At 56.2% G+C, this 56,188-nt stretch carries 55 protein-coding genes and 1 pseudogene (1 of these 56 only partly in view); 17 read left to right on the top strand and 39 right to left on the bottom strand.

Features of this window, described 5'->3' with window-relative positions:
- The first annotated feature begins 85 nt into the window (after positions 1–85).
- A pseudogene (locus ACKWJN_RS04430) lies at positions 86–864 on the top strand (3-hydroxybutyrate dehydrogenase).
- Positions 865–951: 87 nt separating this feature from the next.
- Complete coding sequence (locus tag ACKWJN_RS04425; protein WP_408594898.1) at positions 952–1,362, top strand: hypothetical protein; 411 nt, start codon at positions 952–954, stop codon at positions 1,360–1,362.
- Here ACKWJN_RS04425 and ispF read toward each other — a convergent pair.
- Positions 1,350–1,838, bottom strand: a complete 489-nt coding sequence (gene ispF / locus ACKWJN_RS04420) for a 2-C-methyl-D-erythritol 2,4-cyclodiphosphate synthase (protein WP_408594896.1) — start codon at positions 1,836–1,838, stop codon at positions 1,350–1,352. The two genes, ACKWJN_RS04425 and ispF, sit on opposite strands and share 13 nt — an antisense overlap.
- Positions 1,839–1,842: 4 nt before the next feature.
- Positions 1,843–2,559: a 2-C-methyl-D-erythritol 4-phosphate cytidylyltransferase gene (ispD, locus tag ACKWJN_RS04415; protein ID WP_408594895.1), complete on the bottom strand. Its 717-nt coding sequence runs from the start codon at positions 2,557–2,559 to the stop codon at positions 1,843–1,845.
- Positions 2,560–2,610: 51 nt separating this feature from the next.
- On the opposite strand from ispD, the gene mfd reads away from it, so the two are divergent.
- Both mfd and serB read left to right on the top strand, forming a co-directional pair.
- The gene (mfd, locus tag ACKWJN_RS04410; protein WP_408594893.1) at positions 2,611–6,099 is read left to right on the top strand and encodes a transcription-repair coupling factor; all 3,489 of its coding nucleotides are present in this window, start codon (positions 2,611–2,613) and stop codon (positions 6,097–6,099) included.
- A 7-nt stretch (positions 6,100–6,106) separates the two neighbouring features.
- Entirely contained in the window at positions 6,107–6,817 is a 711-nt protein-coding gene (gene serB / locus ACKWJN_RS04405) for a phosphoserine phosphatase SerB (protein WP_408594891.1), read from the top strand.
- Between the two features lie 41 nt (positions 6,818–6,858).
- Here serB and uvrC read toward each other — a convergent pair whose 3' ends face one another.
- The gene (gene uvrC, locus ACKWJN_RS04400) at positions 6,859–8,763 is read right to left on the bottom strand and encodes an excinuclease ABC subunit UvrC (protein WP_408594889.1); all 1,905 of its coding nucleotides are present in this window, start codon (positions 8,761–8,763) and stop codon (positions 6,859–6,861) included.
- A 25-nt stretch (positions 8,764–8,788) separates the two neighbouring features.
- Here uvrC and earP point away from each other — a divergent pair, with 25 nt between their 5' ends.
- From earP to ACKWJN_RS04385, 3 genes are all read left to right on the top strand, one after another.
- On the top strand, positions 8,789–9,880 hold the full coding sequence (gene earP, locus ACKWJN_RS04395) for an elongation factor P maturation arginine rhamnosyltransferase EarP (protein WP_408594887.1): 1,092 nt from the start codon (positions 8,789–8,791) through the stop codon (positions 9,878–9,880).
- A gap of 87 nt (positions 9,881–9,967) precedes the next feature.
- Positions 9,968–10,522 carry an elongation factor P gene (efp, locus tag ACKWJN_RS04390; RefSeq protein WP_408594885.1) on the top strand — a complete coding sequence of 185 codons (555 nt, stop codon included), beginning with the start codon at positions 9,968–9,970 and terminating at the stop codon, positions 10,520–10,522.
- 73 nt (positions 10,523–10,595) lie between these two features.
- Positions 10,596–11,459, top strand: a complete 864-nt coding sequence (locus ACKWJN_RS04385; RefSeq protein WP_408594883.1) for a TIGR00730 family Rossman fold protein — start codon at positions 10,596–10,598, stop codon at positions 11,457–11,459.
- Here ACKWJN_RS04385 and ACKWJN_RS04380 read toward each other — a convergent pair.
- Genes ACKWJN_RS04380 through ACKWJN_RS04345 form a run of 8 tightly spaced genes read right to left on the bottom strand, consistent with a single transcriptional unit; the run spans position 11,434 to position 19,461 of the window.
- A complete protein-coding gene (locus ACKWJN_RS04380; RefSeq protein ID WP_408594882.1) occupies positions 11,434–12,585 on the bottom strand; it encodes an MFS transporter in 1,152 nt (383 codons plus the stop codon). The two genes, ACKWJN_RS04385 and ACKWJN_RS04380, sit on opposite strands and share 26 nt — an antisense overlap.
- Positions 12,582–13,835, bottom strand: coding sequence for a DNA recombination protein RmuC (locus tag ACKWJN_RS04375; RefSeq protein ID WP_408594880.1), 1,254 nt, complete (start codon positions 13,833–13,835; stop codon positions 12,582–12,584). The genes ACKWJN_RS04380 and ACKWJN_RS04375 overlap by 4 nt, the downstream gene beginning before the upstream one ends.
- Positions 13,832–14,803, bottom strand: coding sequence for a 2-hydroxyacid dehydrogenase (locus tag ACKWJN_RS04370; protein WP_408594878.1), 972 nt, complete (start codon positions 14,801–14,803; stop codon positions 13,832–13,834). Before ACKWJN_RS04370 ends, ACKWJN_RS04375 begins: the two co-directional genes overlap by 4 nt.
- Positions 14,800–16,167: a cation:proton antiporter gene (locus tag ACKWJN_RS04365; RefSeq protein WP_408594876.1), complete on the bottom strand. Its 1,368-nt coding sequence runs from the start codon at positions 16,165–16,167 to the stop codon at positions 14,800–14,802. Before ACKWJN_RS04365 ends, ACKWJN_RS04370 begins: the two co-directional genes overlap by 4 nt.
- A gap of 9 nt (positions 16,168–16,176) precedes the next feature.
- Positions 16,177–17,361 (bottom strand): nicotinate phosphoribosyltransferase, encoded by a 1,185-nt coding sequence (pncB, locus tag ACKWJN_RS04360; protein WP_408594874.1) that lies wholly within the window; start codon positions 17,359–17,361, stop codon positions 16,177–16,179.
- Positions 17,362–17,366: 5 nt separating this feature from the next.
- Positions 17,367–18,083 carry a nitroreductase gene (locus ACKWJN_RS04355; RefSeq protein ID WP_408594872.1) on the bottom strand — a complete coding sequence of 239 codons (717 nt, stop codon included), beginning with the start codon at positions 18,081–18,083 and terminating at the stop codon, positions 17,367–17,369.
- A complete protein-coding gene (locus tag ACKWJN_RS04350) occupies positions 18,080–18,529 on the bottom strand; it encodes an acyl-CoA thioesterase (RefSeq protein WP_408594870.1) in 450 nt (149 codons plus the stop codon). The genes ACKWJN_RS04355 and ACKWJN_RS04350 overlap by 4 nt, the downstream gene beginning before the upstream one ends.
- Positions 18,526–19,461: a histone deacetylase gene (locus ACKWJN_RS04345; RefSeq protein WP_408594868.1), complete on the bottom strand. Its 936-nt coding sequence runs from the start codon at positions 19,459–19,461 to the stop codon at positions 18,526–18,528. The genes ACKWJN_RS04350 and ACKWJN_RS04345 overlap by 4 nt, the downstream gene beginning before the upstream one ends.
- Before the next feature lie 174 nt (positions 19,462–19,635).
- Here ACKWJN_RS04345 and ACKWJN_RS04340 point away from each other — a divergent pair, with 174 nt between their 5' ends.
- Positions 19,636–20,178: a phasin family protein gene (locus ACKWJN_RS04340; RefSeq protein WP_408594867.1), complete on the top strand. Its 543-nt coding sequence runs from the start codon at positions 19,636–19,638 to the stop codon at positions 20,176–20,178.
- A gap of 100 nt (positions 20,179–20,278) precedes the next feature.
- Here ACKWJN_RS04340 and ACKWJN_RS04335 read toward each other — a convergent pair whose 3' ends face one another.
- A complete protein-coding gene (locus ACKWJN_RS04335) occupies positions 20,279–21,226 on the bottom strand; it encodes a patatin-like phospholipase family protein (protein WP_408594865.1) in 948 nt (315 codons plus the stop codon).
- A gap of 105 nt (positions 21,227–21,331) precedes the next feature.
- On the opposite strand from ACKWJN_RS04335, the gene ACKWJN_RS04330 reads away from it, so the two are divergent.
- The 3 genes from ACKWJN_RS04330 (at position 21,332) to rpoD (ending at position 26,669) form a co-directional block, all read left to right on the top strand.
- Positions 21,332–22,090 (top strand): 3-hydroxyacyl-CoA dehydrogenase, encoded by a 759-nt coding sequence (locus tag ACKWJN_RS04330; protein WP_408594863.1) that lies wholly within the window; start codon positions 21,332–21,334, stop codon positions 22,088–22,090.
- Between the two features lie 57 nt (positions 22,091–22,147).
- Entirely contained in the window at positions 22,148–24,046 is a 1,899-nt protein-coding gene (gene dnaG, locus ACKWJN_RS04325) for a DNA primase (protein WP_408594861.1), read from the top strand.
- A 250-nt stretch (positions 24,047–24,296) separates the two neighbouring features.
- A complete protein-coding gene (gene rpoD / locus ACKWJN_RS04320) occupies positions 24,297–26,669 on the top strand; it encodes an RNA polymerase sigma factor RpoD (protein WP_408594860.1) in 2,373 nt (790 codons plus the stop codon).
- Positions 26,670–26,757: 88 nt separating this feature from the next.
- Here rpoD and ACKWJN_RS04315 read toward each other — a convergent pair whose 3' ends face one another.
- Both ACKWJN_RS04315 and ACKWJN_RS04310 read right to left on the bottom strand, forming a co-directional pair.
- A complete protein-coding gene (locus ACKWJN_RS04315; RefSeq protein ID WP_408594858.1) occupies positions 26,758–27,594 on the bottom strand; it encodes a class III extradiol dioxygenase family protein in 837 nt (278 codons plus the stop codon).
- Between the two features lie 19 nt (positions 27,595–27,613).
- Complete coding sequence (locus ACKWJN_RS04310; RefSeq protein WP_408594856.1) at positions 27,614–27,964, bottom strand: protocatechuate 4,5-dioxygenase subunit alpha; 351 nt, start codon at positions 27,962–27,964, stop codon at positions 27,614–27,616.
- Positions 27,965–28,052: 88 nt separating this feature from the next.
- Here ACKWJN_RS04310 and ACKWJN_RS04305 point away from each other — a divergent pair, with 88 nt between their 5' ends.
- Positions 28,053–28,940 carry a LysR family transcriptional regulator gene (locus tag ACKWJN_RS04305; RefSeq protein WP_408594854.1) on the top strand — a complete coding sequence of 296 codons (888 nt, stop codon included), beginning with the start codon at positions 28,053–28,055 and terminating at the stop codon, positions 28,938–28,940.
- Between the two features lie 33 nt (positions 28,941–28,973).
- Here the strand turns inward: ACKWJN_RS04305 and ACKWJN_RS04300 are convergent, their stop codons facing one another.
- The 10 genes from ACKWJN_RS04300 to ACKWJN_RS04255 form a co-directional block, all read right to left on the bottom strand.
- Complete coding sequence (locus ACKWJN_RS04300; RefSeq protein ID WP_408594852.1) at positions 28,974–29,585, bottom strand: glutathione S-transferase; 612 nt, start codon at positions 29,583–29,585, stop codon at positions 28,974–28,976.
- A 16-nt stretch (positions 29,586–29,601) separates the two neighbouring features.
- Positions 29,602–31,305, bottom strand: coding sequence for an FAD-dependent oxidoreductase (locus ACKWJN_RS04295; RefSeq protein ID WP_408594850.1), 1,704 nt, complete (start codon positions 31,303–31,305; stop codon positions 29,602–29,604).
- Entirely contained in the window at positions 31,302–32,030 is a 729-nt protein-coding gene (locus ACKWJN_RS04290; protein ID WP_408594848.1) for an SDR family NAD(P)-dependent oxidoreductase, read from the bottom strand. Before ACKWJN_RS04290 ends, ACKWJN_RS04295 begins: the two co-directional genes overlap by 4 nt.
- A 35-nt stretch (positions 32,031–32,065) precedes the next feature.
- A complete protein-coding gene (locus tag ACKWJN_RS04285; protein ID WP_408594846.1) occupies positions 32,066–32,818 on the bottom strand; it encodes an SDR family NAD(P)-dependent oxidoreductase in 753 nt (250 codons plus the stop codon).
- 30 nt (positions 32,819–32,848) lie between these two features.
- Positions 32,849–33,568 (bottom strand): ABC transporter ATP-binding protein, encoded by a 720-nt coding sequence (locus tag ACKWJN_RS04280; RefSeq protein WP_408594844.1) that lies wholly within the window; start codon positions 33,566–33,568, stop codon positions 32,849–32,851.
- On the bottom strand, positions 33,561–34,328 hold the full coding sequence (locus ACKWJN_RS04275; protein WP_408594842.1) for an ABC transporter ATP-binding protein: 768 nt from the start codon (positions 34,326–34,328) through the stop codon (positions 33,561–33,563). The genes ACKWJN_RS04280 and ACKWJN_RS04275 overlap by 8 nt, the downstream gene beginning before the upstream one ends.
- Positions 34,325–35,278: a branched-chain amino acid ABC transporter permease gene (locus ACKWJN_RS04270; RefSeq protein ID WP_408594840.1), complete on the bottom strand. Its 954-nt coding sequence runs from the start codon at positions 35,276–35,278 to the stop codon at positions 34,325–34,327. Before ACKWJN_RS04270 ends, ACKWJN_RS04275 begins: the two co-directional genes overlap by 4 nt.
- Positions 35,275–36,177: a branched-chain amino acid ABC transporter permease gene (locus ACKWJN_RS04265; protein WP_408594838.1), complete on the bottom strand. Its 903-nt coding sequence runs from the start codon at positions 36,175–36,177 to the stop codon at positions 35,275–35,277. The genes ACKWJN_RS04270 and ACKWJN_RS04265 overlap by 4 nt, the downstream gene beginning before the upstream one ends.
- A gap of 51 nt (positions 36,178–36,228) precedes the next feature.
- On the bottom strand, positions 36,229–37,389 hold the full coding sequence (locus tag ACKWJN_RS04260) for an ABC transporter substrate-binding protein (protein ID WP_408594836.1): 1,161 nt from the start codon (positions 37,387–37,389) through the stop codon (positions 36,229–36,231).
- A gap of 92 nt (positions 37,390–37,481) precedes the next feature.
- The gene (locus tag ACKWJN_RS04255; RefSeq protein WP_408594834.1) at positions 37,482–38,333 is read right to left on the bottom strand and encodes an SDR family NAD(P)-dependent oxidoreductase; all 852 of its coding nucleotides are present in this window, start codon (positions 38,331–38,333) and stop codon (positions 37,482–37,484) included.
- A gap of 150 nt (positions 38,334–38,483) precedes the next feature.
- Between ACKWJN_RS04255 and ACKWJN_RS04250 the strand changes: the two genes are divergently transcribed.
- Complete coding sequence (locus ACKWJN_RS04250; protein ID WP_408594832.1) at positions 38,484–39,215, top strand: GntR family transcriptional regulator; 732 nt, start codon at positions 38,484–38,486, stop codon at positions 39,213–39,215.
- A gap of 58 nt (positions 39,216–39,273) precedes the next feature.
- On the opposite strand, the gene ACKWJN_RS04245 is transcribed toward ACKWJN_RS04250, so the two are convergent.
- A complete protein-coding gene (locus tag ACKWJN_RS04245; RefSeq protein ID WP_408594830.1) occupies positions 39,274–41,505 on the bottom strand; it encodes an NADP-dependent isocitrate dehydrogenase in 2,232 nt (743 codons plus the stop codon).
- 176 nt (positions 41,506–41,681) lie between these two features.
- On the opposite strand from ACKWJN_RS04245, the gene ACKWJN_RS04240 reads away from it, so the two are divergent.
- The 3 genes from ACKWJN_RS04240 to ACKWJN_RS04230 are packed head-to-tail and all read left to right on the top strand — an operon-like array spanning position 41,682 to position 44,465.
- A complete protein-coding gene (locus tag ACKWJN_RS04240; protein WP_408594829.1) occupies positions 41,682–42,977 on the top strand; it encodes an aromatic ring-hydroxylating oxygenase subunit alpha in 1,296 nt (431 codons plus the stop codon).
- Positions 42,974–43,456, top strand: coding sequence for an aromatic-ring-hydroxylating dioxygenase subunit beta (locus ACKWJN_RS04235; protein WP_408594827.1), 483 nt, complete (start codon positions 42,974–42,976; stop codon positions 43,454–43,456). Before ACKWJN_RS04240 ends, ACKWJN_RS04235 begins: the two co-directional genes overlap by 4 nt.
- 19 nt (positions 43,457–43,475) lie before the next feature.
- The gene (locus ACKWJN_RS04230) at positions 43,476–44,465 is read left to right on the top strand and encodes a Bug family tripartite tricarboxylate transporter substrate binding protein (protein WP_408594825.1); all 990 of its coding nucleotides are present in this window, start codon (positions 43,476–43,478) and stop codon (positions 44,463–44,465) included.
- Positions 44,466–44,483: 18 nt separating this feature from the next.
- On the opposite strand, the gene ACKWJN_RS04225 is transcribed toward ACKWJN_RS04230, so the two are convergent.
- The 10 genes from ACKWJN_RS04225 to ACKWJN_RS04180 form a co-directional block, all read right to left on the bottom strand.
- A complete protein-coding gene (locus ACKWJN_RS04225; RefSeq protein WP_408594823.1) occupies positions 44,484–45,491 on the bottom strand; it encodes an aldo/keto reductase in 1,008 nt (335 codons plus the stop codon).
- Between the two features lie 21 nt (positions 45,492–45,512).
- The gene (locus ACKWJN_RS04220; protein ID WP_408594822.1) at positions 45,513–46,469 is read right to left on the bottom strand and encodes a Gfo/Idh/MocA family oxidoreductase; all 957 of its coding nucleotides are present in this window, start codon (positions 46,467–46,469) and stop codon (positions 45,513–45,515) included.
- 18 nt (positions 46,470–46,487) lie between these two features.
- The gene (locus ACKWJN_RS04215) at positions 46,488–47,366 is read right to left on the bottom strand and encodes a class III extradiol dioxygenase subunit beta (protein ID WP_408594820.1); all 879 of its coding nucleotides are present in this window, start codon (positions 47,364–47,366) and stop codon (positions 46,488–46,490) included.
- 1 nt (position 47,367) lies between these two features.
- A complete protein-coding gene (gene ligA / locus ACKWJN_RS04210) occupies positions 47,368–47,808 on the bottom strand; it encodes a protocatechuate 4,5-dioxygenase subunit alpha (RefSeq protein ID WP_408594818.1) in 441 nt (146 codons plus the stop codon).
- On the bottom strand, positions 47,809–48,726 hold the full coding sequence (locus ACKWJN_RS04205) for an amidohydrolase family protein (RefSeq protein ID WP_408594816.1): 918 nt from the start codon (positions 48,724–48,726) through the stop codon (positions 47,809–47,811). It abuts the gene before it with no gap.
- Between the two features lie 25 nt (positions 48,727–48,751).
- The gene (locus tag ACKWJN_RS04200; RefSeq protein WP_408594814.1) at positions 48,752–49,717 is read right to left on the bottom strand and encodes a Bug family tripartite tricarboxylate transporter substrate binding protein; all 966 of its coding nucleotides are present in this window, start codon (positions 49,715–49,717) and stop codon (positions 48,752–48,754) included.
- A gap of 18 nt (positions 49,718–49,735) precedes the next feature.
- Complete coding sequence (locus ACKWJN_RS04195; protein WP_408594812.1) at positions 49,736–50,572, bottom strand: transporter substrate-binding domain-containing protein; 837 nt, start codon at positions 50,570–50,572, stop codon at positions 49,736–49,738.
- 12 nt (positions 50,573–50,584) lie between these two features.
- Positions 50,585–51,268, bottom strand: coding sequence for a 4-carboxy-4-hydroxy-2-oxoadipate aldolase/oxaloacetate decarboxylase (gene ligK, locus ACKWJN_RS04190; protein ID WP_408594810.1), 684 nt, complete (start codon positions 51,266–51,268; stop codon positions 50,585–50,587).
- A gap of 74 nt (positions 51,269–51,342) precedes the next feature.
- On the bottom strand, positions 51,343–52,377 hold the full coding sequence (locus ACKWJN_RS04185) for an amidohydrolase family protein (protein ID WP_408594808.1): 1,035 nt from the start codon (positions 52,375–52,377) through the stop codon (positions 51,343–51,345).
- A 41-nt stretch (positions 52,378–52,418) separates the two neighbouring features.
- A complete protein-coding gene (locus ACKWJN_RS04180) occupies positions 52,419–53,135 on the bottom strand; it encodes an extracellular solute-binding protein (protein WP_408594806.1) in 717 nt (238 codons plus the stop codon).
- Positions 53,136–53,254: 119 nt separating this feature from the next.
- On the opposite strand from ACKWJN_RS04180, the gene ACKWJN_RS04175 reads away from it, so the two are divergent.
- Positions 53,255–54,190 (top strand): LysR family transcriptional regulator, encoded by a 936-nt coding sequence (locus ACKWJN_RS04175; RefSeq protein ID WP_408594804.1) that lies wholly within the window; start codon positions 53,255–53,257, stop codon positions 54,188–54,190.
- Between the two features lie 51 nt (positions 54,191–54,241).
- On the opposite strand, the gene ACKWJN_RS04170 is transcribed toward ACKWJN_RS04175, so the two are convergent.
- From ACKWJN_RS04170 to ACKWJN_RS04155, 4 genes are all read right to left on the bottom strand, one after another.
- Entirely contained in the window at positions 54,242–55,135 is an 894-nt protein-coding gene (locus ACKWJN_RS04170; RefSeq protein ID WP_408594802.1) for a tetratricopeptide repeat protein, read from the bottom strand.
- A 281-nt stretch (positions 55,136–55,416) separates the two neighbouring features.
- Entirely contained in the window at positions 55,417–55,719 is a 303-nt protein-coding gene (locus ACKWJN_RS04165; RefSeq protein ID WP_408594800.1) for a type II toxin-antitoxin system RelE/ParE family toxin, read from the bottom strand.
- Positions 55,716–55,946: an addiction module protein gene (locus ACKWJN_RS04160; RefSeq protein WP_100146834.1), complete on the bottom strand. Its 231-nt coding sequence runs from the start codon at positions 55,944–55,946 to the stop codon at positions 55,716–55,718. The genes ACKWJN_RS04165 and ACKWJN_RS04160 overlap by 4 nt, the downstream gene beginning before the upstream one ends.
- A gap of 151 nt (positions 55,947–56,097) precedes the next feature.
- On the bottom strand, positions 56,098–56,188 hold the final stretch of the coding sequence (locus ACKWJN_RS04155; RefSeq protein WP_408594797.1) for an oxaloacetate decarboxylase. Its footprint extends 830 nt past the window's final position; 91 of the gene's 921 nt are visible here — the last part of the coding sequence; the start codon falls outside the window, past its right edge; the stop codon is at positions 56,098–56,100.

Below are 56,188 nucleotides of genomic sequence, written 5' to 3'. Positions count from 1 at the left end.
AGTCTGGCAATAGATTCAGTGAAATGACGACTGAAAACTCCATAATGTCGATTAATTCTCATCGTAATTCATATGGAGTTCTCTCATGTCGCAACGCACACTTACTGGCAAAACAGCACTGGTCACTGGCTCCACCAGTGGAATAGGGCTCGGAATAGCCAAAAGCTTGGCAAGTCAAGGTGCCAACATCATCTTGAATGGCTTTGGTGACTACCATTCGGCCAAAGCCGAAGTGGAAGCACTTGGAGTTCAAGTTCAATACCATGGGACATGAGCAAGGTGTCTGAGATTGAAGCGATGATGAAATTCGCCACAGACGCATCAGCAGGCGTGGACATCCTGATAAACAACGCAGGCATACAGTACGTAGCGTCAGTGGAAGACTTTCCAGTTGAACGCTGGGACGCCATCATTGCCATCAACCTCAGCAGTGCTTTTCATACCTCGCGCTTGGCATTGCCACACATGAAACAAAAAAACTGGGGGCGCATCATCAACATTGCGTCCGTTCATGGTTTGGTGGGTTCTGCACAAAAGTCTGCTTATGTGGCGGCCAAACATGGCATTGTGGGACTGACCAAAGTGACTGCGCTTGAGAATGCCACTTCGGGCGTGACCTGCAATGCCATTTGTCCTGGCTGGGTGTTAACGCCATTGGTGCAAAAGCAAGTTGATGCCAAAGCGCAAGAGCTCAAACTCTCCAACGAACAAGCTACCAAGCTGCTTCTGGGCGAAAAGGAACCCTCCATGGCATTCACAACACCACAAGAGTTGGGTGAGCTGGCCGTCTTTCTTTGCTCAGATGCGGGAAACAATGTGCGTGGCGTGGCGTGGAATATGGACGGGGGATGGACAGCCCAATAAGATCAAACCCAATAAATATACTCAAGTATTCATTTTTAAATTTATTTAATTATAATTTACTAAATTAACTTTATTTGGGTGAGACACATGGCAGCCAATGACCAATTTGCAAAACGTCTTCGTCAAGCGCTTAAAGAAGCAGGCGTTCAAAGATCTGCCACTGTTGTGGCTACACAATTCAATCTACGCTATTGGGGCGACGGAATCTCATCTCACGCTGCAAGAAATTGGCTGATGGGCGTGTCTCTTCCAAAACAAGACAAGCTATTTGTTTTATGCAAGTGGTTGAAGATATCTCCAGAAGGTCTACTTTTCGGCACGCCCCCTCAAAAAGTGGGACTTTTCGCTGACCAAGAAGATGCATTGTCTTTGGTAGACAGGCAACTCATGGTCAATTACTTTTCTCTGTCCACAGATCACCGCCGAATAGTTCGGGAAATCGTAGATGCCTTATCAGCTTTGTCTACTTTAACAAACATGCAGTCTCAAGGAAAATAAATCAAGGCGACTGACCGAGCTTCCATGCTCTGGCCGTGTCCTACATGGCCCATTTTTTCAGCTGTCTTGGCCTTGACATTGACTTGATCGACTTCGATTTCCAACGCCTGTGAAATCCTTGTGCACATTTGTGGAATGTAAGTAGCCAATTTCGGCGCTTGCGCAATCACCGTGCAATCGATGTTGCCAATGCGCCAACCCAGTTCGACCAGCAAGTTACCGGTGCGTTGAAGTAACACCCATGAATCTGCGCCCTTGAACTTTTCACTTGTGTCTGGAAAATGGCGTCCTATGTCGCCTAAAGCTGCCGCACCAAGTAATGCGTCGGTGATTGCATGAAGCAAAACATCAGCATCCGAATGTCCCAATAAACCATGCGTATGATCAATCTGCACCCCACCTAGAAACAGTGGGCGATCCTTGACCAAGGCATGCACATCCCATCCCTCACCAATACGAAACTGAGGTTTTGTCATCGTCTTAACTTTCTGATCGCATCATGAGAACGGCCTGGGCTAAAGCAAAGTCTTCAGGATAAGTGACTTTGAAATTTTGCGCGCTACCGGCTATGAGTAGCGGCGAAAAGCCCACTGCTTCCATGGCACTGGACTCGTCGGTCACACCGACGCCAGACTGTTTCAACGCCGATGTCAACGGACCTAATCGAAACATTTGGGGCGTTTGCGCAAGCCATGTACCCACTCGCGTGATCGTGTTTTTCACTCGAAGTAAGGTCTCTTGCTTGAGTGTGTCTGCCACTGGCACAGCAAGCAACCCTCCCACATCATCGCTTTGGCAAGCATCGATCAAAGCATTGATTTGCTCAGGAGTCACCAAGCAACGCGCCGCGTCGTGTACCAAGACCCAATCGCTGCTTAACGCCCCATGCTTTTCAAGCTCACTCAAACCCGCCAGCACACTGGCGGCTCGACTCTCCCCCCCCACATGGATCACGGAAAAAAGAGGTTGCGGTTGGGCCCTAAGTATGTCTTGCATATGCTCATCGTCAGGGGCCACAACCAGCAAACCATGCTTCAACCTTGGAACTGCTGCAAACGCCCTCAGCGTGTGAACCACCATCGGCACATCTCCAATCAATCGATACTGCTTGGGTAAAGAGGTGCCAGCTCGATGGCCTTTGCCGGCGCAGGGAATCAAAGCAAAGATGCGGTCAGTGGAGGTGGGGCTGAGAGTCATAAGCTAAAAGGTGCGGATCTTGGTCCGGGGCTCCATTCTAGAATTGCATCAATGTATCTGCCCTCATTGAGTCCCGGCAAACGTTTTGCCATCCCCCGCCCAGTTGGGTCTGCGGACGCTTTGCTGCTGGCCCAGCTCAGCGTTCGGGAAAAAAATCGCCATCAGCGGGTCGCCATCGTCACTGCAAACGCAACCGATGCGCATCGACTTCAAGAGGAAATGGCGTTTTTTTCGCCAGACCTTCGCTGCGTCCTATTCCCGGATTGGGAAACTCTGCCCTATGACAGTTTCTCGCCACACCAAGACCTGATCAGCGAACGACTTGCCACGTTGTGGGGGATTTCACAAGGCGAGGCCGATGTGGTGCTCATTCCTGCAACCACCGCGCTGTACCGATTGGCTCCGCCGGCTTTTCTAGCTGGCTACACCTTCCACTTCAAAGTACGCCAAGCCCTAGACGAAGCCAAACTCAAAGCGCAGCTGACCCTTGCAGGCTACAGCCACGTGTCGCAAGTGGTGAGCCCAGGTGAATACGCCGTACGAGGGGGCTTGATTGACCTTTTCCCCATGGGATCCTTGGTTCCTTACCGCGTCGACCTTTTTGACAACGAGATCGACTCCATCAGAACCTTTGACCCTGACAGCCAGCGCAGCTTGTATCCCGTGCCAGAAGTGCGGCTGTTGCCAGGCCGTGAGTTTCCAATGGACGATGCCGCGCGGGCCCAATTCAGAAGTCGCTGGCGTGAATTGCTCGAAGGCGACCCAACCAAAAGCCGAATCTACAAAGACATAGGCAATGGTGTAGCGACTGCTGGAATTGAGTACTACCTACCCTTGTTCTTTGAAGAAACAGCAACTGTTTTCGACTACCTTGGTGCACATGCCACGGTGGTGCTGCATGGTGATTTGGAACCGGTGATCCAACAGTTCTGGCAGGACACCCAAGACCGCTTTCGTTTGGTACGTGGCGACCCTGAGCGTCCAGCCTTGCCACCTGAAAGCTTGTTCTTATCCGCTGAGCAGTTCTATAAGGCCGCCAATGGTTACGCTCAGTTTTCTCTGCGCCCCCAAGTCACTGACATCCAAGACAATGCCTTTGTCCAAACCCTGCCCGATTTGACCGTCGTGCGCGGAGCGTCTGAGCCTTTGCTGCGCTTGAAAGAACACGCCAAACACAGCCAACAACGCTTGCTGGTGCTGGCCGAGAGCGATGGCCGACGAGAAAGTTTGCTGGACTTTTTGCGGGCCTCTCAGTTCAGCCCACCGGCGTTTGACTCCCTGGCTGAATTTCAAGCGAGCGAAGAAAAGATTGGCATCGCCACTGCACCGCTGAACGTGGGTTTCAGCTGGACCGAAGCTGGCATCGACCTGATCACCGAGACCGAGTTGTTTGCAGCGGGGACCACCACGCGCCGACGCAAAAAGCAAGAGCAAGTGAGCGATGTCGAGTCGCTCATCAAAGATCTGTCTGAGCTCAACCTCGGCGACCCAGTGGTTCACAACGCCCATGGCATTGGCCGCTACCGAGGTCTGGTCAACATGGACTTGGGTGAAAAGAATGCCGATGGGACACCGGCACTTCAAGAGTTCTTGCACCTGGAATACGCAGACCACGCGGTGCTCTATGTCCCTGTGAGTCAGTTGCACTTGATTGGCCGTTACACGGGCGTGAGTGCTGACGAAGCGCCTTTGCACAAATTGGGCTCCGCACAGTGGGACAAAGCCAAGCGCCGAGCTGCTGAACAAGTGCGCGATGCTGCGGCCGAGCTGCTGAACATTTACGCGCGTCGCGCCGCGCGTCAAGGGCATGCATTCCGCTACTCTCCACAGGATTACGAAACGTTCGCCAACGACTTTGGCTTTGAAGAAACGGCTGACCAACGAGCTGCCATACACGCCGTCATCCAGGACATGATCAGCCCCCGCCCCATGGACCGCTTGGTCTGCGGCGATGTGGGCTTTGGCAAAACCGAAGTTGCCTTGCGCGCCGCCTTTGTGGCTGTCACGGGCGGAAAGCAGGTCGCCTTGTTGGCGCCAACCACCTTGCTGGCAGAACAGCACTACCAAACGCTGACCGATCGCTTCAGCAAATGGCCGGTCAAGATTGCCGAGATGAGCCGCTTTCGCTCAGCCAAAGAAATCACAGCGGCTGCCAAAGGTTTGGCTGAAGGGCAGGTCGACATCGTGGTCGGCACCCACAAGTTGCTGAGTGAATCCGTCAAGTTTAAAAATCTGGGGCTGCTCATCATCGACGAAGAGCACCGATTCGGTGTACGCCATAAAGAGGCCATGAAAGCGATGCGTGCCGAGGTAGATGTGCTGACCCTGACCGCCACCCCCATTCCACGCACCTTGGGCATGGCGCTTGAAGGCTTGCGTGATTTGAGCGTCATTGCCACTGCACCTCAGCGCCGACTGGCCATCAAAACCTTTGTTCGCAACGAGGGCAATGGCGTCATCCGAGAAGCTGTTTTGCGTGAACTCAAACGTGGCGGCCAATGCTATTTTTTGCACAACGAAGTCGACACCATCGAAAACCGCCGTGCTCGCCTTGAGGAACTGCTGCCGGAGGCACGTATCGCCGTGGCACACGGTCAAATGCCCGAGCGTGAACTTGAACGCGTCATGCGCGACTTTGTGGCCCAGCGTTTCAACTTGCTGCTCTGCTCCACCATCATTGAGACAGGCATTGACGTCCCAAGCGCCAACACGATCATCATGAGCCGCGCCGACAAATTTGGCTTGGCTCAACTGCACCAATTGCGCGGTCGCGTCGGGCGCAGTCACCACCAAGCCTACGCCTACCTGATGGTGCCCGATACACAAGGTCTGACCAAACAGGCCTCGCAGCGCCTAGAAGCCATCCAACAAATGGAAGAGCTGGGTTCTGGCTTTTACCTCGCCATGCACGACTTGGAAATTCGCGGTGCCGGTGAAGTGTTGGGCGAGAACCAAAGCGGCAACATGCTTGAAGTCGGCTTTCAGCTCTACAACGAGATGCTCAATGAAGCTGTACGAGCGCTCAAAAATGGCGAAGAGCCTGACCTTCTGAGCCCGTTGAGCGCCACCACAGACATCAACCTGCATGCACCGGCCCTGTTGCCAGATGACTACTGTGGGGATGTGCACCTGCGATTGTCTTTTTACAAAAAATTAGCCACGGCCAAAACTTCAGACCACATCGACGTCCTTCTGGAAGAAATTGTCGACCGGTTCGGCAAGCTGCCCACACAAGCTCAAACACTGATCGATGTGCACCGCTTGCGCGTTTTGGCCAGCAGCTATGGTGTCACCAAAGTCGATGCAGCCCCTGGCGTCATCCACATCAGCTTCAAAGCCAACCCACCCTTTGATGCCATGCGCATCATCGAGTTGGTGCAAAAAAACAAACACATCAAACTGGCTGGCAATGACCGCCTGCGCATTGAACGCGAGCTGCCTGAGCCAAAAGCCAGGGCCCAAATGATTCGCGATGTGCTGCGTGCTCTGGGCACCCCAACCAAACAGACCCCAACTGCACCACATTCAGCCATCCACTGACACACACATGACGCACGAATTTACTCCTGACTTGCTGGTCCAAGGCTTCACCCCACCGCTTCGGTTAAAAGCCTTCAAGCTCATTGCGTTTGACATGGACTCCACTCTGATCAACATCGAATGCATCGATGAAGTGGCGGATGCCGCAGGTCGAAAAGCTGAAGTTTCAGCCATCACTGAAGCTGCCATGCGTGGTGAAATCACCGACTTCAAAGACAGCCTGCGTCGCCGCGTTCAATGGCTCAAGGGGGTACCAGAGACCGCTTTGAAAGAAGTCTTTGAACACCGGTTGCGCTTGAACCCCGGTGCGAAAAATTTGATCGATACTTGCAAAGCCCATGGCCTGAAAGTCTTGTTGGTCAGTGGTGGCTTCACCTTTTTTGCAGACAGAGTTTGTGGCCTTCTCAACATCGACTTTGCACGCAGCAATGTGCTCGAAATCGTTGACGGACACCTCACTGGAAAATTGGTAGACCAAGCTTGGGGGGATATTTGTGACGGTGCTGAAAAGCGAAAGATGTTGCTCCAAACCTGCTCCCAACTTGGCATCGCCCCCCAACAAGCCATCGCCATGGGCGATGGTGCCAACGACTTGTTGATGATGGGCGCGGCAGGTTTGTCGGTGGCCTACCATGCCAAACCCAAAGTTCGTGAACAGGCCATGGTGGCCATCAATGCAGGGGGATTGGATCGCTTGCTTGAAGTGCTCCAACCCTGACCCGACACCCCCGTAAATCAACACCTAAGGCCCTGAATGGTTCATCGCAAAGCTTGGTAGATCGTTTGCGCGAGCTCTGACGAAATACCATCAACTGACATCAAGTCCTGCACGCTGGCCTCTGCCACGCCGCGAGCCCCACCAAACCTTTGCAACAACTTGGCGCGCTTCTTGGGACCAATCCCCGCAATCTCTTCAAGTTTGCTGCCACCCACACGAACCTTGGCGCGCGCGGCACGCATGCCCGTGATGGCAAAACGATGCGCCTCGTCACGCACTTGGGCCACCAACATCAAGGCTGCGGAGTCACGCCCCAAATACACTTTCTCACGGCCGTCGGCAAACACCAACTCTTCCAAGCCCACTTTGCGGCCCTCACCCTTTTCTACCCCCACAATGCGCGACAAGTCCAACCCCAGGGACTCAAACACCTCGCGCGCCATAGACACCTGGCCTTTGCCGCCGTCAATCAACACCAGGTCAGGCAACTTGCCCTCGCCCGCGCGCACTGCCTCGGCCAATTTGCTGTAGCGACGTGTCAGCACCTGACGCATGGCTGCGTAATCGTCCCCTGGCGTGATGCCCTCAATGTTGTAGCGCCGGTACTCACTGCCTTGCATCTTGTGGTGGTGAAACACAACGCAAGAGGCTTGGGTTGATTCGCCGGCCGTGTGCGAGATATCAAAACACTCCATGCGAAAACCATCCAAGTCCTCAGGAGCCAGATCCAGTGCGTCCACCAATGCACGTGTGCGTGCTTGTTGCGACCCTTCTTCCGCCAGCAAACGGGCCAATTGAATATCAGCGTTTTGCTGGGCCAGTTCTAACCACACCCGCCGCTGCTCTCGCGGGTTGTGCACCGCAGATATCTTCACACCGGTTTGTTCAATCAGCGCATGAATCAACTCGGGATCCACTTGATGGCTGGTGATCAGTGCGGGCGGGACGGGCACATCCAAGTAGTGTTGACTCAAAAATGCTTCCAACACTTCAACTGGCTCAGCATCCTCAACATGAACAGGAAAATAAGGACGATCTCCCAAATGTCTCCCCCCGCGCACCATCGCCAAATTCACGCAGGCCCTGCCACCTTGCACCTTGACAGCCAAGATATCCACATCTTGGTCACCGACCGTGTCCATCGCTTGGCTGTGCAGCACTTTGGACAAGGCACTCATTTGGTTGCGCAACTCCGCCGCCTGCTCAAACTCCAACTTCTGGGCATGCAACATCATGCGCTGCTCGATCGAAGTCATCACCTCTTGTGTCTCACCTCTCAGCAAACGCATCGCACTGTTCACGTCGCGTTGGTAGTCTTCGACAGTGATGTACCCCACACACGGACCCGAACAACGCTTGATTTGAAACAGCAAACAAGGTCGCGTTCGGTTGCTGAACACCGTGTCTTCGCATGTCCGCAGACGAAAAACCTTTTGCAATAATTGAATCGCCTCACGCACCGCCCACACGCTGGGATACGGTCCAAAGTAGTCATGGCGTTTGTCCACAGCGCCTCGGTAATAGACCACCCGAGGCACTTGGGCAGCGGGCAGCGCAGATGCAGGCTCTGTCGCAGAAGACGGGGACTTGGTTGGCACAGCACGGGTGAGCTTCAAGTACGGATAACTTTTGTCATCCCGAAACAAGATGTTGTATTTGGGCTTGAGCGACTTGATCAGGTTGTTTTCTAGCAGCAACGCCTCTGCTTCAGAGCGAACCACGGTGGTCTCTAGGCGCACGATCTTGCTCACCATATGCCCGATGCGCGAGCCGCCATGGTCTTTCTGAAAATAATTGGCAACCCGCTTTTTCAAACTGTTGGCCTTGCCCACGTACAGCAACTGCTCTTGCGCATCGAAATAACGGTACACACCTGGCAATGCAGGCAAGGCGGCTACTTGTTGCAACAAATCGAAGGAATGACGGTGAACGGGTTCTTCTTGCATCCCCGTATTGTGGACAATCCCACCGGTGAAACAAACCAACTGGACTTGGGATATTTTTTGCCGCGTCATCGACAACCATGGTGACTTGGGCGTTTGCTGGCGACTGTGCGCCGAACTGGGTGCGCGCGGGCACCACGTGCGCCTGTGGGTAGACGATGGTGCGGCCCTGACTTGGATGGCGCCTTCAGGCAGCCTGGGCGTGGAAGTTCGCTCTTGGGAATCCGCGTCACAGATCACCGAGGTGGGTCACGTGGTGGTTGAAGCCTTTGGTTGTTTCTTGCCCGAGACTGTTGAACGCGCCATTGCGCAACAACCCCACACAGTCTGGATCAACCTTGAATACCTCAGCGCCGAAAACTACGTCACACGCTCGCACGGCTTGCCCTCGCCTGTGATGCAGGGCCCGGCAAAAGGTTGTACCAAATGGTTTTTTTACCCTGGTTTCACACCTGGCACCGGCGGATTGCTACGCGAAGCAAACTTGGCCGCGCGGCAGCTTCAATTCGATGTTGCGGCCTGGCGATCAGCCATGAGCGGCCAACAAGCCATCCGTGCCCAAGAGCGTTGGATCTCTTTGTTTTGCTACGAACCCCAAGGCTTGGCAGCGTTGATGCTCGAGCTCAGTCGCAGCAGCCAACCCACCCGTGTGTGCGTCACAGCGGGCCGAGCACAATCGGCGACAAATCAGGCCTGTCAAGCACTGGGATGGCCATTGTTTGGCACCGATCGTCTGCACATCACCCCATTGCCGCACTTGAGCCAAACCGAGTTCGACCATTTGCTGTGGGCTTGTGACCTGAACTTTGTGCGAGGCGAAGACTCTTTGGTTCGCGCCCTGTGGGCCGGCAAACCCTTGGTCTGGCACATCTACCCACAACATGATTTGGCACACCACGACAAACTCCGTGCGTTCTTCAACACCACCCACATGCCCAACAGCCTGCGTCGCGTGCATGAGGTGTGGAATGGCATCTCCTCCGCATCCGTGCTGGATTGGCCTGACACAGAACCCACGGATTGGGCGGCATGGGGCCAAACCTGCCGCAACGACTTGACGGCTCAACCAGATTTGTGCACCCAGTTGGTCAACTGGGTGGAGCAACGGCGTGTGCGCTGAGAAAACGGCTAAAATCTGTTGCTTGGTTAGCCCTGCTCAGCTTGAGTTGCTTTGGGGCCCTATTTCACTCAACTACCCCTTTATCTTATGAAAACCGCTCAAGAAATCCGCGCAGGCAACGTCATCATGCACGGCAAAGACCCGATGGTTGTCCTTCGCACCGAGTACCAACGTGGCGGACGTGGCTCTTCCACTGTTCGCATGAAGCTCAAAAGCTTGATCGCTAACTTTGGTACCGAAGTTGTGTTCCGCGCAGACGACAAAATGGACCAAGTCATCTTGGACAAAAAAGAATGCACCTACTCGTACTTTGCTGACCCCATGTATGTGTGCATGGACACCGAGTTCAACCAATACGAAGTTGAAGCCAGCAACATGGGTGACGCACTGAACTACCTTGAAGACGGCATGTCACTTGAAGTGGTGTTCTATGACGAAAAGGCCATCTCAGTTGAACTGCCGACCAACGTGGTCCGCGAGATCACTTGGACCGAGCCTGCTGTCAAAGGTGACACATCGGGCAAGGTGCTCAAGCCAGCCAAGATCGCAACAGGCTTTGAAATTGGCGTGCCAATTTTTGTGGCACAAGGTGACAAAGTTGAAATCGACACGCGCACAGGCGAATACCGCAAGCGCGTCTAACCCGCCAACACCCATGAAAACAAAGGCTCCTTCAGGGGCCTTTTTCACACCTGAAAGAAAGTGACAACTGCTTATGGACGGAATGCTCGACCCTCACGACAGACGCCTGGCCGAAGCTTGGGAAGTTCTCAAGGCCCAGCATGAAGGAACCGATGCCCTGGTTCCCGAATCCAACCGACTGGCCTTTGCTGATCCTGAGTTTTTATTGCGACGTGAAACCCGTGGCATTCGTTTCCAACTTGAAATGCTCAAGCCAGACTTGGCGCAGCAGGCGAAGGGCATAGAGCACACTGTGGTCGTATTTGGCAGCGCCCGATTTCGCAGCGCAGAGGCGGCAGCCCAGCAACTGACCTTGGCGCAAGCTGAGGGCTCGCACGACGCCCTGTCTCGTGCGCACACGTTGGTACGTAACGCGCACTTTTACGAGCAAGCACGAGAACTTGGAAAAGTCATCACGCAGCACACCTTGGCTCAAAGCCAAGCACAGAAAATGTTCATTTGCACGGGCGGTGGCCCTGGCATCATGGAAGCTGCCAACCGGGGGGCCCATGAAGCAGGGGGCATCAGCGTGGGGCTCAACATCGCCCTGCCCCATGAACAATCACCCAACCCCTACATCACGCCAGGCCTGAGCTTCAAATTCCACTACTTCGCCCTGCGGAAAATGCATTTCATGATGCGTGCCAAAGCACTGGTCGCTTTCCCCGGTGGATTTGGCACTTTGGATGAGTTGTTTGAGACGCTGACTTTGATTCAGTGTAAAAAAGCCAAACCCGTGCCCGTGGTTCTATTCGGCACAGATTACTGGAAGCGCCTGCTCAACCTCCAAGTTCTAGTAGAAGAAGGCGCGGTATCAGCTGAGGATTTGGAACTGTTTCAATACGTCGACAGCGTGGATGACGCGTGGCAAGTCATCCGTTCTTTTTACCAATTCTGAGCAAATAAGCGCTGCGCGAACCCAGCCCTACCAAGGCTGATACAGACCAAAACACCCCCCCGATCCCGATCACCGCGCCTGCCGCACCAAACACAATGGGCATCACCACACTCGATGCATTGATACCCATCAAGCGCAAGCCAATGGCTTCGCCGTGTCGCGACTCGGGTGTGATTTGATGCAAGGTACTCATCACCATGGGCTGCACAGAGCCCAGTGAAAACCCAAGCAACACGGAACAACACCCCATGCTCAAAGCTGTGTTCATGAGGGGATAAAGCGCTAAAAACACCGAGCTGATCAACATCGCACCCGTCAGGACTTGCCACTCTTTCAAGTGAGCCACCAAAAAAGGCAAGCCAATGCGAATCAAGGCGGCAGCAATGGCAAAGGCGCCCAAGATCGAGCCAATGGCCGATGCACTCAAGCCTCGCTCATGCCCCATGATGGGCACCACAAATGTGTGCACGTCCCAGCAAGCCGACAAAAACCAATTCACCAACATCAGCCTACGAAACATCGGCGCATTCAACAAATCCCAGGCGCTGTTTTTTTCGTGCCCTTCTGGTTTGACATAGCTAGGCAGTTCGCGTGTTTTGCGTACCCAACACCAAGCCAAGAGAGGCAACAGCGCCATTGCGCCATAGGCCCATTGGAAGCCGGCATGGTCAATCAACAAACCTGCCGTGAAGGGCCCAATGAAGTTGGAAATGGCAGGCCCAATCGCCAGCCAACTGAAGGCTTGTTTGAGTTGTGTCAGGTCTTGGGCCGCACGCCCCACGTGGCGCTGCAATGCAATCACCGCAGCCCCCGTCGCCCCGCCTGTCAACAAGGCACTGACGCACAACACAGGGAATATGGGCCACAGCGCTGCCATGCCGGCACCTACAAAAGACGTCAAGACGCTCCACATCACCGGGCGTTTCAACCCATGCGTGTCGGCGTAACGCCCAGCTGGCAAGGCTAAGAAGACCTGAGTCAACGCAAACAAAGCCAGCAAGACCCCCACAGCAGCCTCGCTTTGTCCACTGCGCAAGGCCATCAAGGGAGCCGCCATGCGCATGCCGGTCATGCAGGCGTGCAAGCACACCTGTCCTGCAATCAGCTTGGCAAGTTCACGCTTCACTGTGCATCCGCGTCGTCTGGTTCGTCCAACTTGGGCAGCAAAGCCTGTGCTTCCCCTTCGGGTAAGGCCTCGACATTTTTGAGTGCACGACGCATTTGTCGACTCCGGGTATCGGCACGATCCAGTGTGTCGGCGGCTTTTTGCACTTGTTCACGCACCTTCTCCACCCAGTCCCCATAGCGCTCAAACTCGGTTTTGACAGCCCCAAGGACTTTCCAAACCTCCGAGGCTTGCTGCTCCAGGGCCAAGGTCCTAAAGCCCATGTGCAAGCTGTTGAGCATGGCCAACAGCGTGGTAGGCCCTGCCAGGGTGACACGGTAATCACGCTGCAAACTGTCCATCAAACCAGGACGGCGCAGCACCTCGGCGTACAAGCCCTCAACCGGTAAAAACAAAATTGCAAAGTCGGTGGTGTGCGGTGGCGCCAGATAGCTCTCAGCAATGCTCTTGGCTTCTGTGCGAATGCGAACCTCCAAGGCCTTGGCTGCCAATTCAGCGGCCACGGCATCGGCCCGGTCATGGGCGTCCAGCAAACGCTCGTAGTCGTCGCGCGGAAACTTGGCATCGATTGGCAACCAAACGGGGTCGCCGTCAAGTCCGCCTCGGCCCGGAAAACGAATCGCAAAATCAACCCGTTGGTTGCTGCGCGGCTTGGTTTCTACCTGTTTGGCATATTGCTCCACGGTGAGCACTTGTTCCAGCAAAGCTTCGAGTTGCACTTCGCCGAACATGCCACGGGTTTTGACATTGGTCAGCACCCTCTGCAAGCTGCCCACGCCATCAGCCAGTTTTTGCATTTGGCCTAAGCCGTTGTGTACCTGCTCAAGTCGTTCTGCCACCTGCTTGAAACTCTCTGACAAGCGCTTTTCAAGCGTGGTTTGCAGCTTCTCATCGACCGTGCGACGCATTTCGTCCAGCTTTTCGGCGTTGCTGCGTTGCAGCTGTTGCAGTTGCTGGTTCAAGGTGTCGCTGATCGACTTTTGCATCAAGGTCAACTGCTGCACTTGGCTTTGCTGAAAGGTGCCCAAGCTTTGCGTCATCTCTTGGCGACCGCCTCTGGAAGCTTCGCCAATGTCATGGCGCAGTTCGCGCTCCATCCGTTCGAGCTTGTCTTGCAGACTCTGCAAACTCAGCACCCACGCCGCTTGTGCTTCGGGGTTGTCCTTGAGTCCGGAACGCCGCAGCAACACCAGCAGCAAAACGGTGTTGAACAGCCCGAACGCCAGCAACACACCAAGATCCAAACTCATGGCAGCGTGTTCAAAGGCGTCAAAGCTTTGCCTTTGGTAAAAAACGAAATCAAGTTGTCTGCGGCCAAATTGGCCATCGCCAAGCGGGTTTGAATGGAAGAGCTGGCGATGTGCGGCGTCAACACCACATTCGGGACGGTCAATAAGTCGGGATGGACCTTGGGCTCGCCTTCGAACACATCCAAACCGGCTGCAGCGATTTGACGCTCACGCAAAGCCGCTGCCAGCGCTGCATCATCCACGATACCGCCGCGCGCGATGTTGACCAAGGTCGCGGTCGGCTTCATGAGTGCCAACTCTGCCGCGCCGATGGTGTGGTGAGAAGCCGCCGAATACGGCACTACCAACATCACGTGGTCGGCACTGCGAAGCAGCTCTTCTTTGCTCACGTAAAGGGCTTTGCATTCGGCCTCCAACTCAGGCGACAAGCGTGAACGGTTGTGATAAATCACGTTCATGCCAAAGCCGTGCGCACCACGACGTGCAATGGCCTGACCAATGCGGCCCATGCCCAAAATACCCATGGTGCTGCCATGCACTTCGGTGCCGGCAAACATGTCGTAGCGCCATTGCTTCCATTCGCCACGGCGTAAATAGTGTTCACTTTCGGTCATGCGCCGCGCTGTGGCCATGAGCAGGGCAAAACCAAAGTCTGCCGTTGTCTCTGTCAACACATCAGGCGTGTTGGAGGCCAAAACGCCGCGAGAGGTCATGGCAGGCACGTCAAAATTATTGAACCCCACCGCCATGTTGGCGCACATCTTGAGGTTCGGGCAAGCCGACAACACCTCGGCATCCACCGGGTCCGTTCCAGTGGTGAAAGCCCCCGCATGTTGGGCCAGTGCAGAGGTCCAAGTTGCCTTGGTCCAGGGTTGATCGGCTTGGTTGTGGGTGACATCAAAATGCTCACCCAGGCGCTGGATGATGCTGTCAAAGATGGGACGCGCAACAATGATTTTGGGTTTCATACCAGGTCTTTCTCAGTGAATGAAGGGGTGGGGGTCAAGGCAAGCATATTCAGTTTTTGAGCCCACCACGGCGTGATCGCAGGCAACAAAGTCAAAGTCCAAATCACCACCCAGGCTGTCAGGGGTAAGAGAAGTGACAAGTCGGGAAGCTGCGCCAGCGTGATGACGGCCAACACCACCGGAATAACGCCCGTCTCTCGGACTGCACAGACAAAAAGTTTTTCTCGCCACGTGATGTGTGTGGGCCACAAAGACACCCAAACAGCCACCGGGCGTGCCACGAACATCAACAGCAACGAGACACAGAATCCGAGCCACGCGGTCTCCAGCAAGGCATCGATCGCAACAAAGGGCCCCATCATCATGAAGACAGTGGGCTTGGCCACACTTTCAATCTTCACTTCCATGCTGCGCAGCAATCCATGAAAGTGGTGAGAGCCGTGGTTGAAATTGGCCAACAAGCCCGCCACAAAGGCTGCTAGAAAACCATTGCCATCGATGGCTTGTGCCAAAGCAAAGGTGGCCAAGGGAACAGCCAACACAATGGCAAAGTCATAGGGTTTGTCGTTTTCGCCTTGACGCAGGGGGTTCGACTTGTAACGTTCAAAAACAAACATGCCGAACCAACCCGCACATCCGGCTGACACGCCAAAGATCAATTGCTGGCCCAGGTGGTTCAAATTGTCGCCACTGAACAACCCAGCACCCAACTGAACCATGCCAGTGGGCTCAACGCCGGTGTAGATCATCAAGCAAACGGCCCCGGTGAAAATGGCGCCCACGGCATCGTTCAAAGCACTTTCAGCAACAGACAAGTGCGTCACCCGCTGGTAGTGCTTTTTAAAAACCAAGCGTTTGAGCGTTGGAATCAATGCAGCCGGATCGGTAGACCCCAAGATGGCCGACAACAACGCGGCGGTTCGACCGTCTAAACCCAGCGCGGCCAGCAAACCAAACATCACAAAAAAAGTCACCAAATACCCCACCACGGCCAGCATCAGAGTGGGAAAGGCAATTTGCAAAAAGACTTTGCGTTCAATCTCATCGCCCCCAGATTTGAGGATGATCGCGGCCATTGCCGTACACACCACGACCGACAAGGTCAACTGCGAAGCCAGTGGAGACAGCGCATCGTGCAAAACGATGCCAACCAACAATTGAAGCGTGAAACTTGGCAACACCGTGCCTTCTGCGGCTTTGCTGCTGGCCCATCCAAACAACAAAAACACACTGATACACCACAGAGACAAAGCCATGGGTGCCTCAACACCAGGCAAATGTTGTAAGTGATCCAGCACGCCAGGGGCCACACGGTTCAGAGCCCATGCCAAGCCAAACAGCACAGCAACTTTGACGTAGTTCATGTGCCGTGCTCAGACCGGTGGCTCAATGTCAAAAACTTGCCGCAGATAAGCCAAATACTTCTGGTCTTCGCACATGTTTTTAGAGGGGGTATCCGACAACTTGGCCACAGGCTGACCATTGCACTGGACCATTTTGATGACGATTTGCAGCGGCTCATAGCCCAAGTCGTTGGTCAAGTTGGTACCGATGCCAAACGCCAACTGGCACCGGCCTCGGAACTGTTGGTACAACGCGATGATGCGTTCCACCGTCAAGCCATCGCTGAAGATCAGGGTCTTGGTGAGTGGGTCCACGCGGTTCTTGCGGTAGTGCGCAATCATGCGTTCACCCCAAGTGAACGGGTCTCCGCTGTCATGGCGCGCACCATCGAACAACTTGCAAAAGTACATGTCAAAGTCGCGCAAGAACGGCTCAATGCCATAGACATCGCTCAGCGCAATTCCGAGGTCTCCACGGTACTCACGCGCCCAGGTTTCAAAACCAAACACCTGGCTGTCACGCAGGCGCGGGCCCAAGGCTTGGCAGGCCTGCAAGTACTCGTGCGCCATGGTGCCCAAAGGCGTGAGGTTGAGTTTCATGGCGAACAAAGCATTGCTGGTGCCTGCAAACTGACCTTGACCGGCTGTTCCCAATTTGGCGCTGAGCACCCGCAACAATTCTTCATGCCAAGCCTTTGAAAATCGCCGGCGTGTGCCGTAGTCCGCAATTTTCAAATCGCTCAAGCGTTCCGCATGCAAGGCCTCAATCTTTTGATCCAGGCGTTTACGCCCCTCTACAAAATCCGGCACTTTTTGTGTGTTTCGGAAATACACCTCATTGACGATGGCCAACACCGGAATTTCAAACAAGATCGTGTGCAACCAAGGCCCTTGAATGCTGATGTCAATTTCTCCATCGGCCAGTGCTTTCACCTCAATGTATTTTTCATTCAAGCGAAAGAGCCCCAAAAAATCCACGAAGTCGCTCTTGATGAAACGCAATGAGCGCAGCCACGCAAGCTCTGCATCTTGAAAATGCAAACTGCACAGCGAGCGAATTTCATCGCGGATTTCTTGCACGTAGGGGGCGAGTTGCACACCGGGGTTGCGGCACTTGAATTTATAAGAAACCTGCGCACTCGGAAACTGATGCAACACCGCTTGCATCATGGTGAACTTGTACAAGTCGGTGTCGAGCAGGCTCGTGATGATCATGACGCTCAGTCCACCCAGTGGGTGAACTCTTCCACCGGCACACGCGGGGTGGCAAACGTGTTGACTTTGTCGCCGTCATCGGCCCAACCCAAGGACATGCCGCACACCATGCGTTCCCCTTCACCGGCACCGATGTGCGGCAAGATGGTGTTGTGGAACGCATTCCATGCGGCCTGTGGACAGGTGTGCAAACCACGCGCACGCGCAGCCAACATGATGTTTTGCAAAAACATACCGTAATCCAGCAAAGAGCCTCGCCCCATGATGGGGTCGATGGTGAACATCAAGCCCACGGGCGCGTCAAAGAAGCGGAAGTTACGCTGCTGCTGCAGGTGCATCTTGTCCTTGTCGGCCTTACCAATACCAAGCAAACCGTACAAACTCCAGCCGTTCTCACGGCGTCGATCAATGTAAGGACTGACCCATTGCGTCGGGTAATAGTCATACTGCTCTTGGTAATTTTTAGCCAACTCGGGGTTGGCACGCAGGGCATCATGCTCGGCGCAGACCTTGTCAACCAAGCTGTCGCGACTGGCACCTTGCAACACATAGACTTTCCAAGGTTGCGTGTTGGTACCCGATGGTGCACGGCTGGCCACCTGCAAAATCTCGCTGATCAACGCACGTGGCACAGGTTGTGAGGTGAAGGCGCGCGCTGACATGCGCGACGTGATGGCATGGTCGACGGCGCTGGCGTCGCTGGGGGTTTGCATAGCACTCATACAAGTTTCTCCAAAACTGTTTTCAAATTCGAAGGCAATGCCTTAACAGGGCGGCGGTCTTTCTTGTCGACATAGACGTGCACGAAATGTCCCCGGGCTGCGCACAGATCTTCGCCCTGCGCAAACAAACCCACTTCGTAGCGAACACTCGAGGCACCGATGCGCGCTACGCGGATTCCGGCCTCCACCACTTGCGGAAATGCCAGCGATGAAAAGTAGTTGCAATGGGTTTCAATCACCAAACCAATCGTCTCGCCATGGTGAATGTCCAGGGCGCCTTGTTCAATCAAATGGGCATTGACCGCAGTATCAAACCAGCTGTAATACACCACATTGTTGACGTGGCCGTACACATCGTTGTCCATCCAACGGGTGTCAATGCGGCGAAAGACTTTGAAAGTGCTTCGCGCCTGGGCTTGAATTCGGTCATGAGAGGTTTGTGTCATCGCGCCCGATTTTGCCAGCCCTGCCAGTACGCCTGGGCGACACGGTAGGTATTGACTTGCACCTGAACCGTGTCCTCAATCACACGTCCATACCCGCCAGCCATGGCAAAGGCCAAGGGCACACGGCGCTGAAAAGCCCAATCAAAAACCCGCCGATCACGTGCTTCTAGGCCGTCGTAGCTCAGACGCAATCTCCCCAGCCGATCCCCCTCGTGTGGATCGGCTCCCGCCAAATAAATCACCAAACCTGGATCAAACCGCGAACTCAAATCCAACAAAGCCTGGTCCAAGGCCTGCAAATAATCGTCGTCACCACAGCCATCTGGCAACTCCACATCCAAATCGCTGCGCTCCTTGTCAAAGGGAAAATTACGTGCGCCATGCATAGACAAGGTAAAGACATCCGGGTCATTGGCAAAAATAGCCGCCGTGCCATTGCCCTGGTGCACGTCCAAATCAATGATCGCCACGCGCAATGGCTGCACGTGGCTGCGCGCCCATTCCGCCTGCATCAAACGGGCAGCGACCGCGGCATCGTTGAACACACAAAAGCCACTGCCATGTTCCGCATACGCATGGTGTGTCCCACCCGCCAAATTAGCGGCAACCCCCTCGCCTCCCAACAAACTCAGACGCGCAGCCATCACGGTAGCTCCGGCCGAGCGGCGTGAACGCTCCACCATGGAAGGCGTCCAGGGAAAACCAATCTCGCGCTGGGCCGCTTCGCTGAGCGTGCCCTCGGTCACCGACTGGATGTAACCCGGTGTGTGCACCAAAGCCAATTCACCATTGCTGGCGGGCTCGGCTACGTGTAGCTCAATGGTGGGCAGTTCACGCGCCAATCGTTCACGTAGCAATGCGTACTTGGCCATTGGGAAGCGGTGCCCAGGAGGTAAGGACAGGACAAACTGGTCGGAGTAAAAGGCGCGCATGGAAGGAATGGCCAAGTGGCAATGACTGGATTGTGACCAAGGCCCCAGATCTTTCAGATTTAGAAGGCCGCCTCTAAACAAACTCAACCCGCTTGCAAAACACAGGGATAACCCTAAACTTCCACCCATGCTGCACTGCAACATGTTTTCAACCTCAAATTTTGGAGCTTCACCATGCTAAACGCCGAACAAGTCATCGCCACCAACAAAGCCAACCTGAACAACTTGTTCAGCCTGACCAACCAAGCCTTCTCAGGCGTGGAAAAACTGGTTGAACTCAACCTGACAGCTGCGCGTGCTGCACTGTCTGAATCAGCCGACCATGCCAAAGCCCTTTTGAGCGTGAAAGACGCACAAGAGTTGCTGGCCCTGCAAGCAGGTCTGCTCCAGCCTTTGGCTGAAAAAACCGCAGCTTACAGCCGTCACATCTATGACATCGCTTCCAGCACAGGCGCGGATTTGGGCAAAGCCATCGAAGCCAAAGCCACCGAAAGCCACCAAGCCGTTTTGGGTTTTGTCGACACAGCCTTGAAAAACGCGCCTGCCGGCTCTGAGTCTGCTGTCGCTTTCTTCAAGCAAGCTGTGACCGCTGGCAACAACGCTGTGGAATCGGTTCAAAAAGCTGTCAAGCAAGCCGCTGACTTGGCTGAAACCAACCTGCAAGCTGTGACAGACACCGCTGTCAAAGCCACGAAAACCGCTGCCAAAAAGCGTTAATTCGTCAACGATTGTCTCCTCGGGTCCTGTGGTCACCATCGGGTGCAGGGATCCCTTCAAGGGCCCACCGCTTGGTGGGCCCCTTTTTTTTCCACCCGACTTATTGGGCAGCTAAAGCGGCACGCAATTTAGGCAGTGCTTGCAGCATGGCAGCGCGACCGGCCTCGATGGATCGGGTGCGGGCACTGAACTCAGCGCTGCCCACATGACCTAAGGCTGGGCGCACCACCAAGTCGGCTTCTCGCAATTCAAAGGCATTGATGCTCTTACCCATGATGGTGAAGGTTTGCATCAAAATTTGAAAAATATCGCCCGTTTTGCCTGTCTCTGGTGCACTTGAAATATCTACGGCCAGCACAAACTCAGCCCCCATCTGACGGGCATAACGCACGGGAACGGGAGACACCAGGCCACCATCCACGTATTCGCGGGTGCCAATGCGAACCGGCTCAAACACCGATGGCACTGAACTAGAAGCACGCACCGCAGTCCCCACATCGCCGCGTTGGAACAACACCCCTTGGCCGGAATGCAAATCGGTGGCGACGATCCCCAAGGGAATTCTGAGCTCTTCTATCCGCCGCCCTCCCGTCTGGGCGCTGACATAGCGCGCCAAGGCGTCGCCGCGCATCATGCCTCGCCCCAACAGCGGCACCGTCCAGTCGGTGATCGAGGCCTCCTCCATCGTTTCAGCGACCACCTGAAGCTGGGCCCCGGTCTTGCCACTGGCATACAGCGCAGCCACCACGCTGCCCGCAGACGTTCCCACCACCAAATCAGCCTTGATCCCCGCCTCTTCCAACACTTGCAACACGCCGACGTGTGCGAACCCGCGTGCAGCCCCTCCACCCAACGCCAAGCCCAAACGCGGCGGGCGCTTAGGCAGAGGCACGTCCGCTGCAGGGGCAACGGGCAAGGTCTTCGAGTCCGTCACGGGAGCCACAGGCCCGGGGGTGGTGCAAGCAGTCAGCGCGACAACGCACACCCACAGCAAAGCAAAGCGCAGCTTGTGCTGTGCGCGGTCAAAGAAGTTAGAAGAAAAGGTCATCACATTCAGGTTGGCATGCATTCATCTGCCATTGTCCGGGAAGCTGCGCTTGGCAGATAATTGACGTTAACGTAAACGTCAACCATTCAACGCAAAAGGTTTTTTATGGACATCCAGGGCAAGGTATTCATCGTGACAGGCGGCGCGTCAGGCTTGGGCGAGGGCACAGCCCGCGCCTTGGCTGCAAGGGGCGGCAAAGTGGTGATAGCCGACATGCAATCAGACAAGGGCCAAGCTGTGGCCAAAGACATCGGCGGCGCTTATGTCCAATGCGATGTCAGCAGTGAGACCGATGGACAAGCCGCAGTTGACCAAGCGGTCTCCATGGGCAAATTGATGGGCTTGGTCAACTGCGCAGGCATTGCCCCGGCCGAAAAAACCGTGGGCAAAAACGGAGCACACAGTTTGAGCGTCTACACAAAAACCATCATGGTCAACTTGGTGGGCAGCTTCAACATGATCCGCTTGGCGGCTGACGCCATGTGCAACAACGAACCCGAAGCCACGGGTGAGCGCGGTGTGCTGATCTCCACGGCCTCGGTTGCCGCTTATGACGGGCAAATTGGCCAAGCGGCTTACAGCGCGTCCAAGGGTGGTGTGGTGGGCATGACCCTGCCCATCGCACGCGACCTGGCACGCAACGGCATTCGCAACATGACCATTGCGCCCGGCATCTTTGGCACCCCCATGTTGTTTGGCATGCCCCAAGAAGTGCAAGACGCGCTGGCCGCAGGCGTGCCCTTCCCTTCCCGCTTGGGCACCCCGCAGGACTACGCCAAACTCGCACTGCATATTTTTGAAAACGACATGCTCAACGGCGAAGTGATTCGCTTGGACGGCGCCATTCGCCTCGCCCCGAAATAAAACCCAAGGCTCTGAACAAAGGGTGAAGCCTAAAATCGGGCTTCACCCTTTTTTCACATGGCCATCCCCCAATCCTTCATTCAAGAACTTCTCGCCCGCGTTGACGTGGTCGAGGTGGTGGGCCGCTATGTGCAGCTCAAAAAAGGGGGGGCCAACTTCATGGGCTTGTGCCCTTTCCACGGCGAGAAATCCCCCTCCTTTTCGGTCAGTCCAGCCAAACAATTTTTCCACTGCTTTGGCTGCGGCAAAAACGGCAACGCCATCGGCTTTTTGATGGAGCACGCCGGCATGAACTTTGTCGAAGCCGTCAAAGACCTGGCCCAAGGCGTTGGACTGCAAGTGCCTGAAGAAGACATTTCCCCCCAAGACCGCGAGCGCGCCGCCCAGCAACGTGAAAAGCAAGCCACCCTCACCGACGTGCTGGAAAAAGCCGGTGAGTCCTACCGCAAACACCTCAAGTCATCTCCCAAAGCGGTGGGCTACCTCAAAGGTCGGGGTTTGAGCGGGGAAATCGCCAAGCAATTTGGCTTGGGCTACGCCCCAGAGGGCTGGCGCAGTTTGGCGAGTGTGTTTCCGGACTACCAAGACCCGTTGTTGGCCGAAAGTGGCTTGGTCATCGTCAACCAGGAAGATGGCCAAGACGAAAAACGCTACGACCGCTTCCGAGACCGCGTGATGTTTCCAATCCGCAACGTCAAAGGCGAATGCATTGGCTTTGGCGGTCGTGTGCTGGGTGAAGGCACACCCAAGTACCTCAACTCCCCCGAAACCCCGGTGTTCAGCAAAGGCCGCGAACTCTACGGCCTGTTTGAAGCTCGCCACGCCCTCCGTGATGCGGGCTATGTGCTGGTGACCGAAGGCTACATGGACGTGGTGGCACTGGCCCAACTGGGCTTTCCCAATGCCGTGGCCACACTGGGCACCGCGTGTACTGCGGACCACGTACAAAAACTGTTTCGCTTCACCGATGCCGTGGTGTTCAGCTTTGACGGCGATGGCGCCGGCCGCCGCGCCGCACGCAAAGCCTTGGACGGCGCACTGCCCTATGCCAGCGACGTGCGCAGCGTGAAGTTTTTGTTTTTGCCCGCAGAGCATGACCCCGACAGCTACATCCGCGAATTTGGCAAAGAGGGCTTTGCCCACTGCGTGACCGAGGCCATGCCGCTGAGCCGCTTTTTGATTGAGGTGGCACGCGAAGGCTGCGACCTGCACACGGCGGAAGGCCGCGCCCACATGGCCAGCAACGCCAAGCCACTGTGGATGGCACTGCCTGAGGGCGCACTCAAACGGCAGTTGTTGGGTGAAATTGCCAGCTTGGCCGATTTGGGCACCCACGAACTGCAAGAACTTTGGCTCCCACCACAGGCAGCATCACCGGCAGCACGCTCAGGCAGTTTTCAAAAATCCAAAGATTACCGTCCACGCGAACGCAGCCCACAAAACTGGAAGCGCAGCAACGTGCGCCAAATACCCGCTGGGCGTGCCAACCATGCTGCTCGGGTGCTGCTGTCGGACATGGCCATCTGGGAAGACCTTTCCAGCGAAGACCACAACCTGCTGTGTGACTTGGCGCCACCCCACGGCCCCTTGTTTGCGTGGCTGGACCATCAGCACCACGAACACGGCCCCCAGCCCTGGGGCGCCTTGCGCGAAGGCTTGCGTGGGCACGAGAGCGAAGACTTGGCGGTTCGTGTCATGGCCACCGCATTCAGCCCCGTGCTTGACGAAGACGGCAACCTGCCCAAAGATGCGCCCACACCGCAGGCCTTGGCTCACGAAGCCCAATTAGAACTGCGCGGCATGCTCAACCGCATGTTGATTGAAAGCCTCAAAGCGCAAGAAACAGAAGCCATTGAAGCCTCCAAGAACGACCCCTCGGCCTTGCAGCGCTACCGCAGCCTGCAAACGCGCCGTCGCCAGCTCGAATCGGCGCACCTGGCGGCACAAGAAACCTGAGTTGAAAGTGCCAGCTGGAGCGGTACGGCCCTGATCGTTGGGTATAATCCATTTTTTCGGCAAGAGCGACAGCAACACCTCCGGACCGGCCAAACGTGACACACAGCGCACGACTCGCCAAATTACCGCAAGGATTGCATTCCAAATGTTCGCCCATCCCCCTTGCCTTCAATGCCCAACGTCCCCCTTTTTTACCTGCACCGGGTGATTTGGTGCTGAGTATTTGTTTCTTTGATGTCTAGGAGTATTCATGCCTGCTGACCACAAGTCCAAGAAGCCTGCCCCCAAAGTGGCCAAAACGGTAGCCAAACCAGCAGCCAAAACGACGGCCAAACCTGTCGTCAAAGCTGTTGCCAAGCCTGTCGTCAAAGCCACTGCCAAGGCAGTTACCCAAACCACCAAAAAACCCGTTGCGACACCTGCTGCCAAAACAGCAAACCAGCCAGCCACGAAAGCCAAACCAGTGCCCGCAACCAAAGCCAAAGCTGACGCCAAACCTGTCGTCGTCAAGTCCATCCCCAAAGCAGCCAAGGCCAAAGTCGAAGAACCCAAAAAGAAAGCCGCAGCTGTTGAAGGCAAGGCTGCGAAAGCTCCTGCCAAGAAAGACGGCAAAGCCAAAGCAAGCAAAGTTGCTCTCGATGAAGACATGAGCGACATCGAGGCGGACCTCGAAGTCGAAGAGGTGGCCACGACCGAAAAAGTCAAACCCCTGCGCATGAAAATCAGCAAGGCCAAAGAACGCGCCTTGATGAAAGAATTTGGTCTGGACGAGACCGTGCTGTCTGAAGAAGACATGCAAAAACGCCGTCAGCGCCTCAAAACCCTGATCAAACTGGGCAAAACACGCGGTTACCTGACCCATGGCGAAATTTCCGACCACTTGCCCGACAAGTTGGTGGACGCCGAAACCCTGGAAGTGGTGATCTCCATGTTGAACGACATGGGTGTTGCCGTCTACGAACACACCCCTGACGCAGAAACCCTGCTGCTCAACAACAACACCCCCACGGCCGCCACCGAAGAAGAAGCCGAAGAAGAGGCCGAAGCCGCCCTGTCCACCGTGGACAGCGAATTCGGCCGCACCACCGACCCCGTTCGCATGTACATGCGCGAAATGGGCACGGTGGAGCTGCTGACGCGGGAAGGTGAGATCGAAATCGCCAAACGCATCGAAGGCGGTTTGATGGACATGATGCAAGCCATCAGCGGTTCACCAGCCACCATCTCCGCCATCTTGGAAATGGCCAACGACATCCGCGAAAACAAGGTGGTGATTTCCACCGTCGTGGACGGGTTCAACAACCTCAACGAAGCCGACGACTATGTGGCCGAAGAAGACTTTGACGAGTTCGACGAAGCCGATGACGACGATGGCAAAGGCGGCTCTAAAGCCCTGACCAAGAAGCTGGAAGAACTGAAAAACCAAGCCCTGGAACACTTTGACCGCATGTCTTCGCTGTTTGAAAAACTGCGCAAGACCTACGACAAAGAAGGCTACGGAACACCTGCTTATCAAAAGGCCCAAACGGCATTGACCGAAGAGTTGATGACCATCCGCTTCACAGCCAAAACCATTGAAAAATTGTGCGAAATGGTGCGCGGTCAAGTCGACGAAGTGCGTAAAAAAGAACGCGAACTGCGCCGCATCATCGTGGACAAATGTGGCATGCCACAAGCCACCTTCGTCAAAGACTTTCCACCCAACCTGCTCAACTTGAAGTGGGTTGAAAAACAAGCTGCTGCCGGCAAGCCCTGGTCAGCCACCATGGGCCGCAACATCCCGCCCATTCAAGAGCTGCAACAAAAACTGATGGACTTGCAGTCCCGCGTGGTCGTGCCTTTGGAGCGTCTCAAAGACATCAACAAACGCATGAACGAAGGCGAGCGCAACTCGCGCAACGCCAAGAAAGAAATGATCGAAGCCAACTTGCGCCTCGTCATTTCGATCGCCAAAAAGTACACCAACCGTGGCTTGCAGTTCCTCGACCTGATCCAAGAAGGCAACATCGGTTTGATGAAAGCCGTCGACAAGTTCGAATACCGCCGTGGTTACAAGTTCTCCACTTACGCCACTTGGTGGATCCGTCAGGCCATCACGCGCTCTATCGCTGACCAGGCACGCACCATCCGCATCCCGGTCCACATGATCGAGACCATCAACAAGATGAACCGCATCAGCCGCCAACACTTGCAAGAGTTTGGCTTTGAGCCCGATGCCAGTGTCTTGGCTGAGAAGATGGAAATTCCAGAAGACAAGATCCGCAAGATCATGAAGATCGCCAAAGAGCCGATCTCGATGGAAACCCCCATCGGCGACGACGACGACAGCCACTTGGGTGACTTCATCGAAGACAGCGTCAACACCGCCCCCATCGAAGCCGCCATGCAAGCGGGCTTGCGCGATGTGGTCAAAGACATCTTGGACGGCCTCACCCCACGCGAAGCCAAAGTGCTGCGCATGCGTTTTGGCATCGAGATGACCAGCGACCACACCCTGGAAGAAGTGGGCAAGCAATTTGACGTCACGCGCGAGCGCATTCGACAAATCGAAGCCAAGGCTTTGCGCAAATTGAAGCACCCCAGCCGCAGCGACAAACTGCGCAGCTTCATCGACACGATCTAATCCTGCGCCTCCCAACCTGGCGTTGGGACACAACTAACCCCCCGCAAGCGGCCAACGCTTGGCGGGGGTTTTTCATGCGTTCAGCGAATCACGCCACCTGCAACGCCAGCACACCTGTGGCCGTGTTGGAAATGGGGATGTGGTAGTTCTGATGCACCGTCGATACGGTTTGGCCCAAGGCACCGCGCATGGCCAACCAATTCAAAAGCTCAATGCCTTGGGTTCCGACTTTTTCCACCAACTCATGGATGCTGAACTGCGTCGCCCATTCTGGGTTGTGCTTCAAACTCTCCAAGAACTCCAAATCAAACGCCTTGTTGATGTGACCGGCACGCTCACCATCGAGCTGATGGCTCAAGCCACCCGTGCCCAGCACCACCACATTCAAATCACTGTCCCAGCTGCGAATGGCGTCCCCCACAGCTTGACCAAGCTTGTAGCAACGCTTGGCCGAGGGCAGCGGAAACTGCACGGTGTTGATGCAAACGGGTACCGTCAGCACCGGGCACACGTCGTCAGGCCAAAACAACTTCAAGGGCAACGTGAAGGCGTGGTCCACCAGCATTTCTTGGCAGGTGACCACATCAAACTCTTTCTCAACCAAGTGGTTGATGATGTGCCATGACAAGTCGGGCGCACCTTTGAACGGTGGCAAGGTGGGAATGCCCCAGCCTTCATCGGCGTTGTTGTAATGCGCCGCTGCACCCACCGCAAAGGTGGGCATCTTGTCGAGGAAAAAGTTCAAGCCGTGGTCGTTGTAGAACACCACCGCCACATCGGGCTTGGTTTTGCCCAGCCATTCACGAATGGGAGGAAAACCATCAAAAAATGGTTTCCAGTACGGGTCTTGCTGCAAGCCTTTGGCAATGGCGCCGCCAATCGAAGGAATATGTGAGGTGGCGAGGCCGCCAACGATGTGTGCCATGGTGTGTGCTCCTGTGTGTTTATGAGTTGGCCGCTGCGCGCAGCTTGGCTTTGAATTCTTCTTTGCTCATGCCTGTTTGTGCGGCGCCCAGGTCTTGCACATCCAAACCCAAAATACCGGCAAATTTGGCCAGGTAGTACACATTGCCACCTGCGGCTATCAACCCCAGCACATGGCGTGTGCGAATGGCATCGGCTTGTTGCGCATTCAAGCCGTAGTGGCGCATGTAGGCCTCTTCGTTGGCCTTGAAGGCATGACGGTTGTCCGCACTGTTGAAAGAAAAACACATCTTGTTGAGTGCATAGCCTTTTTGGGCTTGCTCGCCGTCAAACAAGGTGGTGCCTGGAATGGGCGTATGGGCGGTTTGCATGGAGTCTCCTGAAACACAAAGCGTGTGTATGGATCCAAGTATGTGGCGCTCTACCCATAAAATAAACAGCGCAAAGCTCATCTATCCCATGAAAAAATTTGATCATTTAGATTTGGACGGCCATTTGCTCACACTCTTGAGCACCGTCATCGAACAAGGCTCGGTCACCCGAGCTGCCCTCACCCTGGGTGTCACCCAGTCGGCGGTCAGCCATCAACTGGATCGTTTGCGCGCCATCGTGGGCGACAGCTTGTTTGTCAAATCTGGGCGGGGCATCGTGCCGACCGCGCGCGCCGAGGCCTTGGCCCAGCAAGCCCAAAACCTGCTGACCCAGATGCAAGGGTTTGTGCATGTCGGTGCTTTTGAACCTGCGCGTCTGAGCCAATGCTTCACCATTGCGGCCAATGACATGCAGCGCGATTTGCTGCTACCGGGTTTGTTGAACCGCCTGCGCGCCCAAGCACCGGGGGTCACGTTGCGGGTGCTGGCCTCGGACATTCCCAGCGCGGACATGCTGCGTGACCAAGAGTGCCAATTGGTCATCAGCCCACGGCCGCCCGACGCCACCGACATCAAACACAAGCGAATGTTCAGCGACAGCTACCGGGTGTTTTACGACCCGCAAGTTCGCAAAGCGCCCCGCTCCCTCAAAGCCTATGAGGCCGCAGAACACGTGAGCGTGGTTTACCAACCCAAACGGGCACTGGACATCGACGACGTGCTGCGCCAACGCGGCATACAGCGACACTTTGCCGTCACCCTCAGCAGCTTTGCAGGCATAGCAGCCTTTGTGCGCGGCACGCACCGTTTGACCACCCTGCCCGGCTTGTTGCGTGAAGGCTTGCTGCATGGCTTGGCCGATGCGGCATTGCCGTTTGTGACCCCACAGATGCCGATGTATGCCATTTGGCACTTGCGGCACCAAGACGATCCGGTCCACGCTTGGCTGCGGGCACAACTGTTTGCTTCGGCCTGAGGCCACAAAGCTCACCCCCCTGACAGCACAGGATCAAGCCGGCAATGCCCAATGGGCCAGCATCGCTGGGCGCTGGCTGTAGCTGGCATACCAAGCAGCGACGTGTGGGTAGCGCTCGCGCCAGTTCAATTCTGGAAACCGCAAGTCCAGGTACCACAACGCACAACCAATGGTGAGGCTGCCAATGTCGACCCGATTCGCCAAGGTCTGGGGTGCAACTTCGAGCGCTTGCAACGATGTGTCGATCTTGTCGAGTTGACCTGCACGCCAATCCGCCCACTTCAACGCCTCAGGACGTGCCACATCTTCGTAGCGGGCCAGCAGCGCCGCATCCAACATGCCATCGCCCAAGGACTGCAAGGTCAGTGACGTCCAGCGCTCAGGTCCTGCGGCAGGGAAAAAACGGCCTTGCCCCAAGTCGTTGAGGTATTCACAAATCACCCGGCTGTCATACAACACGTGTCCGTCGTCGGTGAAGAACGTGGGGACTTTGCCCAAAGGATTGGCCGCAATGATGTTGCGATCGCGGTTGACCGGATGGGCGCTGGATGGCAGCAAGGTGATCTGCGCATCCAATCCCAACTCCATGGCCATGACCATGCATTTGCGCACATAGGGTGAGGTAGGAGAAAACAAAATTTTCATGGAGGAACTCTTTTCTTCAGTGTGAATCTCGGGCCAAATGGCGCGCCGCCAACCAGCCAAAGGTCAAAGCAGGCCCCAAGGTGATGCCTGGCGCTGGGTATTCTCCACCCATCACAGAATGCATGTCATTGCCTGCTGCGTACAAACCCACAATTGGCTGGTCTTGCGCATTCAATGCCTGCCCATGCTCGTTGCAACGAATGCCCACGGCCGTGCCGATGTCACCGGCATAAACCTTGACCGCATAAAACGGCCCCGACTGGACCGAACCAAGACAAGGGTTGGGTTGGTGATTGGCATCACCCAAATAGCGGTTGTACGCAGTGCTGCCTTTGCCAAAGTCATCGTCTTGGCCTATGTTGGCCCATTGGTTGAATCGACTGGCCGTTCGCTGCAAGCTGGGACCATCCAAACCCAGTTGCGCAGCCAGCGCCTCGAGTGTGTCAGCTTTGTGCAGATAGCCTGCACGCACCAGATGCTCGCGAGGACGACCACCCGGCAATGCCAAGCCCATGCCCCAGCGCTCGATGAAGGGTGCATCGCATATGAGAAAGGCAGGCAGCGTGGGCACCTTCTCATGCGAACGGTACATGGCATTGACAAATTCATGGTACGAAGTCGACTCGTTGACGAATCTTTCAGCTGCGCCGTTGACTGCCATCAGCCCAGGCTTGGCACGATCCCAAACCAAATGGGGATAGCGCAACTCAGTGCCATCGGCACGCTTCAAAATCGACACAGGCGCCCAAAATGCCGGACTCACATGGCCTGAACCCAAAGTACCACCCACCGCACAAGCTTGCGCAATGCCATCGCCGCTGTTGCCTTGCGGTGACATCGACCATGGCCCCGTTGGCTGTGGGTACAAGCTTTGACGCAACGCATCGCTCCACGGAAACCCTCCCGTGGCCATGACCACACCACGACGCGAGCGCACTGTCACTGGCTGGCCCGCGCGCATCACGGTCACACCATCCACCCGATGTCCATCCAGATGCAGCTGTTGCAGCGGTACATTGAGCCAATATGGGATTTTCAAATCAAGTGCCGTTTTGAACAAACGTGCAGCCAGGGCATTTCCAAGCACCAATCGTGTGCCACGGTGAAAACCGCGCAAGCGGTCGACCACGTAACGCAACACCAATTTCACGCCTTCGCGCAAAGAAGTGAACGACTGGGTGACTGCCAGCAAATGCTTGGCATCGGTCATGGTGATCATCATGCCGCCCAACACCATGAACTCAGCAAGAGGATCACGCAAATGCTTGAAATGTTCACCAAGCAAGCGTCCATCGAACATCAAGGGATCCAAGGATCGTCCCCCCAGCGCAGCGCCCTCTCGGTCAGGGTAATAGTCTGGTGAATAAGTTCGGGCCAACAGCTTGACGTCGGTGTATTGGTCAAACCAAGCCACCATCTCAGGGGCCGCCTTCAGAAAAGCATGTTGCATATGCGCTGGTGCCGCATCCCCCACAACTTGGCGCATATAGGTCCACACTTGGTCCGCACTGTCGGGGTGTCCAACAGCCGCTGTTTGGGCATTCATTGGGGCCCAAACCGCGCCGCCCGATACTGCGGTTGAACCGCCTATACGGTCAGTTTTTTCAACCACCAGCACCTTCAGGCCGGCATGCGCTGCAGTGATGGCCGCAGACAAACCACCAGCGCCCGAGCCGACAACGACCACATCCACTTCCTCATCCCAGGTCATGCTTGTCATGCGCCACTGCCTCCTAAAGATTTACCGCCATCCAAAAACAACACTTGTCCGGTGATGAAACTCGTCTGCGGACTCACCAAAAACGACACTGTGTGTGCAATGTCTTGGGGCAACCCGGCTTTGCCCGTGGGTTGCAGAGCCAGTTGTTGGGCCATGCGGTCTGGTGTAAGCGCACGCAGCAAAGGCGTATCAATCAAGCCTGGTGCAATCGCATTGACCAAAATGCCACGCGGTGCCAACTCCATGGCGCTGGCGCGGGTGTAGCCCACGACGGCAGCCTTGGAGGCCACATAGTGCGGATGATTTTTAGCCCCCAGATAAGCACGCGAGGCAATGTTGACAATGCGCCCACCGTCGGGCATGCGCTTGGCTACCTCTTGGGTCAAGGTCGCAACCGCAATCAAGTTGACCTCATAGGCCCGACGAAAATCTGCATTGGTGACTTCTAAGAATTTGCGTTCGTCAAAAATTCCAGCGTTGTTGACCAAGGCATTGATTGGCGGCAAGGCACTGACCAAGCCACGCACCGCAGCCTCATCGGTCAAATCCAACACCTGGCACACGACATCCAAGCCCAAGCCTTGAAGTCGGTGCGTTTCTTTGGTAGCCAGTGCTGCATCGCGGTCGACCATCACCACATGGAAGCCGTCACGCGCCAGCCGCTCAACCGTCGCCAGGCCCATACCACTGGCACCACCCGTGACCAAGGCAAGACGTTTGTTCATATTGGTTATTCCTTATCTGAAACTCAATTGGCGCGTCAGGCCGATAAAAAACCACCGTCCACGGGCAACACCACGCCATTGACGTAGCTGGCCATCTCGGAAGCAAGAAAAATAATGGGCCCGACCACCTCTTCGGGTTGACCGCCTCGCGCCATCGGGGCGCGTTGCATGAACCAATCGGTGCCGCCCGGCACCGCCAATTGCGGCTTGACCATGTCGGTCAACATCAGCCCGGGCGCTACCGCATTCACCCTGACACCAAAGGGTGCCAAGTCACGAGCCAATGCTTGGGTCAACGAGCGCACTGCGCCTTTGGACGCCACATAACCCGCAGAAGAAATTCCACTGACAAATGCAACGATGGATGACAAGTTGATGATGCTTCCCCGTGTTTTTTTGAGCGCAGGAATGAAGGCATGGGTCACATTGAAGAGCCCCTCCAAATTCACATTCAAAATTCGGTCCCACAGCTCTGGCGCGTCGGGATCATCGACTTTGCCTTTACCCGATATGCCCGCATTGTTAACCAACACATCAATGGAGCCGATGCGTTGGCTAAGGTCTTGTGCCCAGCGCTGGGTAACCTCACGTTGGGTCACATCCAAGGTCTCGCAGTAGGCCACACCGCCTTCAGCCTCCACCTGCGCAGCCACGTGCTGCGCACGTGCAGGGTCAATATCAGCCACGATCACGCGAGCGCCTTCACGTGCAAAACCCAAGGCAATCGCCGTTCCCAGGCCGCCACCGGCGCCAGTGACCAACACCAATTTGTTGTTCATCAATCCCATGACTTACCTCGTTATTTCCGTGACTGACGCTCAAACGCCCAAATAAGCACGGCGCACTGCCGGGTCATCCATCAATTGTTTGGCAGGACCTTGCAGGCTGACCTCGCCGTTTTCCAGGATGTAGGCATGCGAAGCCAGACTCAAGGCCAACCGCACATCTTGCTCAACCAGCAAGATCGTCAAGCCTTGCTCACGGTTAAGGCGCAAGATGGTTTCAAAAATTTGCGCCACCAACAGCGGTGACAAGCCCATCGAAGGCTCATCAAACATGATCAAGCGAGGTCGCCCCATCAACGCACGCCCAATGGCGAGCATCTGCTGCTCCCCCCCTGACAAGGTCGAAGCCTTTTGGTCAGAGCGCTCTTTCAAACGAGGAAACAAAGTGAACACTTTGTCAAAATCTGCAGCCATTTCACGGCGATGATGTTGAAGAAAAGCGCCCAACTCCAAGTTTTCTTGCACGCTCATTTCTTTGAAGACTTCTCGCCCCTCGGGCACTTGCACCAAGCCCATGCGCACGATGTCGTCGGAGCGCAAGGTGTGAATGGGCTGGCCATCAAACAGCACCTCACCGTGGCTGGGGTTGATCAACTTTGAAATGGCATTGAGCGTGGTACTTTTCCCTGCGCCGTTGCTTCCCAGCAGCGCAACGATCCCACCTTCTGGCACCACCAGAGACACTTTCAACAAAGCCTGAATCGCGCCATACGAAGCACTCAACGATCGGACTTCCAACAAATTTTTAGGCACGCGTCGCTCCTTTGCCCAGATAGGCCTCAATGACCTGCGGGTTGTCGCGCACTTCCTTGGGTGTCCCTTCGGCAATTTTTTCGCCAAAGGACATCACCGTGATGCAGTCTGAAATGGACATCACCAACTGCATCACATGTTCGACCAACAGCACCGTGATGCCATCGCGCTGTGACAACTCGGTCAACAAACGGTCCAAGTTTTCGATGTCCCGGTTACGTAAACCTGCCGCGGGCTCATCGAGCAGCAACAAGCGTGGCTTAAGGGCCAAGGCCCGGGCGATTTCAAGTAATTTTTGATGGCCAAAATCCAACTCATTGGCGCGTGTGTCACGGTCGTGGCTTAAACCCACACGCTCAATCAAACTGTCCACCCATTCACGAGTCTGAGCACTGGGACGGCTGAACAATCGAGCCAAGGTGTTGGCACTGTGGGCATGACAACCCAACAGCACGTTCTCATACACACTGAGCTCACCGAACAACTCCAAATTTTGGAAGGTGCGTGCCACCCCCACACCCGCCATGCGGTCGGGATGCCAATGCGTGATGTTTTGACCATCCAACACAATGCAACCTTCGGTGGGTTGGTAGTAACGGGAAATGCAATTAAAGGTCGTTGACTTGCCTGCACCATTCGGGCCAATCAAGGCATGGATGCTCCCTTGCTGAACCTGAAAAGAAAGTTTGTTGACCGCCGTCAAACCGCCAAAGCGCACCGTGATGCCCTGAATATCCAAGAAAGAGGTGACTGTACTCATGCAGATTCTCCATGCAGCACAGGTCGAGCCGCGCGCTGAGAGCGGTCTGCAAACAGCCCCTTGGGCTTGAACATCATGAACCCCATCAAAATTGCGCCGTAAATAATCTCTTGGACCGACAAGGCCTGACGCAACAACTCAGAAATCAAGCCAAAGGCAAGGGCCCCAGCAACCGCACCGCGCACAGAACCAATGCCCCCCACCACGACCATGGTCAAAACCAAGATCGTGGTCTGAAAACCCAAACTCTCTGGGTGAATGAACGAGGTGAACAAGGTATACATTCCCCCCGCAATTCCGGCAAACGCGGCAGACAGCGCAAATGCTGTTTGCTTCATGCGCTTGACGTTCACGCCCATGGCCATGGCCGCCACATCGCTCTCACGCACCGCGCGCAAAGCCGAGCCGTATTGCGAACGTGCCAGAGCCACCGTGATCCACAACATGAGCGCCGTCAAAGCCACCACAAAGGGATAAGCCTGCACATCGTTGGTCAATTGATAGCCCCAAAGTTGCGCGGGCTGCATGCGCATGCCATTCGAGCCTCCCGTCACAGGTTCCCAGTTCAAAAACACCCACTGCATAGCCTCGCCAAAAGCAAACGTCGCCAAGGCCAGATAAATATCGCGCATGCGCAAAGCCAGCAAACCAATCACATAACCCAACATCGCCGACACCACACCGCCAGCCAGGATGGACAACAAGAAAGGTGGATGCCAGGTGGTGTTGATCAAACCTGCGGTGTAAATGCCAATGCCATAAAACGCAGCATGCGACAACGCAAACTGCCCTGCTTCACCGATCACCACATGCATCCCCAAGGCTAGAACCACAAACACCATCAACAGGTTCACCACATACAGAACATAGCCCGAAGCAACGAACGGCAAAGCCAACAGCAACGCAGCCCCCAAGGCCAAGGCCCAATGGTCAAGAGAGAAGGGTTTCATACTTTTTTCACCTGTGGCTGACCGCCCAACAAACCTTGAGGACGTACGATCAAGGTGACCAAAATGGCGAGAAATGGAGCCACCACAATGGCATTGGTGGAAACAAAAAGTCCCACCAAGTTCTCCACAATGCCAATGATCAATCCACCCAGCACCGCACCAGGCAGACTGGTGAAGCCGCCCACAATCGCGGCGGCATAGGCCAAGATGGCGATGTGGGCAATTTCTGGCGTGACCAACACCTTTGGCGTGATCAACAAAGCGGCCAGAGCCGAAATCAAGCCTGACATGGCCCACACCAACATGCGCACATGAGACAAACGAATACCCACAATTTGCGCTGCACGCGGATTCATGCCCACAGCGCGCATCGCCTTGCCAATTCGGGTGTGGGTGAACATCACATAGATCAAGCCCATCACCAACAAAGCCACGAGGAAAATCGCCACGTCCAACTTCGTCAGTACGGCGTCTCCTATCAAGATCGCATCGGTCGGCACCAAGGCTGGTAATGAACGCGGCGTATCACCTAGCCCTGTTTGACGCACCGCACCCTTGAGCGCATAAGCCAAACCCAGCGTGGCAATCACCAACTGAACCCCCACGCCTTTTGAGCCGGTCACCCGCTCCATCACCACCCGCTGAAACAGCGCGCCGCCAAAGGCCATGCCGATCAAAGTCAGGGGAATGACCAAGGCATATGAAAAACCAAAGATCAACAACAAAGTCAAGGCGATGTAGCCACCCATCATGAAAATTTCGCCTTGCGCGAAATTGGGTACATCGGTGGTCTTGAAGACCGACACGATCGCCAAGGCCAGCAAGGCATACACACTGCCCGTCACCAAACCGGACAGCACGCCCTGCTGAAGGAACAACCAAATATCGCTGTAGCTCATAGTGAGACAGCATCTACCTCAGGGTCGATGCTGCATTCTCCTCATCCGTCGTTATTTAGGTTGGTAGGTCCACAAGCTGCGGTAAGAGCCTGGCACCACATTCATCGCATCACCGTCGAACTTGAGGTAAATGGCCGACTTCTGCGCTGCATGGTCCACCGCAGTCATTTCAATCGGACCGGCCATCACACCTGAATCAAACTTGGTTTGTGACAAAGCCGTCAATACCTTCTCACGGGTTGGATTGGGACCAGCCGCCTTCAATGCATTCACCACCGCCATGGCGGAAGGAATGCCGTAAGGCATATAAGTTTGGGGATGCCCAGGCTTGGCCGCCAATTCAGGGTACGCCGCCTTGTACATGTCATAGACCCACTTGAGCTTAGGTCCGCCCGCCACGTCCAGCATCACCTCTTGCAGATAGACGTTCTTGAAGGCCTCTTTGTTGCCCACGTTCTCGACCAATTGCTTGAGGTCGGCTGTGCCATTGACTGCAATCACAATCGGCTTGTTCCATCCCAACTCATGCGCCTTTTTGACCAACAAGCTCACAGGACGCGCGTAGGTGGTGATCAACAGCACATCCGGATTGGCTGCACGGATCTTGAGCATGGGTGCGGTCACATCGGTCAAGGTCGGGTTGATGGATTGAACTTGCAAATCCACACCCAAATTCTTGGCCTGGAAGTCTGCGGCCTCTAAGTTCCAACTGCCGTAAGCATCATCATGGTTGATGTAGCCAATCTTTTTGCCCTTGAGGTGCTCGGCAGCAAACTGAACCATCGAGCCACCGACTGCACGTTGGGAAATTGAAAACGCACCATAGATGTATTTAGATGGGGGATAGAGGGCACCATCACCCGAAGCGTTGAGCATCACATAAGGAATCTGCGAGCGTTCGACATACTCACGAGCGCCCACCACAGCAGCTGAGCAAGAACCTCCATTCAGCATGAACACCTTGTCTTGCTCAGTGAGTTTTTTGACGGCGGCCAACAAGTCGTTGGCACTGCAACGGTCATCTTCAATCACCAAGTCAATCTTTCGGCCATGCACGCCGCCTTCTTTGTTGACCTTGTCGTAGTACATCTTTGCGGCGTTGAGCACGTCAAAACCATAGGCCATCGCGTTACCTGACAGCGGGGCAAACACACCAATCTTGATGGTTTTGTCGGTCAAGCCAGGTTCACTCTGTGCCCAAACGGCACTCATAGAGAAAAGGCTGGCAGCCATCATTGCCACATATTTTTTTTGAAGTATCACTTGAAGTCTCCTTGGGGCTGGGTGAAAAAATGAAGCAATCATCAAGCCGACGTCACGGCATCTTGTTTTTCGAATCCGGGGCGAGGCACCAAACCCAACCAAGCCTGGGTCAAGCCACCATCGACCAAGACTTCTTGACCGCTGATGTAACTGGCGCGATCACTGGCTAAGAAGAGCACCGATTCTGCAATGTCCTTTGGGGTGCTGATGCGTCCTGCCGGCACCATGTCTTCGCGTTGGCGAAGCACTGTTGGATTGAGGTAAATCCCCTCGCTCATGGGTGTTCGAATCATGGCCGGACTCACCACATTGCTGCGAATGTGATGCTCTCCGAGCTCAACGGCGAGCAATTGCGAGAGCATCTTCACACCTGCTTTGCTCACACTGTAGGCACCACTGAAGGGTTGAGGAATGCTTGCGGAGATAGAAGCGATGTGCACCATCGCCCCTCGCCCCTTGGCGCGCATCTGGCGACCAAACAACTGAGCACACAACAAGTAGCCCGATAGGTTGACCGACAGCAATTGGTTCCACTTGGACAATTCAATGTCCATCAGGGCATCTGGGTACAAGGCCCCTGCGTTGTTGACCAGCACCTCGCAGGGTCCCCAGGACGCTTGTACGAGATGGGCTGCAGAAACTAGGCTGGCCTGATCGGTGACATCGCATGCAATGCCCTGCACCTGCGCACCGGGTAACTGCAAAGCTTGTATGGCTTGATTCAACAGCAAGGCATCGCGGTCCAACATCGCCACACGAGCCCCCATAGACAACAGCTGCCGAGTCACTTCTGTCCCAATACCTCCGGCAGCACCTGTGACCACGCAGACGCGTCCAGCTAGGCCAAGCCAATCTTGCACGGCACCCACGGAGAGAGAGTCTTTAGATGTCACCTGAGAGGTCACGGCGTTCGTCTTTGATGAATGCATGCCCGGAATTATGTATACCGAGAATCCCATTGACCCCGGAGAAAACCCTTAATTCATCTATTTACTTGCCAACATGTATACTTGAATTCAGTTTTATTCGTAAAAACCTCCTCCATGAAAACCTTGGCGCAAGACGTGACAGACACTTTGCGGGACGCGATTTTGCATGGGCAATTCAAGCCAGGAACACGCATTGAGGAAATCCCATTGGCTGAGCAAATGGGCGTGTCACGAACCCCCGTGCGAGCCGCTTTAGGCACTTTGGTCAACGAGGGTTTGATTGATCACCAACCCAAACGGGGATATGTCATCCGTGCGTTTGCAATCGAAGACATCGTGGCAGCCTATGAAGTGAGATCGGTTCTAGAAGGCTTGGCTTGTCGCAGCGCTGCAGCAAAGGGGCTGAGCGCATCGCAAGCGCATCGTCTAGAAACCAGCTTAGCGCAAGGCGACCACATCTTGTCTGCGGGGCTACTCAAGCCCGAGGACCACGAGCCTTACCAAAAAATCAACGTCAACATCCATGAAACGTTGCTCGAGGCATCCGGAAATGCCTGGGTTTCACGTTTTGCAGTTCAAGCCCACCACATCCCCTTTGCCTCTGATCGAATCATTTTGTGGGACGACCATGCGGTAATTCTGCGATCGCATGGCGACCACCACAGAATAGTCGAGGCCATTCAAACACGTGACTGTGCTAGATCAGAGCAATTGATGCGTGAGCATGTGCTTTATGCCGGCATCATTTTGAAAAAGAACTATGAGCGCCTGATTGACAACGGTGACGCCGAATCGGCACTGATCTTCGCGCCAGATGGCAATAGCCGAAGCAACACCAGCACATAAAAAAGCCACCGCAAACCAAGTCAGCGGTGGCTGGGTACGACCACAGTCGCGTTCAGCGTCAGAAAGCGCTCAAAGCTGCGTTCAAAGTGGCACTGGGTCGCATGATCTCAGAGACCTTCTTGGTGTCCAACAAGTAATACCCGCCGATGTCCACAGGCTTGCCTTGAACCGCTTGCAACTCGGCCAAGATCTTGGCCTCGTTGTCGCTCAGTGTCTTGGCCAAAGGTGCGAACTTGGCTTGCAAGTCTTTGTCTTCGGTTTGTGCAGCCAACTCTTGGGCCCAATACATGGCCAAGTAGAACTGGCTGCCACGGTTGTCCAACTGACCCGTCTTGGGGGATGGGTTCTTGCTGTTGTCCAACAGCTTGCCGGTGGCGGCGTCCAGTGCTTTGGCCAAAATTTTGGCTTTGTCGTTGTGGGTTTTGATGCCCAACTCTTCCAAGCTGGCGGCCAAGGCCAAGAACTCGCCCAACGAGTCCCAACGCAGGTGGTTTTCTTCCACCAACTGCTTGACGTGTTTGGGGGCAGAGCCACCAGCGCCTGTTTCGTACATGCCGCCACCGGCCATCAAAGGCACGATGGACAACATCTTGGCGCTGGTGCCCAGCTCCATGATGGGGAACAAGTCGGTCAGGTAATCACGCAAGATGTTGCCGGTCACCGAGATGGTGTCCATGCCGCGCACAACGCGCTCCAAGGTGTAGCGCATGGCGCGCACTTGTGACAGGTGCTGAATGTCCAAACCAGTGGTGTCGTGGTCTTTGAGGTACAGCTCCACTTTTTTGATCAACTCGGCTTCGTGAGGGCGGTAGGGGTCGAGCCAGAACACCGCAGGCGTACCAGAGTTGCGTGCGCGCGTCACCGCCAATTTGACCCAATCACGGATCGGTGCGTCTTTGACCTGGCACATGCGCCAGATGTCACCCTCTTCGACGTTTTGCGTCAACAGCACTTCGCCGGTGGCGATGTCCACAATGCGGGCTTCACCGGCTTCTGGCACTTCGAAGGTTTTGTCGTGGGAGCCATATTCTTCGGCTTGTTGCGCCATCAAGCCCACGTTGGGCACGGTGCCCATGGTGATGGGGTCAAAGTTGCCGTTGGTTTTGCAGAAGTTGATGACTTCTTGGTAAATACGCGCAAAGGTACTTTCTGGAATCAAGGCCTTGGTGTCCTTGGGCTTGCCGTTGGCGTCCCACATCTTGCCGCCGATACGGATCATGGCGGGCATGGACGCGTCCACGATCACGTCGTTGGGCGCATGCAGGTTGGAGATGCCTTTGGCTGAATCGACCATCGCCAGTTCAGGGCGGTGCTCGTGGCAAGCGTGCAGATCGCGGATGACTTCATCATGCAAAGACGCTGGCAAGGTGTCTAACTTTTCATAGAGGTTGACCAAGCCGTTGTTCACATTGACGCCCAGCTCATCAAACAGCTTGCCGTGCTTTTCAAACGCTTCTTTGTAGAAGATGCGCACAGCATGGCCAAAAACGATGGGGTGAGACACCTTCATCATGGTGGCTTTGACGTGCAAGGACAGCATCATGCCGGTCTTGCGCGCGTCTTCGAATTGCTCTTCGTAAAAATCGCACAGCGCTTTTTTACTCATGTACATGCTGTCGATGATCTCGCCAGCCAGCAACGAGACTTTGGGCTTGAGCACAATGGTTTTGCCGCTGGCAGTGACCAGGTCCATCTTCACGTCACGGGCTTTGTCGAGGGTCATCGACTTTTCACCGTGGTAGAAATCGCCGTGCTTCATGTGCGCCACGTGGGTGCGCGAAGCCATGCTCCACTCACCCATGCTGTGTGGGTTTTTGCGGGCAAAGTTTTTCACAGCCAAAGGTGCACGACGGTCAGAGTTGCCTTCACGCAGCACGGGGTTCACGGCGCTGCCCAAACACTTGGAATAGCGCGCACGAATGGCTTTGTCGGCATCGGTCTTTGGATCTTCTGGGAAGTTGGGCAAGTGGTAGCCCTTGCCTTGCAGCTCTTTGATGACCGAGATCAACTGGGGCACCGAGGCGCTGATGTTGGGCAACTTGATGATGTTGGTGTCGGGCAACAAGGTCAGACGGCCCAATTCGGCCAAGTTATCGGGCACTTTTTGTGCCTCGGTCAAGAACTCAGGAAACTCGCCCAACACACGAGCTGCCACAGAAATATCGCTCTCAGCCACTTCAATGCCAGCGGGTGCAGCAAAGCTGCGAACAATCGGCAAAAAGGAGTAAGTGGCCAACAAAGGGGCTTCGTCGGTCAGGGTGTAAATAATTTTGGATTTGTCAGCAGCCATGGTGTCTTTGTTACGTTGGTTGACGGGTAAAGAAGTGAAATTCACAACACGCAATCTTAAGCGACGGCAGCTGTGACTTTTCTGACATGCCACGTCTCCCCTCAGTCGTGTGCAAGACACATGACCTGCAGCGTGGCGTGTATCTTTGGCCCCCTTTATTTCTCACGGAACGCAGCATGTGCCCTCAAGACGCCAAGGCCACCATTCCCATCGTGCCAGCCGCCCCCTCCATCGCGCCCAAGCATGACCGCAAGTGGCCCGCCGAAGGCAGCAGCCGTGCGCCTTACTGGGTCTACACCGACCCAGACATTTATGCCCAAGAGCAGGTCCGCATCTTTCAAGGACAAACCTGGAACTATCTTGGTTTAGAAGCCGAGGTACCCGAACCAGGCAGTTTCAAAACCACCTACATCGGTGAGCAATCGGTGGTGCTGACGCGTGCGGAAGACGGCTCTTTGCATGCCGTGCTCAACCGCTGTGCCCACCGCGGCAACATGGTGTGCCGTGAGGCTTTTGGCAAAGCCAAAAAACTCTACTGCGTCTACCACGCCTGGAACTACAACTTGCAAGGCGACTTGACACACGCAGCCTTCGCCCACGGCCTGCGCGGTGAAGGCGGGCTGCCCAAAGATTTCAAAAACAGCGAGCACGGCTTGCGCAAATTGCGGGTTGCCACCCTGTGTGGCTTGGTCTTTGCAAGTTTCAGCGACGACACCCCCTCCCTGGAAGACTGGTTGGGTGACGTGGCAGCAGGCATTCGCCGCGTGCTCCACAAACCGCTCAAAGTGTTGGGCTATGACACACAACGCATCCATGCCAACTGGAAGGCTTACCACGAGAACCCGCGCGACTCCTACCACGCCAACATCTTGCACACCTTCTATGGGACGTTTGGCTTGTCACGGCAATCCCAAGAGTCCGGCATGACCTTGGACGCCAGCGGGCGGCACGTGTACTTTTACACCAAGGCAGGCACTGAGAAATCTTCCAAAGACTTTGACAAAACAGCCTCCGACCTGCGCTCGCACAACGAAGGTTTGAAACTGGAAGACCCCAGCATCTTGAAGTGGCGTGATGAATTTGGCGATGGCGTGAGCGTTCAAATTTTGACCACCTACCCCTCGTTTGTGTTGCACCAAATTGCCAACAGCTTGGCCACCCGGCAACTGTTGCCCAAAGGACCTGGTCAATGCGATTTGGTATGGACCTATTTTGGATTTGAAGACGACGACGAAGCCACCACCCAAGTGCGCCTGACCCAGGCCAACTTGGCTGGCTCTGCCGGCATGATTTCGGTTGAAGACGCCGCCGTGTGCGAGATGATGCAAAAGGCCATGGCCGATGGCGAAAGCGGCGAATCATTCATTGAAATGGGCGGCAAAGACTTGGTCAGTGGCGGCAGCAGCAAACTTTCGGAACGCGCCATCCGCAACTTTTGGCACAACTACCGCAACGACATGGGGCTGGCATGAAGATGTACGCTGAATCACACCATCGCGCCGTTGAAAACCTGATCTACGAGTGGGCGCGTCTGATTGACGAAGATCAGGTCGAGGCCGTCACCCAGTTGTTGCAAGACGATGGACGCTACACCGTGCAGTCCAAGTTCAACCGTGACCGGCAGCTGCCCATGGCCATCATTGACGCCCACAGCGCAGCGCAGCTCAGAGACCGCATCATGTCCATGCGGATCGCCAACATTTACCAACCCCATCATTACCGACACATCATTTCCGGTGTGCAAATCGTGGGGCTGGATGGCGACGTGCTGCAGGTGCGCTCCAACTACCTGGTGATACGGACCATGGACTTGGACGGTGACATGAAAGTCTTCTCCACGGGTCAATGCCAAGATGAGGTGGTCATCACCCCCGAAGGCCCCAGATTCAAAAGCCGTCGATTTGTCTACGATTCGCGCATTGTGGAAACCTTGCTTGTCATCCCCCTTTGATCTGTGAAGGAACTCCACCATGGCCGCTAACCCACACCGTCGCGACTTCCTGAGTTACTCGCTCGCCTTGGCTTTGCCTGTGGCGAATTCAACAGCCACTGCGCAAACACCACCGGCTTGGCCCAGCAAGAGCATCAAACTCTGGGTCCCCAACCCAGCGGGGGGCTCGGCCGATATGTTTCCGCGCTGGATCGCAGAGCCCCTGGCCACCAAGCTCGGACAAGTCGTCGTGGTTGACAACAAGCCCGGTGCTGCGGGAAACATCGCAGCGGAGTACATCTACAACGCCGAACCCGATGGCTACACCTTGATGGCGGCTCCACCGCCCTCCTTGTCCATCAACGTGAGCCTTTACCCGAAAATCAATTACGACCCGGCCAAGTTCACGCCCATCACCATCTTGTGCATGGTGCCTAACGCGCTGATGGTCCACCCTTCGGTGCCCGCCAACACCGTGCAAGAGTTGATCCAATACGCCAAGGCCAATCCCGACAAACTCAGTTATGCCTCCCAAGGCAATGGCTCGACCTCGCATCTGACGGCGGAGATGTTCAAACAAAAAACAGGCGTGCGCATGGTGCACGTGCCCTACAAAGGCGACGCACCTGCCATGGCGGACTTGCTGGCCGGGCATGTGCACCTCATGTTTGGCAACGTCTCGCAAGCCACCTCTCACCTGCGCACCGGCAAGCTCAAGATGTTGGCCGTCACCAGCAGCAAGCGTCAAAGCCAGTTGCCCCAAGTTCCTGCCATGCAAGAGATCGTGCCGGGTGTGATTGCCGTGACGTGGTTTGCCGTGGTCGCGCCACCCAAAACACCTGCCGCCATTGCACAAAAGTTGTCGACCGCCCTGGCCGAAGTTTTGCGCAGCCCCGACATCGCACGTCGCTTTGCAGAAGCCGGCGCTGAGCCCGTGGGCAACACCCCCGAAGAGATGGCCCAATGGATGCGGGAAGACACCGAGCGCTGGCGTCAAGTCATCAAAAACGGCGGCGTCACCATCGACTGAGTGAGGCCCGCGCCCAGCTCAGGCCGTGAAAAATTCTTCGGTGTCGACTTCCGTCATGTTCTGCGCGTTGTAGCGCAAACCTTTGACGGTCTGGGTGTTGATCAAGGCCTCCACCCGTTGCATGTGCTCTGGCGTGAGCACCACAGCCGCTGCGGCCATGTTGTCTTCTAGGTGGCGAATATTTTGTGTGCCGGGGATCGGAATCAACGTGCTGTCTTTGTGCAACAACCACGCCAGGGCCAGTTGCGCAGGCGTGCATCCCAGCTCACGCGCCAAGGCTTGGTAAGCGTCCAGCAGCACCACATTGGCGGCATACGTGTCAGGCGCAAAACGCGGCATGGCACGGCGAATGTCGTTGGCCGCCAAACCGCCCACCTCACGCAAGTCGCCACATAAAAATCCGCGCGCCACGGGGCTGAAAGGCACAAAGGTCACGCCCAGTTCACGACACGTTTGCAGCACCGCAATTTCAGGGTTGCGCGTCCACAGCGAATACTCGGTTTGCACTGCCGCAATGGGGTGCACCGCGTGCGCCTTGCGCAGCGTCGTGGCCGACACCTCGCTCAAACCAATGCTGCGGACCTTGCCCGCACGCACCAAGTCGCTCATGGCGCCCACGCTGTCTTCAATGGGTACTTTTTTGTCCCAGCGGTGCAGGTAGTACAGATCGATCACATCGGTGCCCAAGCGACTCAAGCTGTCTTCACAGTTTTGACGGATGGTTTCGGGCCGTCCATCAATCACACGCTTGACGCCGTCGGGGAACGTGACGCCCGCCATGCCGCCTTTGCTGCACAACGTGATCTGCTGGCGGTGCGGCTTGAGCGCCTTGCCCACCAGCGTTTCATTGGCCCCAAAACCATACAGGGCTGCCGTGTCAAACAGCGTGCAGCCCAAGTCCAGCGCGCGGTGCAACAGTGCGGTGGCCACCTCGGGCGCAGGCGGCGCACCATAGGCGTGGCTCAGGTTCATACAGCCCAGGCCAATGGCTGACACAGAGAAAGGCCCAATCTGGCGTTGTTGCATGGCAGGTCTTGTGGTGTGGGGTTAAGCGTTCAGTTGCAACTCAAGCTCGTGCAGCACCTTGTAGCAAGGCAGCACTTGCGCCACGCTGCTGTTGGGCTCGCGGCCTTCTTGGATGGCAGAGAAGAACTCGCGGTCTTGCAACTCAATGCCATTCATTGACACCGCCACTTTGGACACGTCAATCTGCTCTTCCTTCCCGGTGAACAGGTCGTCGTAACGGGCCAAGTAAGTGCCCGTGTCGCCGATGTAGCGGAAGTACGTGCCCAAAGGACCGTCGTTGTTGAACGACAAGCTCAAGGTACAGATGGCACCGTTGGCAGCTTGCAACTGAATGCTCATGTCCATGGCAATCCCGAGCGTCGGGTGAATCGGGCCTTGCACCGCATTGGCTTTGACAATCGGGCTGCCGGCTTGGTAAGCAAACAAATCCACCGTGTGGGCCGCGTGGTGCCACAGCAAGTGGTCGGTCCAGCTGCGGGCTTGGCCCAGCGCATTCATGTTGGTGCGGCGGAAGAAATACGTCTGCACATCCATTTGCTGGATGTTGAATTCACCGGCCTTGATTTTGTGGTTCACCCACTGGTGGCTGGGGTTGAAGCGGCGGGTGTGGCCACACATGGCCACCAAGCCTTTTTCTTGGGCCACGCGCACCACCTCGTCCGCATCTTTCCAGCTGTCGGCCATGGGAATTTCCACTTGCACATGCTTGCCAGCTTTCAAGCAAGCCAGGCTTTGTGAAGCATGCATCTGGGTGGGTGTGCACAAAATCACAGCGTCTACTTCGGGCAAGGCCAAGCTGTCGGCCAAGTCGGTGGTCACATGGCCAATGCCATATTTGTGGGCCACTTCTTTGGTTTTTTCCAGCTCACGACCGATCAACGAGACCACTTCCACGCCGTCGATGTTTTGGATGCCGTCCAAATGTTTGATGCCAAATGCACCTGCGCCAGCCAGGGCGACTTTGATGGTTTTGCTCATGCGTTTTTCTCCGGGGTTTTATTGGTTTTCAAGAATCGCATGCCCCACCGCCGTGTTCGACGCGGGCACATGGTAGAAGCGGTGCTTCAATTTAGGCGCAGGGCCCGTGACTTTGCCGTCTTGGATGTCAGACATTGCGCCACGCGCGATCAGCCACATCACCAACTCAATGCCTTCGCTGCCAGCTTCGCGCACGTAGTCGATGTGTGGAATGGCCGCAGCGGCCAATGGGTCGGCAATCAATTTGTCCAAGAACATCTTGTCAAACTCTTTGTTGATCAAGCCTGCACGGGGGCCTTGCAGTTGGTGGCTCATGCCACCGGTGCCCCAGATCTGCACGTTCAAATCTTTGTCATAGCTTTCCACCGCTTTGCGGATGGCTTGGCCCAGGTTGAAGCAACGCTGGCCACTGGGCACGGGGTACTGCACCACGTTGACCGCAAACGGAATCACCGGGCAAGGCCAGGCGCCTTGGAGGGGGTCTTGCTCGCCACACATCAACGACAAGGGCACGGTCAAACCGTGGTCCACGTCCATCTTGTTGACGATGGTCAGGTCAAAGTCTTGCTGAATCACCGAATGGGCAATGTGCCCCGCCAAATCGGGGTGACCTTGCACCACGGGCACAGGGCGCGGGCCCCAGCCCTCGTCAGCCGGTTGGTATTGGGCTGCGGTGCCAATGGCAAAGGTGGGAATCATCTCCAGGCTGAAGGCCGTGGCGTGGTCGTTGAAGATCAAAAAGATCACATCGGGCTTGTTGTCCTTGAGCCACTGCTTGGAGTACTCATAGCCTTGGAACACAGGCTGCCAATACGGTTCTTGGGTCTTGCCCATGTCGAGTGCCGCGCCAATGGCGGGCACGTGGGAGGTGTAAACGGATGCGGTGATTTTTGCCATGTCAGTCTTTCATCGTGCCTGCGGCGCCTTGGGGTTGGTTCTGTGCTTGCGCGTCACCGTCTTCGCCCACCACGCGGTTGCCGTTGGCTGAGCGTCCGCCGGCCACCATCATCTGGCGGTATTCGTCTTCGGTCATGCCCGTCATGGAACCCGCCATTTGCTGGAAGCTCTTGCCATCGGTGGCGCCAATCTTGGCCAAGAAATAAATGTTGCCCCCGGTGCTGATGCACCAGTTCAAGTCACGCGCCAACACCGCCTGCTTTTGCTCCTCGGTCATGTCCCACTCGTCGAGGTAAGCACGCTCGTTGGCTTTGAAGCGCGTGCGGTTCTCAGCCTTCATGAGCGACATGCAAAACTGGTTGAGCCAGTAGCCTTTGCGCGATTGCTCGGCATCAAAAATCGTGGTGCCTGGAACGTCCAGGTAAGGTTTGTCGAGTGCCATTTATGCCACCTCTTCAGGCCAGTACAAGCGCATCGGGTTGTCCACCAGCAGCTGTTGTTGTTGGGCCGCCGTGGGTGCGATGTGCGGAATGAAATCGACCAACAAGCCGTCATCGGGCATGTGGTCTTTCAGGTTGGGGTGGGGCCAGTCGGTGCCCCAAATCACGCGGTCAGGGAAGGTGTCCACGATGCGTTTGGCAAACGGCACCACGTCTTGGTAGGCGTTTTGTTCGCCATGCAAGGCCTTAGGGCCAGCCACCGTCAGACGCTCGGGGCATGTCACCTTACACCACACGTTGGGGTGCTCGCGCATGTACTTCACAAACAACTCAAACTCGGGACCATCCACCGGCTTGGTCACATCGGGGCGGCCCATGTGGTCGACCACCACGGTGGTGGGCAAAGCGGTGAAGAAGTCCCACAACTCAGGCAGGTCCACCGCTTCAAAATAAATCACCACATGCCAACCCCATTTGGCAATGCGACCTGCAATTTCCAGCAACTCGTCTTTGGGCGTGAAGTCGACCAAGCGTTTGACAAAGTTGAAACGCACACCGCGCACACCCACATCATGCATGGCTTGCAACTCGGCGTCACTGACGCTGCGCTTGACCGTGGCCACGCCACGCGCTTTGCCGCCCGAGTGGACCAAGGCATCCACCATGGCGCGGTTGTCGGCGCCGTGGCAGGTGGCTTGCACCACCACGTTGCGCGCGAACCCCAAGTGGTCACGCAGCGCATACAGCTGGTGTTTGGAGGCGTCACAGGGGGTGTACTTGCGCTCAGGCGCATACGAAAACTCAGCACCTGGGCCAAACACATGGCAATGGGCATCCACCGCGCCAGCGGGCAATTTGAAGGTGGGTTGGCTGGGGCCGTTGTACCAGTCGAGCCAGCCGGGGGTCTTTGGAAATTCCATCTCAGTTCTCTTTCGTAACAGGTGTTCAATCGGGTTGGATATTGGCTTCTTTCACCAGCTTGGTGTAGCGCTGGCGCTCAGAGCGGATCAGGTTGGCAAACATCTCGGCGCTGCCAGGCACCACTTCGCCACCCACCGCGTTCATGCGATCGCGCACTTCTTTGGTTTGCAGGGCTTTTTGCACCTCGTCGTGCAACTTGGCCACGACGGGTTTGGGCGTGGCGATGGGGGCCACCAAGCCGTACCACACCGAAGCCTCAAAACCTGCAAAGCCCGACTCGGCAATGGTGGGCACGTCCGGGAAAATTGGGCTGCGGTTGGGGCTGAGCACCGCCAGCACCTTGAGCTTGCCGCTCTTGGCGTGAGGCATGACCTCCAACGCGTTCACAGCCACCAGGGGGATTTGTCCGCCAATGGTGTCGGTGATGGCGGGCGATCCTCCCCGGTAAGGCACGTGCTGCAAGTCAATGCCCGCAGCGCGTGCAAACAGCTCAATCGCCATGTGGGGGGTGGAGCCATTGCCCGGCGAGCCAAAGGCAATGCTGTTGGGCTTGCCCTTGGCGGCGTCAATCAGTTGCTTCACATTGGCATAGGGCGCGTTCGGGTTGGCGGCAATCACCACCGGCACGCGGCCAATCAAGGACACGGGCAACAAGTCGCGCTCGGCATCAAAGGGCATCGGTTGGTACAGCGCCATGTTGGCGGCCAAGGCATTGGCGGCCATCATCAAGGTGTAACCATCGGGCTCGGCACCGATCACCGACTTGACCGCAATGTTGGTGCCCGCGCCGGGTTTGTTTTCCACCAACACGGGCTGGCCCATGCTGCTGGACAAGCTCTGCCCGATGGTGCGTGCCACCACATCCACCGCACCGCCTGCGGCATAGCCCACCACCACTTTGATGGGTTTGTTGGGGTAGGCCTGCGCCAAGGCTTGGCCGGCCACCAGGCACATGCACAGCCGCGCCATCCAACGTGTGAGCAATTTCATGGGTCTTCCTTGAAGGAGTTATGGGTTCTGGGCCAAGCCGCGCAAACCTGCGCGCTCAGACATGCGTTTCACATCGCCCTGGCGCACCCGCGCCTGGGCAAACTCGTTCAAATAAGCCCGACCCGCCTCGCGTCCCTTCGGAATCGCGATGGCCAAATTCTCCAAACCCCAGCGGTCTGTGAGAACCTGCGAGCCCGGCACTTGTTCAGACAGTTCAAACAAGATGCCTTTGTTGGTGGCAAAGGCATCCAACTCACCGCGCTGCAACAGCTGCTGCGCCACATCCAAAGACGCCACCGGCACCAAACGCGCGAGCTTCAAACGTTCACCCAGCACGCCTTGCGACGAGCTGCCCTGGCTCACGCCCAAACGCACACCCGCACGGTCGACATCGGTGAAGCTTTGGAGGCGGCTGTTGGCAGGCACCAGCACGCCGAGTTCCAGCTGAATCAAGGGCGGGGTGAAGTCCACGTCTTTGGCCCGCGCTGCGGTGGCATTGGTGAACGTCATGTCCACCTCGGCCCGCTTGAGCCCTTCAATCACTTCGGCCACACGCGGGTAGCTCACCACCTGCACGGGCACACCCAGGGCCAAACCCAAGGCATGGCCCAACTCAAACGCCACACCCTGCGATGCGCCGGTGCGTGCGTCGCGCACCCACGAGGTAGGACTGCCCAAATACACGCCCACACGCAGCACGCCGGTGGGGGCCAGCGCCTGCTGGACCTCAGGCGCAAGCTGCCCAAGAGGCGCAGTCTGAACCGCCGCGCCCGTTTCCCAGGTCCGCACACACCCGCCCAAGCCGAGCAGAGCGGCACATAAACCCAGCCACAAGATGCGGTGCAGTGCGCGCATGGATCTGTCCGATCAGTCGATGTACTTCAAACCAGCCGCAGCCAGCGGTTCGCGCATCTTGTACATGTCCAAGCCCAACACGCCCGAAGCCAGCTTGGCGCGCTTCTCGCCTTCGTTGGCTTCACGCGCTTGTGCCGTGGCCAGTGTTTGGGCGGCCATCGCTTGGGGCACGCACACCACGCCGTCGTCGTCGGCCACGATCACATCACCGGGGTGAACAATCATGCCGGCACACACCACGGGAATGTTGACCGAGCCAATGGTGGCCTTGATGGTGCCTTTGCTGCTGATGGCTTTGCTCCAGGCGGGAAAACCCATCTTGGTGAGTTCTTTCACGTCGCGCACACCCGCGTCAATGACCAAAGCGCGTGCACCACGGGCCATGAACGAGGTGGCCAGCAGGTCACCAAAGTAGCCGTCGGTGCATTCGGCCGTGATGGCCGCCACCACGATGTCGCCGGGCTGAATTTGCTCGGCCACCACATGCATCATCCAGTTGTCGCCGGGGTGCAGCAACACCGTCACCGCCGTGCCCGACACCTGCGCGCCGGGGTAGATGGGACGCATATAAGGCTTCATCAAGCCCACACGGCCCATGGCTTCGTGCACGGTGGCAGAGCCCAAAGCGGCCAAGCTGTCGGTGGTGGCGCGGTCAGCGCGGGTGATGTTGCGGTAAACAACGCCGAGTTCGTACATGTGGTTTTCTCCTGAAAAAATTTGGGCTCAAACAATGAGGTTCAACAATTGGGCTCTGACCCCAATTCAATGAATCAACGGCCTTGGGATTTCAGCTTCGTGTCCAAGCGCGAGAAGACGCGGCGAGCGTTGCCCTCGTACACCTGGTGACGTTCTTCGGCGCTCAGGTTGGCGGTGGACTCGATGTAGCGCTTGGTGTCGTCAAAGTAGTGGCCAGTTTCAGGGTCGATGCCACGCACCGCGCCAATCATTTCCGAGGCAAACATGATGTTCTTGACCGGGATCACCTTGGTCAACAAGTCAATGCCGGGTTGGTGGTAGACGCAGGTGTCGAAAAAGATGTTGTTGAGCAAATGCTCGGACAGCAAGGGCTTTTTCAGCTCTTGCGCCAAGCCACGGAAACGGCCCCAGTGGTAAGGCACAGCGCCGCCGCCATGGGGAATCAAGAACTTCAAGGTAGGGAAGTCTTTGAACAAGTCGCTGGTCAAACACTGCATGAAGGCGGTAGTGTCCGCGTTCAGGTAGTGCGCGCCGGTGGTGTGGAAACAGCTGTTGCAGCTGGTGGAGACGTGGATCATGGCGGGAATGTCGTACTCCACCATCTTCTCGTAAATGGGGTACCACGACTTGTCGCTCAACGGGGGCGAGGTCCAGTGGCCGCCCGACGGATCGGGGTTGAGGTTGATGCCCACATTGCCGTACTGCTCCACACACTTGACCAACTCAGGTATGCAGGTGGCTGGGTCCACACCGGGCGACTGGGGCAACATGGCCGCAGGCACAAAGTTCTCGGGGAACAGTTGCGAGACGCGGTAGCACAGCTCGTTGCAAATGGCGGCCCAGGTGGACGACACCTCAAAGTCACCGATGTGGTGGGCCATGAAACTGGCACGTGGGCTGAAGATGGTGATGTCTGAGCCACGCTCTTTCATCTTGGCGAGCTGGTTGGTCTCTATCGTCTCGCGCAGTTCATCGTCGCTGATGTTCAGCTCAGACACTTTGGGTTTGGAGGCAGGGTCTTGGATACCGGCGATTTGGCGGTTGCGCCAGTCTTCCAGCGCCTTGGGCGCGGTGGTGTAGTGACCGTGGACGTCGATGATGAGAGACATAAATAACCTTCAGGGCTAAAAGTTTGGAGATGAGAAAAAAATCAGAGCCAGTCCATGCCTTGGCGACGCTTGACGTCTTCCACGTCAGCCGAAGCCAAGAACTTCAAAAATGCCTGCACCGCCTGAACACGCGCTGCATCATGGGCCACCACCTGCGCAATGCCGGCCGAAAAAGTGGTGATGTAGGCCACCTCGGGCGGCAGCGTGCCCAGCACCTCAATGCCGGGCAAGGCCATCAGTTCGCTGAGTTGCTGAAAGCCTAAAGCCACCTCGCCGCTTGCCACCAAGGTACCCACGGGTGTGCCAGGATGCGGCACCACCATGCGCGGCTTCACCTGCTCGGCAATGCCCCAACGCGCCAGCAATTGGTTCAGGTAGGTACCGCTCGGTCCGGTAGAAAAGCCCAAGCTGGGGCTGGCCAGCACAGCGGCTTTGAGCGCCGCTTCTGAACCAATGTCTGGATGCGCAGCGCCAGCACGCACCGCAATGGCCACGGGCGAGCGCACCCAGTCGCTGCGGCTGTCGGTCAACAGATGGCCTGAGGCCATCAAGCGGTCAATCGCGTCCGACGCCAGCAGCACCACATCCAAGGCTTCGCCAGCTTGCACGCGCTTGGCCGCATCCACGCCGCCCACGGACTCGATCTGAACTGCCACGCCGGTTTCAGCTTGGTAGACCTGCGTCAAATCGGCCAAGATGGCTTTGGTGGCCATCGAAGAAATGCCACACAGCACAAGTGTAGAGGTCGAAGTTTGCATGGGGATGGATTCTAGAGACCTCCCCCTGTTTCAGGTGCCATGTCAGGGGTTTTGGGGAGAACTAGCTGCTATAACGAATATAGATAACAGACAATAGGTTATTCATTTTCAAAAAAGCCATGGAACTCAAGCAAATCGAATCCTTTGTCCGGGTGGCGGAGCTCGGCAGCTTCACCAAAGCCGCAATTGCGCTGGGCATGCCACAACCCCTGCTGAGCCGCCATGTGCGCCAGCTGGAAGTGGAGTTAAGACAAAACCTGCTGTTGCGCAACGGCCGCGGCGTGACCGTGACCGAAGCCGGTCTGGTGATGCTGGAGCACGGGCGCGGCATCTTGCACCAAGTGACCGTGGCGCAAGAAGAACTGGCCTCGGTGCGCGGCGCCCTGACCGGGCGGGTGTCGATTGGGCTGCCGCCCAGCCTGTCCAAGCTCATCACCGTGCCCCTGACGTTTTCGTTTCGGGACCAATTGCCGCAGTCGCAGTTGTCGCTGACCGAAGGCTTTTCGGTGCCCATGCTCGAGAGCTTGCGAGCGGGTCGCCTGGACATGGCGGTGCTCTACAACCCCCCGCCCTCGCCGGATTTAGAAATGACGGTGCTGCACGAAGACGCCTTGATTTTGATTGCCGGCAAAAAAGCGAAGCTGGCGGGTGCTGTGCTGCAACCCAAGGTGGCCTTGTCAGCGCTGTTTGATTTGCCGCTGATCTTGCCCAGCCGACCCAACGCGTTTCGTTTGTTGATCGACACCGAAATGCAACGCCTCAACCGCAAGCCCCACATCGTGCTGGAGATCGATGGATTGAACGCGATTTTGGAACTGGTCAAAGAAGGCTTGGGCTACGCCGTGCTGCCCGCCTACACCCTGAGCAACTTTGCCAAACCCAAAGATTTCAGCACCCACCGCATCGAGCGCCCCCAGTTGTTGAGCCAACTCATGCTGGTGTGGTCGGCGCGGCGTCCGATGACCACCACCCACAAAGCTGCACAGCGGGTGACGCAAGAGGTGGTGGGCCAGGCCCTGTTGGGTCACACGCTAGGGCAAGCCCAGCCGGGCTAAGGCGCGCACCACGTGCTGGATGAACAAGGCATCACCCTGGCGGGCGGGCCATCACCAGTTGTCGTCCCCACCGCCTGAGTCGCTGCTGCCACTGTCGTCCCAACCACTGCCAGAGCCGGCGTCAAAACTGCCTAAATCAGGGCGCGCAGGCGCATCGAAAGGCACGTAGCCGCCGTTGGCGTTGTTGTGGTCTGCGGCGGGCGCATTGCTGCTGTGGTGGTCACCTTCCAAGGCTTTGGACAAGGCATAGCCTGCGGCCACTCCGGCCAATCCACCGACCACGGCACCGGTCATGGTGGAACCGCCACTGGGCGCTTGGGGTGCATAACCTTGTGGACCGTAACCCGGCTGGTTGGGCGTGAATTGCGCGCCAAAGCCACGGGCAGGCTGAGGCTGCATGGCGGGCTGCATGGGGGCTTGCATCACGCCACCACTCGGCGGGTTGCTGGTCACAAAGCGGCGAGCCAGCCAGGCCACCACCACCACCAGGGCGATGGCAATCCAGATGTAGCTCAAGGATGAACTACCGCTGGTTGCTGGGGCTTGTGGCACCGGGGCGGCTTGCACCGAGGTGGTGGCCGGCGCACTGTGCGTGACAGCTGGCGTCGCAGCGGCGCTGACCTTGTCAAAGACCGAATTGAACTGGGCGTCACTGCCCGCAAACTTCAAAGTGGGGTCGATGGTTTTGGCTTGCTTGAGTTCAGTCAAGGCCTCTGGGTAGCGGGCTTCGCGCGCCAGCACTTGGCCCAGCTCGTAGTGGGCTTTGGCACTTTGGGGCTTTTCTTGGATCACCTCGCGCAGCATCGACTCGGCTTGCGCCATGTGGCCCTCACGAACGGCCGTTTCAATGTCTTTGGGGGTTGGCAGCGCCATGGCCAAGGCCGAGACTGTCAACAACAGCGCCATCAAAACGGGCTTTAAGAAGCTAGGAACATTCAACAACATGGATTGACCCTCTCAAAATCAACACAGCCCTAGGCTGCAGGAGGGTCAATTGTGGGGCTTGCACGTGAATTTCAAGTGAAGTCGCCCGACAACCTTTCACTTTCTAGGTCGAAGCGCTGTTCCCACGCCTCCACGTCGGGCAAGCCCAACACGTCGTTGTACTCGCGCGATGACAGCATGCTTGAGCTGTGACGATCCCGCATATTGATGGCTAGAAGGTGATAACTGAGGTGTCAAAACGCAATTCAGCGGTAAGCGTTGCCTTAGGAAGGAATGACCCGCTAAGTGTCATGCCGACGACTTTTCCAGTACCCGGGTTTGCGCCTGAAGTGCGCGACGGCAAATATGACAATTTCGTTTTCCTCCACCATGTAGACAATTGAGAAGGGAAACTTATTGGAAAAAACGCGACGCGTTCCATGCTTGTAGGGAGACCCGGCAAGTGGCATCGACAGCGCCAACGACACAGCGGCTTCAACGGATTGACGGAATCGGTTTCCGAGGCCACGCTCAATGGCTTCGTAATAGGTAACCCCGTCCAGGAACTCAAGACGAGCCTCGCTATGAAAGCGTGCGTTGATCACTGCGTGAGACGACGCGCTTCAGCAAACACATCGACTGCGGGCAAAAGCAAAGCCTCGCCGCGCTCGTACTCACCTATTCGTTTAAGAATCTCGGCATCCCAAGCAGCATCGACCTCTGGCGATGACAGTTCCTGTAGCGACTCTAGGAGCCCCTCAGCAAGTTGCGCCCGCTCTTGTGGTGAGAGCTGACGGGCACGTTCAGACAACTCGGCAAGCAAACTAGACATCCACGTTCTCCATGAAGCGATGGAGTAAGTTTAAACCTCCAATGAACCTTGGGCGTCTTTCGAGTGGTGCATCAGTGCCACTCGCTTTGGTGTCAATTTGGCGGGTGGGATCGCATCTTCAAAGCACTTTCGCAAGACCCCAGGACACCCCTCAGGTCTTGGGGTCGAAGCGCTGTTCCCACGCCTCCACGTCGGGCAAGCCCAACACGTCGTTGTACTCGCGCGAAGACAGCATGCGTGGG

Source organism: Limnohabitans sp., from assembly GCF_046052825.1.
In the GTDB taxonomy this organism is placed as follows: Bacteria; Pseudomonadota; Gammaproteobacteria; order Burkholderiales; family Burkholderiaceae_C; genus Limnohabitans.
Note: the sequence above shows the minus strand (reverse complement) of the source record. Positions and strands in the feature narration are given on the sequence as shown.

Excerpts from the sequence above, each read along its gene's own strand:
- ACKWJN_RS04205 (WP_408594816.1), bottom strand. The coding sequence starts at position 48,726 with ATGGAATTTCCAAAGACCCCCGGCTGGCTCGACTGGTACAACGGCCCC.
- ACKWJN_RS04195 (WP_408594812.1), bottom strand. The coding sequence starts at position 50,572 with ATGCGCGCACTGCACCGCATCTTGTGGCTGGGTTTATGTGCCGCTCTG.
- ACKWJN_RS04180 (WP_408594806.1), bottom strand. The coding sequence starts at position 53,135 with ATGCAAACTTCGACCTCTACACTTGTGCTGTGTGGCATTTCTTCGATG.
- ACKWJN_RS04290 (WP_408594848.1), bottom strand. The coding sequence starts at position 32,030 with ATGAACAAACGTCTTGCCTTGGTCACGGGTGGTGCCAGTGGTATGGGC.
- ACKWJN_RS04170 (WP_408594802.1), bottom strand. The coding sequence starts at position 55,135 with ATGTTGTTGAATGTTCCTAGCTTCTTAAAGCCCGTTTTGATGGCGCTG.
- ACKWJN_RS04235 (WP_408594827.1), top strand. The coding sequence starts at position 42,974 with ATGAAGATGTACGCTGAATCACACCATCGCGCCGTTGAAAACCTGATC.
- ACKWJN_RS04260 (WP_408594836.1), bottom strand. The coding sequence starts at position 37,389 with ATGAGTGCCGTTTGGGCACAGAGTGAACCTGGCTTGACCGACAAAACC.
- ligA (WP_408594818.1), bottom strand. The coding sequence starts at position 47,808 with ATGGCACTCGACAAACCTTACCTGGACGTTCCAGGCACCACGATTTTT.
- ACKWJN_RS04250 (WP_408594832.1), top strand. The coding sequence starts at position 38,484 with ATGAAAACCTTGGCGCAAGACGTGACAGACACTTTGCGGGACGCGATT.
- ACKWJN_RS04220 (WP_408594822.1), bottom strand. The coding sequence starts at position 46,469 with ATGAGCAAAACCATCAAAGTCGCCCTGGCTGGCGCAGGTGCATTTGGC.
- ACKWJN_RS04365 (WP_408594876.1), bottom strand. The coding sequence starts at position 16,167 with ATGAACTACGTCAAAGTTGCTGTGCTGTTTGGCTTGGCATGGGCTCTG.
- ACKWJN_RS04340 (WP_408594867.1), top strand. The coding sequence starts at position 19,636 with ATGCTAAACGCCGAACAAGTCATCGCCACCAACAAAGCCAACCTGAAC.
- ACKWJN_RS04370 (WP_408594878.1), bottom strand. The coding sequence starts at position 14,803 with ATGAAACCCAAAATCATTGTTGCGCGTCCCATCTTTGACAGCATCATC.
- ACKWJN_RS04350 (WP_408594870.1), bottom strand. The coding sequence starts at position 18,529 with ATGACACAAACCTCTCATGACCGAATTCAAGCCCAGGCGCGAAGCACT.
- efp (WP_408594885.1), top strand. The coding sequence starts at position 9,968 with ATGAAAACCGCTCAAGAAATCCGCGCAGGCAACGTCATCATGCACGGC.
- ACKWJN_RS04265 (WP_408594838.1), bottom strand. The coding sequence starts at position 36,177 with ATGAGCTACAGCGATATTTGGTTGTTCCTTCAGCAGGGCGTGCTGTCC.
- ACKWJN_RS04305 (WP_408594854.1), top strand. The coding sequence starts at position 28,053 with ATGAAAAAATTTGATCATTTAGATTTGGACGGCCATTTGCTCACACTC.
- ACKWJN_RS04355 (WP_408594872.1), bottom strand. The coding sequence starts at position 18,083 with ATGAGTGCTATGCAAACCCCCAGCGACGCCAGCGCCGTCGACCATGCC.
- ACKWJN_RS04175 (WP_408594804.1), top strand. The coding sequence starts at position 53,255 with ATGGAACTCAAGCAAATCGAATCCTTTGTCCGGGTGGCGGAGCTCGGC.
- ispD (WP_408594895.1), bottom strand. The coding sequence starts at position 2,559 with ATGACTCTCAGCCCCACCTCCACTGACCGCATCTTTGCTTTGATTCCC.
- mfd (WP_408594893.1), top strand. The coding sequence starts at position 2,611 with ATGTATCTGCCCTCATTGAGTCCCGGCAAACGTTTTGCCATCCCCCGC.
- dnaG (WP_408594861.1), top strand. The coding sequence starts at position 22,148 with ATGGCCATCCCCCAATCCTTCATTCAAGAACTTCTCGCCCGCGTTGAC.
- ACKWJN_RS04160 (WP_100146834.1), bottom strand. The coding sequence starts at position 55,946 with ATGTCTAGTTTGCTTGCCGAGTTGTCTGAACGTGCCCGTCAGCTCTCA.
- ACKWJN_RS04240 (WP_408594829.1), top strand. The coding sequence starts at position 41,682 with ATGTGCCCTCAAGACGCCAAGGCCACCATTCCCATCGTGCCAGCCGCC.
- ACKWJN_RS04425 (WP_408594898.1), top strand. The coding sequence starts at position 952 with ATGGCAGCCAATGACCAATTTGCAAAACGTCTTCGTCAAGCGCTTAAA.
- rpoD (WP_408594860.1), top strand. The coding sequence starts at position 24,297 with ATGCCTGCTGACCACAAGTCCAAGAAGCCTGCCCCCAAAGTGGCCAAA.
- ligK (WP_408594810.1), bottom strand. The coding sequence starts at position 51,268 with ATGTACGAACTCGGCGTTGTTTACCGCAACATCACCCGCGCTGACCGC.
- ACKWJN_RS04375 (WP_408594880.1), bottom strand. The coding sequence starts at position 13,835 with ATGAGTTTGGATCTTGGTGTGTTGCTGGCGTTCGGGCTGTTCAACACC.
- ACKWJN_RS04230 (WP_408594825.1), top strand. The coding sequence starts at position 43,476 with ATGGCCGCTAACCCACACCGTCGCGACTTCCTGAGTTACTCGCTCGCC.
- ACKWJN_RS04295 (WP_408594850.1), bottom strand. The coding sequence starts at position 31,305 with ATGACAAGCATGACCTGGGATGAGGAAGTGGATGTGGTCGTTGTCGGC.
- ACKWJN_RS04275 (WP_408594842.1), bottom strand. The coding sequence starts at position 34,328 with ATGAGTACAGTCACCTCTTTCTTGGATATTCAGGGCATCACGGTGCGC.
- uvrC (WP_408594889.1), bottom strand. The coding sequence starts at position 8,763 with ATGCAAGAAGAACCCGTTCACCGTCATTCCTTCGATTTGTTGCAACAA.
- ACKWJN_RS04245 (WP_408594830.1), bottom strand. The coding sequence starts at position 41,505 with ATGGCTGCTGACAAATCCAAAATTATTTACACCCTGACCGACGAAGCC.
- ACKWJN_RS04300 (WP_408594852.1), bottom strand. The coding sequence starts at position 29,585 with ATGAAAATTTTGTTTTCTCCTACCTCACCCTATGTGCGCAAATGCATG.
- ACKWJN_RS04335 (WP_408594865.1), bottom strand. The coding sequence starts at position 21,226 with ATGACCTTTTCTTCTAACTTCTTTGACCGCGCACAGCACAAGCTGCGC.
- ACKWJN_RS04270 (WP_408594840.1), bottom strand. The coding sequence starts at position 35,278 with ATGAAACCCTTCTCTCTTGACCATTGGGCCTTGGCCTTGGGGGCTGCG.
- ACKWJN_RS04200 (WP_408594814.1), bottom strand. The coding sequence starts at position 49,717 with ATGAAATTGCTCACACGTTGGATGGCGCGGCTGTGCATGTGCCTGGTG.
- pncB (WP_408594874.1), bottom strand. The coding sequence starts at position 17,361 with ATGATCATCACGAGCCTGCTCGACACCGACTTGTACAAGTTCACCATG.
- ACKWJN_RS04315 (WP_408594858.1), bottom strand. The coding sequence starts at position 27,594 with ATGGCACACATCGTTGGCGGCCTCGCCACCTCACATATTCCTTCGATT.
- serB (WP_408594891.1), top strand. The coding sequence starts at position 6,107 with ATGACGCACGAATTTACTCCTGACTTGCTGGTCCAAGGCTTCACCCCA.
- ACKWJN_RS04330 (WP_408594863.1), top strand. The coding sequence starts at position 21,332 with ATGGACATCCAGGGCAAGGTATTCATCGTGACAGGCGGCGCGTCAGGC.
- ACKWJN_RS04345 (WP_408594868.1), bottom strand. The coding sequence starts at position 19,461 with ATGCGCGCCTTTTACTCCGACCAGTTTGTCCTGTCCTTACCTCCTGGG.
- ACKWJN_RS04385 (WP_408594883.1), top strand. The coding sequence starts at position 10,596 with ATGGACGGAATGCTCGACCCTCACGACAGACGCCTGGCCGAAGCTTGG.
- ACKWJN_RS04310 (WP_408594856.1), bottom strand. The coding sequence starts at position 27,964 with ATGCAAACCGCCCATACGCCCATTCCAGGCACCACCTTGTTTGACGGC.
- ACKWJN_RS04285 (WP_408594846.1), bottom strand. The coding sequence starts at position 32,818 with ATGGGATTGATGAACAACAAATTGGTGTTGGTCACTGGCGCCGGTGGC.
- ACKWJN_RS04215 (WP_408594820.1), bottom strand. The coding sequence starts at position 47,366 with ATGGCAAAAATCACCGCATCCGTTTACACCTCCCACGTGCCCGCCATT.
- ACKWJN_RS04185 (WP_408594808.1), bottom strand. The coding sequence starts at position 52,377 with ATGTCTCTCATCATCGACGTCCACGGTCACTACACCACCGCGCCCAAG.
- ispF (WP_408594896.1), bottom strand. The coding sequence starts at position 1,838 with ATGACAAAACCTCAGTTTCGTATTGGTGAGGGATGGGATGTGCATGCC.
- ACKWJN_RS04225 (WP_408594823.1), bottom strand. The coding sequence starts at position 45,491 with ATGCAACAACGCCAGATTGGGCCTTTCTCTGTGTCAGCCATTGGCCTG.